This window comes from Cognatundibacterium rivi, from assembly GCF_018139565.1.
Taxonomy (GTDB): Bacteria; Pseudomonadota; Gammaproteobacteria; order Burkholderiales; family Burkholderiaceae_D; genus Undibacterium; species Undibacterium rivi.
Genome location: NZ_JAGSPK010000002.1, coordinates 803,097 through 860,767, shown reverse-complemented (window position 1 = coordinate 860,767; position 57,671 = coordinate 803,097). Strand labels below are relative to the sequence as shown.

General features: G+C 48.8%; 48 protein-coding genes and 4 tRNA genes (2 of these 52 cut by a window edge). 33 read left to right on the top strand and 19 right to left on the bottom strand.

Annotation, left to right across the window (positions count from 1 at the left end; genetic code table 11):
- Window positions 1–679: the 5' portion of a LysR family transcriptional regulator gene (locus KDM87_RS08365; RefSeq protein WP_212678607.1), read on the bottom strand. Its footprint begins 227 nt before the window's first position; 679 of the gene's 906 nt are visible here — the first part of the coding sequence; the start codon lies at window positions 677–679; its stop codon lies beyond the left edge, outside the window.
- Between the two features lie 176 nt (window positions 680–855).
- Between KDM87_RS08365 and KDM87_RS08360 the strand changes: the two genes are divergently transcribed.
- The 3 genes from KDM87_RS08360 (at window position 856) to KDM87_RS08350 (ending at window position 3,946) form a co-directional block, all read left to right on the top strand.
- Entirely contained in the window at window positions 856–1,533 is a 678-nt protein-coding gene (locus KDM87_RS08360; protein ID WP_212678606.1) for a haloacid dehalogenase type II, read from the top strand.
- A 31-nt stretch (window positions 1,534–1,564) separates the two neighbouring features.
- The gene (aceB, locus tag KDM87_RS08355; protein ID WP_212678605.1) at window positions 1,565–3,151 is read left to right on the top strand and encodes a malate synthase A; all 1,587 of its coding nucleotides are present in this window, start codon (window positions 1,565–1,567) and stop codon (window positions 3,149–3,151) included.
- A gap of 228 nt (window positions 3,152–3,379) precedes the next feature.
- Complete coding sequence (locus KDM87_RS08350; RefSeq protein ID WP_212678604.1) at window positions 3,380–3,946, top strand: DUF1415 domain-containing protein; 567 nt, start codon at window positions 3,380–3,382, stop codon at window positions 3,944–3,946.
- Between the two features lie 224 nt (window positions 3,947–4,170).
- Here KDM87_RS08350 and KDM87_RS08345 read toward each other — a convergent pair whose 3' ends face one another.
- The gene (locus tag KDM87_RS08345) at window positions 4,171–4,356 is read right to left on the bottom strand and encodes a hypothetical protein (RefSeq protein WP_212678603.1); all 186 of its coding nucleotides are present in this window, start codon (window positions 4,354–4,356) and stop codon (window positions 4,171–4,173) included.
- A gap of 89 nt (window positions 4,357–4,445) precedes the next feature.
- Here KDM87_RS08345 and KDM87_RS08340 point away from each other — a divergent pair, with 89 nt between their 5' ends.
- Together KDM87_RS08340 and KDM87_RS08335 are read left to right on the top strand one after the other, a co-directional pair.
- Complete coding sequence (locus KDM87_RS08340; RefSeq protein WP_200181350.1) at window positions 4,446–5,696, top strand: aspartate kinase; 1,251 nt, start codon at window positions 4,446–4,448, stop codon at window positions 5,694–5,696.
- A gap of 225 nt (window positions 5,697–5,921) precedes the next feature.
- Window positions 5,922–6,013: transfer RNA gene (locus tag KDM87_RS08335), tRNA-Ser, on the top strand.
- A gap of 122 nt (window positions 6,014–6,135) precedes the next feature.
- Here the strand turns inward: KDM87_RS08335 and KDM87_RS08330 are convergent.
- Window positions 6,136–7,341, bottom strand: coding sequence for an HPP family protein (locus KDM87_RS08330; protein ID WP_212678602.1), 1,206 nt, complete (start codon window positions 7,339–7,341; stop codon window positions 6,136–6,138).
- A 438-nt stretch (window positions 7,342–7,779) separates the two neighbouring features.
- On the opposite strand from KDM87_RS08330, the gene KDM87_RS08325 reads away from it, so the two are divergent.
- A complete protein-coding gene (locus KDM87_RS08325) occupies window positions 7,780–9,450 on the top strand; it encodes a DUF7151 family protein (protein WP_212678601.1) in 1,671 nt (556 codons plus the stop codon).
- Window positions 9,451–9,474: 24 nt separating this feature from the next.
- On the opposite strand, the gene KDM87_RS08320 is transcribed toward KDM87_RS08325, so the two are convergent.
- The 3 genes from KDM87_RS08320 to metE form a co-directional block, all read right to left on the bottom strand.
- On the bottom strand, window positions 9,475–11,247 hold the full coding sequence (locus KDM87_RS08320) for an ATP-binding response regulator (RefSeq protein ID WP_212678717.1): 1,773 nt from the start codon (window positions 11,245–11,247) through the stop codon (window positions 9,475–9,477).
- Window positions 11,248–11,256: 9 nt separating this feature from the next.
- Window positions 11,257–11,883, bottom strand: coding sequence for a response regulator (locus tag KDM87_RS08315; RefSeq protein ID WP_212678600.1), 627 nt, complete (start codon window positions 11,881–11,883; stop codon window positions 11,257–11,259).
- Between the two features lie 354 nt (window positions 11,884–12,237).
- Window positions 12,238–14,514, bottom strand: coding sequence for a 5-methyltetrahydropteroyltriglutamate--homocysteine S-methyltransferase (metE, locus tag KDM87_RS08310; RefSeq protein ID WP_212678599.1), 2,277 nt, complete (start codon window positions 14,512–14,514; stop codon window positions 12,238–12,240).
- Window positions 14,515–14,612: 98 nt separating this feature from the next.
- Here metE and KDM87_RS08305 point away from each other — a divergent pair, with 98 nt between their 5' ends.
- The 3 genes from KDM87_RS08305 to KDM87_RS08295 all read left to right on the top strand — a co-directional run bounded on the left by KDM87_RS08305 (window position 14,613) and on the right by KDM87_RS08295 (window position 18,441).
- Window positions 14,613–15,500, top strand: a complete 888-nt coding sequence (locus KDM87_RS08305; protein WP_212678716.1) for a LysR family transcriptional regulator — start codon at window positions 14,613–14,615, stop codon at window positions 15,498–15,500.
- A gap of 320 nt (window positions 15,501–15,820) precedes the next feature.
- The gene (locus tag KDM87_RS08300) at window positions 15,821–17,536 is read left to right on the top strand and encodes a methyl-accepting chemotaxis protein (RefSeq protein WP_212678598.1); all 1,716 of its coding nucleotides are present in this window, start codon (window positions 15,821–15,823) and stop codon (window positions 17,534–17,536) included.
- A gap of 149 nt (window positions 17,537–17,685) precedes the next feature.
- Window positions 17,686–18,441, top strand: a complete 756-nt coding sequence (locus KDM87_RS08295; protein WP_230407634.1) for a carbonic anhydrase — start codon at window positions 17,686–17,688, stop codon at window positions 18,439–18,441.
- Window positions 18,442–18,604: 163 nt separating this feature from the next.
- On the opposite strand, the gene KDM87_RS08290 is transcribed toward KDM87_RS08295, so the two are convergent.
- A complete protein-coding gene (locus tag KDM87_RS08290; protein ID WP_212678597.1) occupies window positions 18,605–20,131 on the bottom strand; it encodes an acetyl-CoA hydrolase/transferase family protein in 1,527 nt (508 codons plus the stop codon).
- A gap of 118 nt (window positions 20,132–20,249) precedes the next feature.
- A complete protein-coding gene (locus KDM87_RS08285; protein WP_212678596.1) occupies window positions 20,250–21,188 on the bottom strand; it encodes a bestrophin family protein in 939 nt (312 codons plus the stop codon).
- A 143-nt stretch (window positions 21,189–21,331) separates the two neighbouring features.
- Here KDM87_RS08285 and hpaR point away from each other — a divergent pair, with 143 nt between their 5' ends.
- From hpaR to KDM87_RS08265, 4 genes are all read left to right on the top strand, one after another.
- Window positions 21,332–21,787, top strand: coding sequence for a homoprotocatechuate degradation operon regulator HpaR (hpaR, locus tag KDM87_RS08280; RefSeq protein ID WP_212678595.1), 456 nt, complete (start codon window positions 21,332–21,334; stop codon window positions 21,785–21,787).
- A gap of 378 nt (window positions 21,788–22,165) precedes the next feature.
- Window positions 22,166–24,043, top strand: a complete 1,878-nt coding sequence (locus tag KDM87_RS08275; protein WP_230407633.1) for a potassium transporter Kup — start codon at window positions 22,166–22,168, stop codon at window positions 24,041–24,043.
- A 56-nt stretch (window positions 24,044–24,099) separates the two neighbouring features.
- Window positions 24,100–24,176: transfer RNA gene (locus KDM87_RS08270), tRNA-Arg, on the top strand.
- Window positions 24,177–24,363: 187 nt separating this feature from the next.
- Window positions 24,364–24,440, top strand: a tRNA-Arg gene (locus KDM87_RS08265).
- Window positions 24,441–24,547: 107 nt separating this feature from the next.
- On the opposite strand, the gene KDM87_RS08260 is transcribed toward KDM87_RS08265, so the two are convergent.
- Complete coding sequence (locus KDM87_RS08260) at window positions 24,548–24,958, bottom strand: thioredoxin family protein (RefSeq protein WP_212678594.1); 411 nt, start codon at window positions 24,956–24,958, stop codon at window positions 24,548–24,550.
- A gap of 73 nt (window positions 24,959–25,031) precedes the next feature.
- Here KDM87_RS08260 and tsaB point away from each other — a divergent pair, with 73 nt between their 5' ends.
- Genes tsaB through KDM87_RS08240 form a run of 4 tightly spaced genes read left to right on the top strand, consistent with a single transcriptional unit; the run spans window position 25,032 to window position 27,983 of the window.
- Window positions 25,032–25,721, top strand: coding sequence for a tRNA (adenosine(37)-N6)-threonylcarbamoyltransferase complex dimerization subunit type 1 TsaB (gene tsaB, locus KDM87_RS08255; RefSeq protein WP_212678593.1), 690 nt, complete (start codon window positions 25,032–25,034; stop codon window positions 25,719–25,721).
- A gap of 32 nt (window positions 25,722–25,753) precedes the next feature.
- The gene (gene rimI / locus KDM87_RS08250) at window positions 25,754–26,200 is read left to right on the top strand and encodes a ribosomal protein S18-alanine N-acetyltransferase (RefSeq protein ID WP_212678592.1); all 447 of its coding nucleotides are present in this window, start codon (window positions 25,754–25,756) and stop codon (window positions 26,198–26,200) included.
- Complete coding sequence (locus tag KDM87_RS08245) at window positions 26,200–27,012, top strand: uracil-DNA glycosylase (RefSeq protein ID WP_212678591.1); 813 nt, start codon at window positions 26,200–26,202, stop codon at window positions 27,010–27,012. The genes rimI and KDM87_RS08245 overlap by 1 nt, the downstream gene beginning before the upstream one ends.
- Window positions 27,012–27,983 carry a DUF1853 family protein gene (locus KDM87_RS08240; protein ID WP_212678590.1) on the top strand — a complete coding sequence of 324 codons (972 nt, stop codon included), beginning with the start codon at window positions 27,012–27,014 and terminating at the stop codon, window positions 27,981–27,983. Before KDM87_RS08245 ends, KDM87_RS08240 begins: the two co-directional genes overlap by 1 nt.
- Here the strand turns inward: KDM87_RS08240 and lplT are convergent.
- The gene (lplT, locus tag KDM87_RS08235) at window positions 27,980–29,242 is read right to left on the bottom strand and encodes a lysophospholipid transporter LplT (RefSeq protein ID WP_212678589.1); all 1,263 of its coding nucleotides are present in this window, start codon (window positions 29,240–29,242) and stop codon (window positions 27,980–27,982) included. The two genes, KDM87_RS08240 and lplT, sit on opposite strands and share 4 nt — an antisense overlap.
- A 138-nt stretch (window positions 29,243–29,380) precedes the next feature.
- Between lplT and radA the strand changes: the two genes are divergently transcribed.
- A complete protein-coding gene (radA, locus tag KDM87_RS08230) occupies window positions 29,381–30,760 on the top strand; it encodes a DNA repair protein RadA (protein ID WP_212678588.1) in 1,380 nt (459 codons plus the stop codon).
- A 21-nt stretch (window positions 30,761–30,781) separates the two neighbouring features.
- Here the strand turns inward: radA and hpnE are convergent, their stop codons facing one another.
- The gene (gene hpnE / locus KDM87_RS08225; RefSeq protein ID WP_212678712.1) at window positions 30,782–32,110 is read right to left on the bottom strand and encodes a hydroxysqualene dehydroxylase HpnE; all 1,329 of its coding nucleotides are present in this window, start codon (window positions 32,108–32,110) and stop codon (window positions 30,782–30,784) included.
- 1 nt (window position 32,111) lies between these two features.
- Window positions 32,112–32,945, bottom strand: a complete 834-nt coding sequence (gene hpnD / locus KDM87_RS08220; protein ID WP_212678713.1) for a presqualene diphosphate synthase HpnD — start codon at window positions 32,943–32,945, stop codon at window positions 32,112–32,114.
- Window positions 32,946–33,198: 253 nt separating this feature from the next.
- On the opposite strand from hpnD, the gene KDM87_RS08215 reads away from it, so the two are divergent.
- The gene (locus KDM87_RS08215) at window positions 33,199–34,080 is read left to right on the top strand and encodes a hypothetical protein (RefSeq protein WP_212678587.1); all 882 of its coding nucleotides are present in this window, start codon (window positions 33,199–33,201) and stop codon (window positions 34,078–34,080) included.
- 105 nt (window positions 34,081–34,185) lie between these two features.
- Here the strand turns inward: KDM87_RS08215 and KDM87_RS08210 are convergent, their stop codons facing one another.
- The 3 genes from KDM87_RS08210 to hpnC form a co-directional block, all read right to left on the bottom strand.
- Window positions 34,186–34,890, bottom strand: coding sequence for a M24 family metallopeptidase (locus KDM87_RS08210; RefSeq protein ID WP_212678586.1), 705 nt, complete (start codon window positions 34,888–34,890; stop codon window positions 34,186–34,188).
- 40 nt (window positions 34,891–34,930) lie between these two features.
- A complete protein-coding gene (locus KDM87_RS08205) occupies window positions 34,931–35,098 on the bottom strand; it encodes a hypothetical protein (RefSeq protein WP_212678585.1) in 168 nt (55 codons plus the stop codon).
- Window positions 35,099–35,380: 282 nt separating this feature from the next.
- Window positions 35,381–36,202 (bottom strand): squalene synthase HpnC, encoded by an 822-nt coding sequence (gene hpnC, locus KDM87_RS08200; protein ID WP_212678584.1) that lies wholly within the window; start codon window positions 36,200–36,202, stop codon window positions 35,381–35,383.
- A 186-nt stretch (window positions 36,203–36,388) separates the two neighbouring features.
- Here hpnC and KDM87_RS08195 point away from each other — a divergent pair, with 186 nt between their 5' ends.
- The 7 genes from KDM87_RS08195 to lon all read left to right on the top strand — a co-directional run bounded on the left by KDM87_RS08195 (window position 36,389) and on the right by lon (window position 47,106).
- On the top strand, window positions 36,389–37,606 hold the full coding sequence (locus KDM87_RS08195; protein ID WP_329604911.1) for an efflux RND transporter periplasmic adaptor subunit: 1,218 nt from the start codon (window positions 36,389–36,391) through the stop codon (window positions 37,604–37,606).
- The gene (locus tag KDM87_RS08190; protein WP_212678583.1) at window positions 37,603–40,698 is read left to right on the top strand and encodes an efflux RND transporter permease subunit; all 3,096 of its coding nucleotides are present in this window, start codon (window positions 37,603–37,605) and stop codon (window positions 40,696–40,698) included. Before KDM87_RS08195 ends, KDM87_RS08190 begins: the two co-directional genes overlap by 4 nt.
- A gap of 223 nt (window positions 40,699–40,921) precedes the next feature.
- Window positions 40,922–41,008: transfer RNA gene (locus tag KDM87_RS08185), tRNA-Leu, on the top strand.
- A gap of 28 nt (window positions 41,009–41,036) precedes the next feature.
- Window positions 41,037–42,386, top strand: a complete 1,350-nt coding sequence (gene tig, locus KDM87_RS08180; protein WP_212678582.1) for a trigger factor — start codon at window positions 41,037–41,039, stop codon at window positions 42,384–42,386.
- A gap of 19 nt (window positions 42,387–42,405) precedes the next feature.
- Window positions 42,406–43,032 carry an ATP-dependent Clp endopeptidase proteolytic subunit ClpP gene (gene clpP / locus KDM87_RS08175; protein ID WP_304941546.1) on the top strand — a complete coding sequence of 209 codons (627 nt, stop codon included), beginning with the start codon at window positions 42,406–42,408 and terminating at the stop codon, window positions 43,030–43,032.
- A 183-nt stretch (window positions 43,033–43,215) separates the two neighbouring features.
- Window positions 43,216–44,481 carry an ATP-dependent Clp protease ATP-binding subunit ClpX gene (gene clpX / locus KDM87_RS08170; protein ID WP_212678581.1) on the top strand — a complete coding sequence of 422 codons (1,266 nt, stop codon included), beginning with the start codon at window positions 43,216–43,218 and terminating at the stop codon, window positions 44,479–44,481.
- Window positions 44,482–44,700: 219 nt separating this feature from the next.
- Entirely contained in the window at window positions 44,701–47,106 is a 2,406-nt protein-coding gene (lon, locus tag KDM87_RS08165; RefSeq protein ID WP_212678580.1) for an endopeptidase La, read from the top strand.
- 102 nt (window positions 47,107–47,208) lie between these two features.
- Here lon and lexA read toward each other — a convergent pair whose 3' ends face one another.
- The gene (lexA, locus tag KDM87_RS08160; protein ID WP_212678579.1) at window positions 47,209–47,865 is read right to left on the bottom strand and encodes a transcriptional repressor LexA; all 657 of its coding nucleotides are present in this window, start codon (window positions 47,863–47,865) and stop codon (window positions 47,209–47,211) included.
- A gap of 233 nt (window positions 47,866–48,098) precedes the next feature.
- On the opposite strand from lexA, the gene rpsF reads away from it, so the two are divergent.
- The 7 genes from rpsF (at window position 48,099) to KDM87_RS08125 (ending at window position 53,001) form a co-directional block, all read left to right on the top strand.
- Window positions 48,099–48,467 carry a 30S ribosomal protein S6 gene (rpsF, locus tag KDM87_RS08155; RefSeq protein WP_186883681.1) on the top strand — a complete coding sequence of 123 codons (369 nt, stop codon included), beginning with the start codon at window positions 48,099–48,101 and terminating at the stop codon, window positions 48,465–48,467.
- 34 nt (window positions 48,468–48,501) lie between these two features.
- On the top strand, window positions 48,502–48,801 hold the full coding sequence (priB, locus tag KDM87_RS08150; RefSeq protein ID WP_212678578.1) for a primosomal replication protein N: 300 nt from the start codon (window positions 48,502–48,504) through the stop codon (window positions 48,799–48,801).
- Window positions 48,802–48,810: 9 nt separating this feature from the next.
- On the top strand, window positions 48,811–49,095 hold the full coding sequence (rpsR, locus tag KDM87_RS08145; protein ID WP_110252960.1) for a 30S ribosomal protein S18: 285 nt from the start codon (window positions 48,811–48,813) through the stop codon (window positions 49,093–49,095).
- Between the two features lie 26 nt (window positions 49,096–49,121).
- Window positions 49,122–49,574: a 50S ribosomal protein L9 gene (gene rplI, locus KDM87_RS08140; protein WP_186883679.1), complete on the top strand. Its 453-nt coding sequence runs from the start codon at window positions 49,122–49,124 to the stop codon at window positions 49,572–49,574.
- A 164-nt stretch (window positions 49,575–49,738) separates the two neighbouring features.
- Entirely contained in the window at window positions 49,739–51,127 is a 1,389-nt protein-coding gene (locus KDM87_RS08135; protein WP_370589963.1) for a replicative DNA helicase, read from the top strand.
- 123 nt (window positions 51,128–51,250) lie between these two features.
- Complete coding sequence (locus tag KDM87_RS08130; RefSeq protein WP_212678577.1) at window positions 51,251–51,877, top strand: DUF47 domain-containing protein; 627 nt, start codon at window positions 51,251–51,253, stop codon at window positions 51,875–51,877.
- A gap of 113 nt (window positions 51,878–51,990) precedes the next feature.
- The gene (locus tag KDM87_RS08125) at window positions 51,991–53,001 is read left to right on the top strand and encodes an inorganic phosphate transporter (protein WP_186883676.1); all 1,011 of its coding nucleotides are present in this window, start codon (window positions 51,991–51,993) and stop codon (window positions 52,999–53,001) included.
- A gap of 82 nt (window positions 53,002–53,083) precedes the next feature.
- Here the strand turns inward: KDM87_RS08125 and KDM87_RS08120 are convergent, their stop codons facing one another.
- The 3 genes from KDM87_RS08120 to KDM87_RS08110 all read right to left on the bottom strand — a co-directional run.
- Window positions 53,084–53,839 (bottom strand): LytR/AlgR family response regulator transcription factor, encoded by a 756-nt coding sequence (locus KDM87_RS08120; protein WP_212678710.1) that lies wholly within the window; start codon window positions 53,837–53,839, stop codon window positions 53,084–53,086.
- Window positions 53,840–53,847: 8 nt separating this feature from the next.
- Window positions 53,848–55,206: a sensor histidine kinase gene (locus KDM87_RS08115; RefSeq protein ID WP_212678576.1), complete on the bottom strand. Its 1,359-nt coding sequence runs from the start codon at window positions 55,204–55,206 to the stop codon at window positions 53,848–53,850.
- 224 nt (window positions 55,207–55,430) lie between these two features.
- Window positions 55,431–57,671 carry the 3' portion of a bifunctional diguanylate cyclase/phosphodiesterase gene (locus tag KDM87_RS08110; RefSeq protein WP_230407632.1) on the bottom strand. The gene runs 9 nt beyond the window's last position, so 2,241 of the gene's 2,250 nt are visible here — the last part of the coding sequence; its start codon lies beyond the right edge, outside the window — the gene reads right to left on this strand; its stop codon occupies window positions 55,431–55,433.

The following is a 57,671-nucleotide window of genomic DNA, read 5'->3' as shown; positions in this document are numbered from 1 at the left end:
GCAAGACTTCACCGTCATTGCAAACCATGTTACCGTCAACTTTTACCGTCATATTTTTACCATTCTGCCTGAAGGTCCAGCCGCGCTGGCTGCCATCGGCGCTGAATGCGAGGCAGTTGTGACTGCTTAATTCATCAATGCTGCGAGGCACACCATGGCGTTTAAGGTAATCCGGCGATGCGACGACGACACGCTTGTTGTCGGCGAGTTTAACGCCGATCAGATTCGAGTCGGTGAGTGACGCAATGCGGATCGCAACATCCACGCCTTCACCGATCAGATCGACCACGCGATCATTCAGGCTCAGCGTCAGTTTTAAATCCTGATGCTCACTCAGAAAAGAGGGAATCAAAGGCGCCACATGCTGGCGACCAAAGCCAGCGGGCGCAGAGACGGTCAGCAGCCCGCTGGCGTGCGCATTGCGTTCGGATACCGATGACTCTGCTGCTTCGAGATCTGTGAGTATGCGCTGGCAATCTTCCAGAAACGAGGCGCCTTCGTTGGTTAACGCGATTTTTCTGGTTGTGCGTTGGAGTAACTTTACGCCCAGGCGTTCTTCCAGTGCATCCAGTCTTCTGCTGATCATGGCCGGCGCAACACCTTCGGCACGTGCAGCAGCAGAGAGGCTGCCACGGCTGGCAACTTCTGCAAAAGTTGAAATTTGTTTGAATTGATCCATAGTTGCTCGCCGGGTGAAGATTGGGAGGTGGTCAGCATACAAGAATTATTGTGCATCTATTTTTAACTTAAAGTAAAAGATAAAGTGATAAAACTGTATATTTATGTTGGTTTTTATTGAATATACTGTACTCATCAGAAATGCATAGTGCATTTATTGTCGGTTTGAGGAGTGACATGTCTATCAGTGCGATTGCCTTTGATGCCTACGGTACCTTGTTTGATGTGTACTCCATCAGCCAGTTAGGTGACAAGCTGTTCCCCGGTAAGGGCGATGCTTTGGCATTATTGTGGCGCAGCAAACAGATCGAATACACGCAATTACGCACGATGTGCAGTATGTATAAGCCGTTCTGGGAAGTGACGCAGGATGCCTTGATTTTCACGTGCAAGAAATTACAGTTAGATCTGACGCTGGACGCGCAAAATGCGCTGATGGGGCAGTATGCACGGCTGGATGCGTTTCCCGAAAATCTTGAGGTATTGCAGCAATTGCGTGCCAGCGGAATGAAGCTATCTATTTTGTCGAACGGCACCACGCACATGTTGCAAGCCGCTGTTGATGCGGTCGGTATGCAAGGTATCTTCAGCCATTTATTGTCTGTTGATTCAGTGAAAAAGTACAAAACTGCGCCGGAGGCATATCAACTGGGCCCGGACGTTTTCGGATTGCCTGCAAAGAATATTTTATTTGTCTCGGGGAATGCCTGGGATGTGTGCTGTGCAACGTGGTTTGGTTATACAACATTCTGGGTGAATCGCCATGATGCACCGCTGGAAGAATTAGGCGTGACGCCGCATGGAACAGGGCGCTCGCTCAGGGATGTAGCCGGTTTTATTGAACAAATGCAGTAATTATTTTTGTTTTATTTTCTAGGAGAGCAGCATGACACAACTGAACTTACCTGCAGGTATGCAGATTACTGGTGAAATCAAACCAGGTTTTGAACAGATTCTGACGCCAGAAGCACTGGCGCTGGTTGCCAAACTGAGCCGTGCATTTGAGCCACGTCGCCAGGAGTTGCTTGCCGCCCGCGTTGAGCGTGCAAAGCGTCTGGATGCCGGTGAGACACCAGACTTTTTGCCAGAAACCAAGCATATCCGTGAAGGCGACTGGAAGATTGCACCGATTCCTAAAGCACTCGAATGCCGCCGCGTAGAAATCACGGGTCCGGTTGAACGAAAAATGGTCATCAATGCGTTTAACTCTGGCGCAGATAGTTACATGACTGACTTTGAAGATTCCAATACACCAAACTGGGATAATCAGATCACTGGTCAGATCAACATGCGCGACGCCGTTCGCCGCACCATCAGCCTCGAACAAAACGGTAAGTCCTACAAGCTGAATGACAAGATTGCGACGCTGGTTGTCCGTCCACGCGGCTGGCATCTGGATGAAAAGCATGTGCTGGTGGATGGCAAACGCATCTCCGGCGGCATCTTTGATTTTGCGTTGTTCCTGTTCCATAACGCCAAAGAGCAATTGGCTCGTGGCGCAGGTCCGTATTTCTACCTGCCGAAAATGGAATCGCATCTGGAAGCGCGTTTGTGGAACGATATTTTTGTGATGGCACAAGATGAAATCGGCATTCCACAAGGCACGATCAAAGCGACTGTCTTGATCGAAACCATTGTTGCTGCATTTGAGATGGATGAAATTCTGTATGAACTGCGCGAACACAGCTCTGGCCTGAATGCTGGTCGTTGGGATTACATTTTCTCTTGCATCAAAAAATTCAAAAACGATAAAGATTTCTGTCTCGCAGATCGCGCTAAAGTCACGATGACTGCGCCATTTATGCGCTCTTACGCCTTGTTACTGCTGAAAACCTGTCACAAGCGTAATGCGCCAGCGATCGGCGGTATGGCCGCGCTGATCCCGATCAAAAACGATCCAGAGAAAAATGAAATCGCGATGGGCGGCGTGCGTAACGATAAAGCGCGCGATGCGACTGACGGTTACGATGGCGGCTGGGTTGCTCATCCTGGTTTGGTGGATCTGGCGATGGCTGAGTTCAAAAAAGTATTGGGCGATGCTCCGAATCAGATTTCCAAGCAGCGTCCTGATATCGAAGTGACTGCAAAAGATTTGCTGAACTTCCAGCCTGAAACACCGATTACAGAAGCAGGTCTGCGTTACAACATCAACGTCGGTATTCATTATCTCGGCGCATGGTTGGCAGGCAATGGTTGTGTACCGATTCATAATCTGATGGAAGATGCGGCAACGGCAGAGATCAGCCGTTCGCAAGTCTGGCAATGGATACGTTCAGCCAAGGGTAACCTGGAAGATGGCCGTAAAGTCACTGCCGACATGGTGCGCGCGATGATTCCTGAAGAATTGGCGAAGGTCAAAGAAGTGGCTGGCAACGGCGCGACGTACGACCGTGCAGCGCAGATATTCGAAGAAATGTCGACTTCTGCCGATTTTGCAGAATTCCTGACACTGCCTTTGTACGAAGAAATTTAATCGGCTTGTCATAGTCGATATTCAGTTGAGTAAGTCGCTGAATATGTGGCAAATGATGTGGCAGATTATTTGATGAATCGATACTTGACGGTGGCATATCGCTGCGAATCGTATCAACGGCCCGGAAATTTTCCGGGCCGTTTTTTTATGTCATTTTTTGTCGGTGCACAGAAGTTGCTCTCTGGCTGCATGCTATCCTTGCGTTCTTTTAGATGAACCCAATTTCCTATGTCACAAGCAAACTCTCTTTCTCACGATGACATCATCGCGCAAACAACCGAATGGCTGGAAAAAGCAGTGATTGGGTTGAATTTATGTCCGTTTGCAAAGGCGGTGCACGTTAAAAAGCAAATTCGTTATGTCGTCAGCGATGTCACGACACCAGAAGCTTTGCTTGAAGATTTGCGACGTGAGCTGGAAGTGCTGGCAGAAGCGAATCCGGAAAAAATCGACACCATTTTGTTAATCCATCCGTATGTGCTGAACGATTTTCTCGATTTCAATGATTTTCTGGATGTGGCCGATGGCTTGCTGGAAGAGCTGGAGCTGGACGGTATCCTGCAAATTGCGAATTTCCATCCGGATTACCAGTTTGCCGACACCAGTATCGACGACATCGAAAATTACACGAATCGTGCACCATTTCAAACTTTGCATTTATTGCGTGAAGAAAGCATAGATCGCGCCGTCGAATCATTTCCGGAAGCTGAGACGATCTATGAAAAAAACATCGAAACGATGCAAAAACTTGGCATAGAAGGCTGGCATCAGCTGTTTTCAGGGAACAAAGATTAATACACGAAGCAGAACAGGGCAGTGCGCCACCGCACCATCTGCCGCGCTGCCGCAGATGGTGCGGTGAGAGCATTCTTTTCTACTATCGATTGCTTATATTGATATGCGAAAAAGTAATGTAACTGCCTTTTCGCCTGATCGGTCTCACCGAACTGTTAACGGTATTTTTTTGTCTAAATATACTCCGGGGGAGTATATTTAGACGCCCATATTTCATGCTGAGATTAGAGGTAAATTGCAGCATACTCCCCTGAAAATGCCAATTTCAGGATATTTCTAAAGGGCTGTTCTGCATTATCAGTAAAACGCGGGTACATGGTCATTATTCGGTTTTCTGGTAAATTTTTTTCTTCAAACAATAGAAAATTTGTCGGAAATATCGTGATTGCCGCGTATTCTTCAGCATTCATGCCGCATCGCTCCTTGTTATTTTGCAGAGCAGCATGTACAGTAAGGGGTTGATTTACCTCATTTTTTACTCCTTCAGTCTTATATATCTATGGCTTTAATCGTCCACAAATACGGCGGGACTTCGATGGGTTCAACTGAACGCATCAAGAACGTCGCCAAGCGCGTCGCCAAATGGCATGATGCCGGTCACCAGATAGTCGTGGTGCCCTCAGCAATGTCCGGCGAAACCAATCGCATCATCGGTCTCGCTAAAGAAATTATGGCGCAACCTGATCCACGAGAACTCGACATGATTGCTTCGACCGGCGAACAAGTGTCGGTCGGCTTGCTTTCCATGGCGTTGCAGGCTATCGGCAAACAAGCCGTGTCTTACGCTGGCTGGCAAGTCCCGATCAAGACCGATTCCGCTTACACTAAAGCGCGTATCGAATCGATCGACGATGCTAAAGTCAAAGCCGATCTGGATGCCGGCAAAATTGTCGTCATCACCGGTTTTCAGGGTGTGGATGAGAAGGGCAATATAACAACGCTGGGACGTGGTGGTTCTGATACATCCGCCGTCGCGATTGCCGCTGCATTGAAGGCGCAGGAATGTCTGATTTATACCGACGTTGATGGCGTGTATACGACGGATCCACGTGTGGTTTCCGATGCGCGCCGCCTGAATACGGTGACATTTGAAGAAATGCTGGAAATGGCTTCGCTAGGTTCTAAAGTTCTGCAGATCCGCTCTGTTGAATTTGCCGGCAACTACCGCATGCCTACCCGCGTTTTGTCATCGCTGACTGACCCGTTAATGCCGCTGGAAGAAGAAGCGAATTCCGGCACTCTGATTTCGTTTGAGGAAGATACAAATATGGAACAAGCCACCATCACTGGCATCGCGTTCAGTCGTGATGAAGCAAAAATCACCGTGTTAGGCGTGCCTGATAAACCAGGCATCGCTTATCAGATTCTGGGACCGGTCGCGGATGCGAATATCGAAGTGGATATGATTATCCAGAATCAGTCCGTTGAAGGTAAAACCGATTTCACGTTTACCGTGCCACGCGGCGAATACACGAAAGCGATGGCGGTGCTCGAAGGTAGCGTGAAGGCGCATATCGGTGCGGCAAGCATCGTTGGCGATACGAAAGTTTCTAAAGTGTCTGTTGTCGGCGTCGGCATGCGCAGCCATGTTGGCATTGCTTCGCAAATGTTCCGTACCTTGTCTGAAGAGGGCATCAATATCCTGATGATCTCGACGTCTGAAATCAAAATTTCAGTCCTGATTGATGAGAAATATATGGAGCTGGCAGTGCGTTCACTGCATAAAGCTTTTGGTCTGGAAAGCGCTTGACAGGTTCGACGCTAAACTGCCTCGGTGGTGTTATGGCTTCTGGTAGTACTTATTTGTACTGACTTCATCGCCACGACTTGCCGGGACAACTTTGCGTCAATTCTGAATTATTAAGTTTGCAAAAAAGCTGTTTTTGTTTCTCTGAGTAGTTGACCAAAAGCAGTTGAGCAGCTATGATCTTGGTCTCGATTGCAGCCAAGTTGTAAGACTTGGTTGTGAAAGTGTGGAGACGTGGCCGAGTGGCCGAAGGCACTTCCCTGCTAAGGAAGCATCTGGGGTAACCTGGGTCGTGAGTTCGAATCTCACCGTCTCCGCCAGTAACACTGAAAAAGCCCTTGAGATTCAAGGGCTTTTTCTTTTTCTGACATGCATCAGCATTTGCTAATACATGTCGATTCTTTCCTGCACCTGAATTTACTTCTCCATTAATACAGGCCACTTAGCCCGCTGTTTTTATTTCTGTATCCGTCAGTTTGCCTCGATACAGCGCAGCAATCAGATCTGATTGCGTCAGCATGCCGATCAGACGTCGCTCATCATCCACGATGGGAATATGATGCAAGCCTTTGTCGGACAATAAAGGAACCAATTCCACGATATGCATATCGTGACGGGCAGTTTTGACTGGCTGCGTCATGATTTGTCCTACCACTTCGGGCTTGCTGGAATGCAGATCGCGGGTACGGCGTATCAATTGGCGCAATTTTTCTTCGAACGTTTCATAGACGTCCAGATTAGCATTTTTCATAAAGTCCACCAGCGTCACAATGCCAATCACACGGTGGGCGCGGTCAGTGACCGGTAAAGCCTTGATTCTGTGCTGGCGTAATAAAGTCCAGGCCTCTTCCAGTGTGGTGCCGAACTCTGCCGTAACGACATCTCTGGACATAACATCACTGCACATAATTTCGCCGAAGCGGCGGCGATAGGCATGCATCTCTGTTTGCAGGAACAATGACTCCAGATCATCGCGGCTGACATCCAATACCTGATTGTATTGTTGCAGCACTTCATCGAGATCATGCGAGGTGAAACCCAGACGATCAATCGGACGCGCATCTGCAGTGCCGTGGGTGCTACTGTGATCGGGCTGTGAGGCATGCGGATAACGCCGACCCGTTGCATTGTTATATGCCAGTGCAAACAACATTAGCAGTAAGGAATTGAGTAAGACGGGGAAGACGACGAATTGATACCCCAGTCCAAGAATGACCGGGCCGCCCAGCACTGCCGTTAGCGCGACCGCACCACCGGGTGGATGCAGGCAGCGGGAAAAAAACATGGCGCCTACCGCAAGGCTGGTGGCAATGGCCGCAGTCATCATGGAGACGCCCATAAAATGGGTGCACGTGACGCCTACCAGCGCAGAGATTACATTGCCGCCGACGATAGACCAGGGTTGCGCCAGCGGACTGGAAGGTACGCCAAACAGCAAAACAGCGGAAGCGCCAATGGGGGCGAGTAACATGGGAACACGGAAAACAGAACCCAGCATGAACTGTGTTGCCAGCCCTGTCAGTAGCAAGCCCGCTAACATTCCACCACAGGCGCGCAGGCGTTCGATGTGGCTGATATTCATGCCTGCAGGTAAAAAAGTCCTGAGCCAGACGAGACTCATTTCCGATAAAGACCATTTTCTACGCATACCAGGCATGAATGAACGATAAAGGTGAAAGTGTACAGGAGCTGCATTATTTTGGTGCGCGTGCTCGTCGGTTGGGAGGTGACGGTTATGTCCTGACATCAAATTTCTTTACATTTCAACGCACTTATCTTACGGGTCATACGTAAAAAGCCTACGATCAGCGAAGGTTTGTCGGCATCACTTTGTGCTCAATTTCACGCAGAGACGCTAACGATAACTGGCTGGACATCATGGCCTTCAGTTGTCAATTCCATTCAGGTTTTTAGTCCAATCAGACTATAGAATTCGTCTGATTCGAACCTTATCATCTTACTATTTACAGTTCGTCCTGTTGGTGAGTAGCGAAGTGCTTGGTTTCTATCGGAATCAAAAGAGATTCTCTCAGCGTTTGCAATTGCCACATCGGCGAGCCATACACAGACAGAGGGAATGCAGTTGATGAGCCGATCTTATATTCATATCGATAAAAAACTACTCGTAGCGGTATTTACCGTGATGACCATGAGTGGATGCGGAGGGGGAAGTAGCGCACCCGCGACGGATGCTTCATCGCTGGTGCCGTCAAGTCCGCAAGTGACAGCGAAAAACGCTGTTGCCTTCGCTACCGTGAACAGTGCGCCAGTAACTGCTTGTCCTAACGGCGGCGTGACAGTGCAGTCCGGTGTGGATGTTAATGGAAATGGAGTTCTGGATCAGAGCGAAGTCAGCAATACGCAGTTCGTTTGCAATGGCAGCAATGGCACAAACGGAAGCAACGGCACCAATGGTACTAATGGAAAAAATGGCCTGAACGGTGTGAATGCGCTGATAGCGACGGCAGTCGAGCCAAGCGGAAATAACTGTTCCAACGGCGGCTCAAAAATCAGCTCAGGTGCAGATGCGAATGGCAACGGTATTCTTGACGCAACTGAAGTGACTTCGGTTTCTTATATTTGCAATGGAACTGCTGGTAGTAATGGTACGAATGGGACCAACGGCACAAATGGTACAAATGGCACCAACGGAACCAATGGCCTCAATACGCTGGTAAAAATAGTGGCTGGTGTGGCTGCGAATATCTGTGCGAGTGATGGTAACCAGATTCAGTCGGGGCTGGACCTGAATAAGGATGGAGTTCTGCAGCAGACAGAGGTCACAACTACCGCATATGTCTGCAATGGTGTGACTGGGGCAACAGGCGCGACTGGCCCAACCGGGGCGACCGGTGCGACCGGATCGAATGGTTTTACAACGCTGGTGCTGACATCTGTGGAGGCTGCCGGTGCGAATTGCACTAATGGCGGCAGCAAGATTACATCTGGCCTGGACGTCAACCGGGACGGAATTCTCGTCGCTGGTGAGGTAACTACAACGACTTACGTATGTAATGGTGCCACTGGTGCAACCGGATTAACGGGCCCGACCGGACCAACAGGACCGACGGGTCCCACAGGCCCCACCGGACCAGCAGGACCATCCGGGCGTCTCAACTGGATTACCTCGACAGATGCAACGGTGCAGGCGGTAACGAATTCCGGATATATCGCCAGTAATGGCGGCGTCGGCGTGGCGATTATTTTGCCGACCACCCCTTCTATCGGTGATCAGGTGCAGGTGATAGGCATGGGCGCATGGGCGTTGATACCGAATGCTGATCAGAGTGTCATTCAAAACATGGCTGGAACCGGAGCAGTCAATGGCGGCGGATTATCTGGCGCGCTGGGAGATTCGGTGTTGCTGCAGTATGTTGGTAATAACACTTTCATGGTCACAGCCTTTGTCGGGCATGTTACTCAGATTAGCAGCAATGTTTTTGCGAGAAATGGACTGGTCTGGACGCCTCCGGATTATTCCAAAACGTATACCTGGGTACAAGGCAATACTTTCTGCGGTGGACTGACGACGGGTAATCTGACAGGCTGGCGTATGCCGAAAGTAGCCGAGCTGATCTCTATTGATGCCTTTGGCGTCAAGGGGACGCATGGATGGCCGTCGACGCCGATGAACATCTGGGCGACAGATCCGTCACCGGGTACCCCGGATACTTACGCGGTTGAAGCATACGGATATGCACTGAGTGGTTTTCAGTTTGGTACGAATGATCTGGTCATTACCTGCGTCCGTTCATAAGCCTGAAAAAAACGGCAGGGGCTATCAGTGCTGTGTGATGGTCACCTGTCTGTTCCGTTCCAGTAATGCGGAAAGTTCCGCATAGAGCAGGGCGGGTGACACCGGCTTGTGCATCAATGGCAGGCCGCTTGCCGCAGCTTCGCGCAGACGCACCGGCGCCGTATCGCCAGTCACCAGAATAGCTGGTATCTCAGTGTTGCAAGCACTGCGTATGGCCTGAATCACGTCCGTTCCCTTGCAATGATCACGCAGGCGATAATCGCTGATAATCAGGTCTGGCGGGTGACGGCGGGTGAGTATGAGACTCTCTTCTTTCGACTCAGCAAGATCGCAGTGACATCCCCATTCTGCCAATAACTGCGCCATTGCCTGACGCACGATTGCATCATCATCGACCACTAACACCCGCGCGTGCAATTGCTGCATTTTTTGCGGCACTGTACTTATGTCATCTGACAGCACTGCAACCTGCGTCAGCGGCAGGCTTAATTTGAATACGCTGCCACGTCCGGGGCGAGATGCTAGATGCAATTCAAGCCCCAGTAAATTCACCATTTTTCTGACGATTGCCAGACCCAGTCCCAGGCCTTTTTGTCGGTCACGCTCGCTATTTCCCAGTTGTTGAAATTCACTGAAAATATTTTCAAATTGCGAGGGGGCGATGCCAATGCCGCTGTCCCAGATTTCCAGACTCAACCTGAATTGTTGTTTTCTGCAGACCACCAGCACGCCGCCACGATGTGTGTAGCGAATCGCATTTGACACCAGGTTTCTGATGATTAATTCGATTAAAGCCGGGTCGGAATAAACGACAGCATGGGTTTCCGGACTACGATACAGCAGCCCCTTGGCGTTTGCCTGGGGTGCCAGTTCATTCTCGATTTTGCTGAGCAGTGTTTGCAAGCGGAATGCGCGCGGTTGCGGCTCGACGACACCCGCTTCAATCCGCGAGTAGTCGAGCAGGGTGTGCAGCATCTCGGTGGTGGCGTTGGTGGCAGAACTGATGCTGTTGACCAGCTCGCGTTGGTGGGGCGATAAGTTCGTCGTCTGCAATACTTCCAGAAACAAGCCCTGCGCATGGATGGGCTGCCTCAGATCATGACTGGCCGCCGCCAGAAAGCGCGATTTCTCTGCATTCGCGCGTTCCGCTGATGTCAGCGCTTTCGCCGCTTTTTCCGACGCCGCGCTCAATTGTTGTATCAGTTCCAGATTGTCGAAACGCAGTTGTATCGAGTTGCGCACCGTACGTGAAGAATTGTATGCCTGTCCCATCAGTGTTACGACATACAGCGCGACCGCGATGCCGATCGCCCAATAGGCCGGATCGTTAAGTGAAATGACGGCATAAACAATCGAACCGAGTTCGAATACGACAAATGCCGCAAACACTGGTAATACAGGTGATAAAATCGACATCGAGTTTGCAGCAATACCCGCCAGTACCGCTAATATAAGTACGCTACCGGCGCTGGTCGAGGCTGGCAGGCTCAGCCACGCTAAAGAGCCCCATGCCGCACCATCGATTGCATGCAACAGCATCAGCCGTATTTTCAGTGCCGCTGTCTGATTTAAGGTGATGCCTCGTTGAATGATCCGTTTTGCGTCATAGACGTCGAACAGTTTCGATGCGCTGACAGCGATCAGCCAGAAAGCAAGGCCAGACTCATTGGCAGGATTTTTCAGTGTCAGAAATAAAATCAGCGCAACCAGAATGCCTGGCAACATTGAGCTGCCAAGATTTTTCATCAATAGCAACTGCAGCTCACGCTGAATATTGTTTTCGACGACGCCGACCATGTTGACCACTTAGTTCACCAAGCCTCTGCGCCGCGCTGCGAACGCAGCTTCGGAACGATTTGATACCTGCAATGTCGTCAGCACCACTTGCACATGACAGCGCACGGTGTTTTCTGATAAATCCAGACGGCGGGCAATCATCTTGTTCGATAAACCCTGACAGACCAGATCCAGAACTTCGTACTGACGCGGGGTCAGCAAGGGCTTTGCAATGTTTGCTTTAGTTTTTTCCTGTGTCTGTGTTTGCGTTGGTATTTCTACCGTGCCTTCAGTGCTCAGCACCTGGCGAATCTCGGCAAGAATATTCTCGGCCGTTTCGCCTTTCGACATAAAACGATGTGCGCCGCGTTCACGCGCCAGTTGCGCAGTATCCGGAGCCTCATCTGCTGAAAGAACAAGGACAGGTGTCTGCGGCCATTTCCTCTTGAGTAAGGCGATCCCTTCGAGTCCGTTGAGCCCTTGCAGTTTGATATCGAGCAAAACCAAATGGATGTCTGCTGGTGCAACGCGCATCGTTTCTTCCAGCGAAGCAGCCTCTATCACAGAGACGTTTTGTAAGCCGTTGCAAATCAAGGTTCTCAGCCCGGTGCGAAACAAGCTGTGATCATCGATCAGTAGTATTTTTGAGGTTAACATGGGCGCTAATAAAATTGCTTTACAGCCAGATTTTGCCATGATTGAACGTGTGCAGGGGAAGAACCAGCCCTGAGATTTATTTACATATACTTCAGCACGGTATGCATCTGATGTCTTGCAGTTGCAGCCAGGTTGCATCTCGCGTATGTAAATGTGCCGGGCGATCAGATTCTGATTGAGTATCCCCAATAAAAATAAGCCTCATGGCAGGTTTTCAGCCTGCGAGGCGCGTGTTTATTCAGAGTGGGGTTTAAATTTCTTTTTGCGGATGGGCGGATTACTGCTCATGCTCCGCTCATACCTCAATCGTATTGCGGCATGCGCCGGGTTCGCGGAACCCGGCGATGTTGAAAGTTACGCAGCCTGGCGTAATTGTTTTGCCGCTGTCACCATGTTTCTGAGTGCGGGGATGACCTCTTCCCAACTGCGGGTTTTTAAGCCGCAATCCGGGTTCACCCATAAGCGCTCTGTAGGGATGCGTTCTGCCGCTTTGCGCATCAGCTGCACGATGTGTTCCTGCGCCGGAATGTTGGGGGAGTGAATATCATAGACGCCGGGGCCGATTTCATTCGGGTAACTGAAGTGGTCAAATGCGTCGAGTAATTCCATATCCGAACGCGAAGTTTCTATGGTGATGACATCGGCGTCCATCGCTGCAATTGACGCAATGATGTCGTTGAATTCGGAATAGCACATATGTGTGTGTATCTGCGTTTCATCGCTGACGCCATTGGCGGCAATGCGGAAGGATTCGACAGCCCAGCGTAAATAGCTGTCCCATTCAGTGCGTCGCAGTGGCAGGCCTTCGCGTAGTGCCGCTTCATCAATCTGAATAATGCGCACGCCGCTTTTTTCCAGATCCAGCACTTCCTGTCGTATCGCCAGCGCGAGCTGGTAACAAGAGACTGAGCGCGGTTGATCGTCGCGCACGAAAGACCAGTTGAGAATCGTGACGGGGCCAGTCAGCATTCCCTTCATCGGTTTGTCGGTCAGCGATTGCGCATATCGTATCCAGTTCACTGTCATTGGTTTCGGGCGCTGGATATCGCCGAATAAAATCGGTGGTTTGACGCAGCGCGAGCCATACGATTGTACCCAGCCGCATTCACTGAAAGCGTAGCCTTCCAGTTGTTCGCCAAAGTATTCGACCATGTCGTTGCGCTCGGCTTCGCCATGCACAAACACATCCAGCTCCAGCGCTTCTTGTTCCTGCACACAGCGGGCAATTTCTTTTTGCATGAATGTGTTGTAGCTGGCTTCATCGAGTTGCCCAAGACGATAACGACTACGTGCCTGACGAATCTCTGGCGTCTGCGGAAATGAGCCTATGGTGGTCGTTGGAAAGGCGGGCAGTTGTAAGCTGGCCGATTGTTTTTTTGCGCGCTGTTCGTAGCTGCTATGGCGTTGACCAAGGCTGGCATTGATGTCGGCAACGGCGGCTTTGACGGCGGGGTTGTGCACGAGCGGCGAGCTTTTACGGCTGTTGATTGCGGCGCTGTTGGCGACCAGCGCATCTTGTACCGACACGCGTCCTTTGTTCAGCGCTTGCGCAAGAATATTCAGCTCATCAAGTTTTTGCTGCGCGAATGCCAGCCAGTATTGAACATGACTGGCCAGTTTGTTTTCGCTGCGCAAATCGACCGGCACATGAAGCAGCGAGCACGATGGCGCTATCCATAAGCGTGACTGTAAGACACGGTGTATCGGTTCCAGCCATTCCAACGTTGCATGTAAATCGGTTTTCCAGATGTTGCGACCATTGATGACGCCCAGCGATAGCACCATGCTTTTCGGTAACAAGGTTTGCAGCCGTTCCAGCTCATGTCGTGCGTTGATCGCGTCAATATGAATGCCGTCGACAGGTAATGCACATGCGAGGCTGAGGTTGTCTTGCAGATCGCCAAAATAAGTCGTCAGCAATAGTTTCAGCTTGCGCGGTGCCAGTGCCTGATACGCGGTGGTGAATGCCTGTTGCCATGCCGGATCAAGCTCGGTCACTAAAATCGGCTCATCGATCTGCAGCCACTCTATGCCTTCGGCAGCCAGCGCATCGATGAGTTGCGCATAGACTGGCAAGAGCTTGGGCAGCAAAGCCAGTTTGTCAGATGCATCTTTTGTTTTTCCCAGCCACAGATAACTGACGGGCCCGATGATGACGGGTTTCGCCGTCACGCCGAGCGTAGCCGCTTGTCTGATTTGCGTCAGCAGACGTGCAGCATCGAGAGAAAAAGTCGTCGCCGCGTCAAATTCCGGCACGATGTAGTGATAATTCGTATCAAACCATTTCGTCATTTCGCCTGCATGCACGCAATGACACGCCGTATCCTGCGCTGAGCGTCCGCGGGCAACACGGAAATAGTTGTCCAGTGTATTGCCTTCATGATGACGCGCACGCGCTGGAATATTCCCCAGCAGAAAACTCATATCCAACATCTGATCGTAAAACGAAAAATCGCCGACCGGAACAAAATCCAGCTGCGACTGATGTTGCCAATGGCGTTGTCGTAACACGGCGCCGGTGTCTTCGAGCTGTGCCTGAGATAATTTTCCTTTCCAATAGTCTTCTAATGCGAACTTCAGTTCGCGTTTTGCACCGATGCGTGGAAAGCCGAGATTGTGTGTCGTAACCATATAACTCCTCATGTGTAGGAGTGCATGATAGATAATTTAATTCATGAATAATAATGGTATTATTTAATGAATTAATTATTAATATTCATGGATTAAATATGCTGGAACGTATTCATCTCACCTTAATACGCGAAGTCGATCGCCAGGGCTCATTGACTGCAGCAGCGGATGTGCTGTGCCTGACGCAATCGGCGCTGAGCCATACAGTCAAAAAAATGGAAATGTTTTTGGGAACGCCGGTCTGGTCGCGTGAGGGGCGGCAGTTACGTCTGACGCAGGCAGGGCGGTATTTGCTGGCTCTGGCAAATCGCCTGTTGCCGCAGTTTGAGTATGCCGAAGAAGTGATGCGGCAATATGCAGAAGGTGGTCGGGGCACATTGCGGGTCGGTATGGAATGTCACCCGTGTTACCAATGGCTGCTGAAGGTGGTGGCACCGTACCTGAGTCGCTGGCAGGATGTTGATGTTGACGTGAAACAGAAATTTCAATTCGGTGGCATAGGTGCTTTATTGAATGATGAAATCGATCTGTTGGTAACGCCTGATCCCTTGTATAAAACCGGGTTGTTGTTCACTCCGGTTTTTGATTATGAGCAAGTGCTGGTGGTGGGTGCCGAACACAAACTGGCGAGGAAAAAATATATTTCTCCCGAAGAGTTGCTGGAAGAAACGCTGATTACTTATCCGGTTGAAATTGAACGCTTAGATATTTACAAGCAGTTTTTATTGCCAGCGAATTGTGCCCCCAAACGCCATAAAACCATAGAAACCACCGACATCATGTTGCAGATGGTTGCCAGCGGCCGCGGTGTCGCTGCATTGCCGGGCTGGCTGGTGACGGAGTACGCCAGTAAAATGCCGATAGCGCAAGTCCGTTTAGGCAAGCACGGAATCGCGAAACAGATTTTTCTGGGGGTGCGGCAAGCGGATACAGAAATCGATTATCTGAAAGCGTTCGTCACCCTTGCAGCAGAGATTGCGCATTGATACTGATGATGTTGTTTCATCACTACACTTGACTACGTATTCACTTTGCTTTCAGTGTAAATTCATACGTAAAAGTGATAAAGATTGTTGATTCTTATGAGTTTTTTCTCATAGTTGACAATTGGAAACAGTAATTTATTTCAAGCTGGTTATGCTGCGCGTGAGTCGTTTTGTTAGCGTCAGCTTGTATTTTTCATTTTTCCGGATACCTGTATCTGATTAATTTTGACGAAGCACTTTAAGAGCATTGCTACTCAAATTTACTGATAAATCTGTCAGTAAGAAGTCATTTTATTTTCAACAAGTAAACGGAGACATTGATGAAATTGTCGAATCTGCCAATAGGCACAAGACTAGGCGCTGGCTTTACCCTTGTGCTGCTGATGCTGATTGGCGTGGCTTACCTTGGCATTCACGGTATGCAGCAATCCAACCAATCCTTGCATCATGTGGTGACTGTGAATATTAAAAAAATGGATGCCTTGGAAGATATGTCCAGATCCATCCATATCGTTTCGCGGGTGGTGCGTTCAATCGCCTTGCTGTCAGATGAGGCGCAGGCCAAGCTGGAACATAAAAAAATTGATGAAGCCAGGGCTCATTACGATGAAGCTTTTTCCAGATTGGAAAAAATGCCTCTTGATGAAACAGGAAAAAAATTTGTTGCCAGCATTAAAGAAGATCAGATTGCAGCAAGAGCACTGGTTAACAAGTTTGAGGACATGGTTCATACGAACAAAGAGGAAGCGGTGCAATTTCTTTTGAAGGAAGTCAATCCAGCTACGGCAAAATGGCAGGATGCCATTCGGGATTTTACAAAACTTCAGGAAGAAAAAAATGCGAGTGACGAAGAGGCTGCGGCGCACGCATATCAAGCAGCATTATTTTTGATGATTTCCATCACCTTACTTGCCGTTATCTGCGGTGGTCTGGTTGCCTGGTTTACTTCAAGATCTATCGTTGCTCCGATCAGTGTGGCTGTTGATCTGGCAAAAACGGTTGCTAAAGGCGATTTAACCTCAGAAATTCAGGTAAATTCAACTGACGAAACGGGGCAGTTGATGCAGGCGCTGAAAGAAATGAACGGGAATCTGATCGATATTGTGAGTAAGGTAAGGGTTGGCACTGAGACTATTCATACCGCCGCCACTGAAATCGCTTCAGGAAATCTGGATTTGTCGTCTCGCACCGAAGAGCAAGCCGGTGCACTGGAAGAAACCGCTTCGTCAATGGAAGAGTTGACATCGACCGTCAAGCACAATACGGATAACGCACGGCAGGCGAATCAATTGGCTATTTCTGCGTCAGAAGTCGCTGCCAAAGGTGGTGCCGTGGTCAATGAAGTGGTTCACACGATGGGGGCAATTAATGCTTCATCGAAAAAAATCGTGGATATTATCGGGGTCATTGACGGTATCGCTTTTCAAACCAATATTCTTGCGTTGAATGCCGCGGTGGAAGCGGCGCGTGCCGGCGAGCAGGGTCGTGGCTTTGCCGTCGTTGCCAGTGAAGTGCGTAATCTTGCGCAGAGATCGGCTGGTGCTGCCAAAGAAATTAAAACCTTGATAGGAGATTCGGTAGAGCAGGTGGAAATTGGTTCGCGCTTGGTGGATCAGGCTGGCTCCACCATGGACTCTGTCGTATCCAGCATCAAAAATGTTACCGACATCATGGGGGAAATGAGTCTGGCAAGCCAGGAGCAGACTTCCGGTATCGAGCAAATTAATCACGCGGTGACGCAAATGGACGAAGTCACGCAGCAAAATGCGGCGTTAGTTGAAGAGGCCGCCGCTGCAGCCGCATCGCTGGAAGAGCAAGCACAAGTCCTGACGCAAATCGTGAGTGTCTTTAAAATTCCCGGGGCGCATGCTGGATTTGTACCCGCGCCAAAAAGCCATGGCCGTGTCGCGCCTGCTTCTGCGCGAAACAGTCAGACGCAACGCAGTTCGGTAAAACGTCTTGCCGGTGATGTGAAGGTTGCTGATGGCGGGAAATCAGTCAAGGCCGCCGTTGGCGAAGAGTGGGACGAATTTTAATTCAAATATATTTTGAGTCGATTCTGGTATTGCCGTTGTCGTCGTTGTCGTTGTTACTGTTCCGCACTTTTGAAGTGCTCTTAGTTTTAGGGTTATTTTGGTTTTTTGCTCGAGTAAGATTTTTTTAAAAAAATGAAGGAGATGATGAAATGAATAAAACAGTTTATATGGCTGTATTGGGTTTGCTATCTGTATCATCTGGCCTGGCTCTGGCACATGATAAGACTCACGCTCCGCACTGGAGCTATGCAGGAAAAACTGCGCCTGCGCATTGGTCTGAGCTGGATGCTGACAATGCTGCTTGTAAAATGAGTAAAGAGCAGTCACCAATTAACATCGTTGAGCGTAATGCAAAAAAAGCTGCCTTGCTGCCGCTGGATTTTAAATATGTCAGCAACAGTGCAGAGGTAATCAATAACGGTCATACGGTGCAGATCAATGTACCGGCCGGTAATAGCCTGAAAACTGGCGATGATGAGGGGAGCCTGCTGCAATTCCACTTTCATACACCGAGTGAAGAAAAAATCAATGGCGTCAGCTATCCTATGGTTGCGCATTTTGTGCACAAATTGAACGACGGTAAATTATCTGTTGTCGCTGTCCTGTTTAAAAAAGGGAAGGAAAATACTGCGTTGGCACCAGTCTTTTCTGCTTTGCCTGCAGAAGGGAAAACAACTCAGTTAACTAACTTCAATCCGGCAAGTGTTTTGCCGACGACGCGCACTTACTACAAATTTACCGGTTCATTGACAACGCCTCCATGCAGTGACGGGGTACGCTGGCAAGTGCTGAAGCAGCCGGTTGAGTTGTCTGCGAATCAGATCGCGGCGTTTAAAAAGCTCTATAAAATGAATGCGCGCCCGGTACAGCCATTGAATGGACGTTTAGTTGAGGTCAGCGAGTAATCGCCTGCTTTTTAGTCCAAGCGTAAGACAGGGCATATTGGCTAGTTTTCTTATTCAGCCTATGCATCCTTATCGTTGCTTCAAGATATGATGAAAAAAATCGCCAACTGCAAAATCAGTTGGCGATTTTTGTATTTGCTTTGTATCTGCTCTTGCGTACAGATCAGGCAACAGCCTTTAATGCGACAGCTTGTTCCAGCATGGTGCCAGTCTCGCGATAACGGACATGCCAGGAAAACGCTTTCTCCAGCACGTGTGGTGTCTGTCCACCACGTAATTCAGCCTCTGCCAGATAATCCAGTAGCATTTGTTTGTATGGCTCTGCCACACAATTCTGAATGATTTTCTGTGCACGTTCACGCGGCGCTAATCCGCGCAGATCGGCGAGGCCGACATCGGTCACGATAATGTCAACGTCATGTTCATTGTGGTCAACGTGCGTAACCATAGGAACGATGCTCGATATTTTCCCGTTCTTGGCAATTGCTTTGGTCGCAAAGACGGACAGATAGGCGTTGCGGGCAAAATCACCCGAGCCGCCGATACCATTCATCATATGGGTGCCGAGCACATGTGTGGAATTCACATTGCCATAAATATCGGCTTCAAGCGCAGTGTTGATAGCGATGATACCGAGACGACGAATGACTTCGGGATGATTGCTGACTTCCTGCGGACGGAGCACCAGGCGATCTTTGTATTTACCGATATTGGCAAATACTTCCTGGCTTTTTTGTGCCGAGAGTGTGATCGACGAGCCTGAAGCAAAGTCCAGTTTTCCGGCATCAAAAAGATCGAAAGTGGAGTCTTGCAAGACCTCTGAATACATTTGCAAATGTTCAAAAGGGCTGTCAATGAAGCCCATCATGACCGCGTTCGCTATCGTGCCGATGCCCGCCTGCATAGGCATCAGGCTGTTGGTCAATCTGCCATCTTTGACTTCTTGTTTGAAAAATTCAACGAGGTGGGCAGCGATCTGTGCGGTTTCTTCGTCTGGCGGCAAAATGGTCGAAGCGCTGTCCGCTTTCTCGGTAATGACGATTGCCACAATTTTTTCAGGCGGGATCATGATTGCCGTTGTCCCAACGCGGTCGCTGGCCGACATGATAGGAATCGGTTCCCGTTGCGGTCTGTGTTTAGGGATAAAAATATCGTGCAGACCTTCGAGCTCCATGGATTGGGTGAGATTGATCTCGACGATCACCTGATCCGCCAGAATAGCAAAGCTGGCGCTGTTACCAACAGATGTGGTCGGGATGATGGCGCCGGTTTCTGTGATGGCGATTGCCTCAATAATGGCAACGTCAATCGCATTGATCTGACGCGTACGCAATTGCTCAACTGTTTCGGATAAATGCTGATCGACATACATGATCTCACCGCGGTTAATTGCTGCGCGCAAGGTTGGGTCTGCCTGAAAAGGCATGCGGCGAGTCATGGCACCGGCTTCGGTCAGCGTTTTGTCGACATCGCTGCCCAGTGATGCGCCAGTCATCAGGGTAATTTTCAGTTGTTCAGATTTTGCCCGTTCCGCAATCGCGAGGGGAACAACTTTAGCGTCACCCGCTCGTGTGAAACCGCTCATGCCTACCGTCATTCCGTCTTCTATCCACGACGCTGCCCGTTCGGCAGTCGTGACGCGATTTCTTAATTCTGGAAGACGTATCCGTTGTTGTTGAGCTTCGTGCATTTTTATATTCCTTTGTCTCTGAAAGTAGATGGGAGAATTACTTTATGTTCTGATTTCCTGATTCTTCGATCAGGTTGTTGTTGCCGGTGTTTCTGAAATCTGTACTTGTTTTACTTGCCTAAGTCAGCCGGTAACCCACCGGTAGCATTGGGACGGGGAGAGGGGTATGTTGTATTGCTTCGAGCAAATCAATTTCGATGGCGCGACAGATTGCATCTAATGGCAAATCATTCGCGTCGAGACCAAAGGGCTCTTCGATTTCATCACCGAGTGCATCCAAACCGAAGAAGGTATAAGCAACAATTGCCACCACAAATGGCGTCATAAAGCCGATGGAATCCACTAGTCCGAAAGGCAGCAGAAAACAGTAGATATAGGCGGTCCGGTGCAGCAGCAATGTGTAAGAAAAAGGAATGGGCGTATTTTTTATACGCTCGCACGCGGCTGCGGCGGCTGTGATGGCTGATAAGGTGGTGTCAATATTGGCCGCAAGACACGGATCGATGCGCTTTTCATTCATACTTTGCTGCAGATCCAGCGCCATACGATTGATTAAAAAATCGGGTTTGTTTTTGGAGGTCTGAATTAATTTGACTTCTTCCTGCGTCAGCCATTGCGGCATATCTTCACCCGGTAAATCACGTAGCAAATTTTTCAGCGCGTAGGAAAAAGCGATTGCCCGGTAAATCATGCGAACCCGGATATCGTTCAGCCCGTTAGATGCCAGTGCAGTCACAGGGTAGGTAATCAGGCTTTGACATTGGCGTGATAGGTTGCGGCTTCTGATGAGAAGCTCGCCCCAGAGTTTGCGCGCTTCCCAAAAACGGTCATACGCAGTGTTATTCCTGAAGCCGAGAAAAATAGAGATAGGTAAACCGATCAAGGTAAACGGGATGGTCGTCAGCGTGATCTTGAGTTTGAATAAGTCGCCATGTGACATGGTGACCAGGGTCGCAATCAGTATGTTTATTGTCAGGGCCGGCAATATTCTTGGCAATACGGAGCCACGCAACATGAGAAACAACCTGAAGCCAGACGGGCGATCCCTGACTATCATGCTTTTTCCCAATTTTTTATATGTTTCACCGATAACCCGTCAAAATACTAATATATTAGTGAATTAAAACACTAATATATTAGTAAGTCAATCTGTACAATGGCTTTGAATTATTGAAAATAATTAATCTGAATGGAGTCAATATGAATCACAGGATTGCTTACCGAAATTTGCCGCAACTGTTTTTGAAGGCGCGCGCGAATCTGATGAGTCACTTTCGGCCGATATTGAGTCGGTTTGGCTTAACCGATCAGCAGTGGCGAATTTTTCGTGTGCTTGATGAACACGGCCAACTCGAACCACGAGAGTTGTGTGATTTATGCCAGATATCCAGCCCCAGTATGGCAGGCGTGCTCAAGCGCATGGAAGAACTTGACCTGATCCGCCGTTGCGATGTGAAAGGGGATCAACGTCGCGTATTAATTGCCTTATCAGAGCAGGGGGACGCGCTGATGCTGAAAATTGCCCCATTGATTGACATGCAATATCAACACGTTGAGCAGGCATTTGGAAGTGAGGCAATTGATGAACTGATCGCCGCTCTTGAGCGGTTTAATGAGGTAAAAACAGAAGCAGTTGAGCAGGTTGCGTTGGATTAGCTTTTGCGATTTTTTATTTACCTGAAAAATCCAGGAATATATATCGAATTATATCGAATTCTCTATTTACATTGATCAGCGTTGATGCTTTTACATACATGATATTGCCGTGCCCTATCGATTGCGGTGAGACGCGTGGTTAGTATTAGTTCCAGCGATGTTTGATTTTGCATTTGAGTTTTCTGGCCAGTGGTTTATTTATTCTCTTTCCGTGTGAGCGAGACAACACATGTCGTACCAGTTCTTGTCCGGTGAGGTTACTATTTATGTACTAACTGTTGCGTATTAACTTAATATATTCTTTTTTTGTTTTGGACTATTGAGTTTGCCTCTGGAATGCCCTATTGTGCAACGCACCAATAATTACAAGGTACGCAATTGGATAATCATCAAACGAAAAGCAGTCTGGCAGGATTGACGTTAGCGGCAGTCGGCATTGTTTATGGCGATATCGGAACCAGTCCTCTTTACACGATGAAGGAAGTATTTGCGCCTGCTCACGGGTTGCAACTCACGCAGGCCAATATTTTTGGTATCGTCTCTATGATTTTGTGGGGATTGATTATCATCGTTTCCCTCAAGTATGTGACGCTTGTGCTGCGCGCAGATAACCGCGGTGAAGGCGGGATCATGGCGCTGACGGCGCTGTCCCTTGAATCTGTCAGTAAAAATTCTAAACTCTACTTCCCCCTGACTGTGCTTGGCCTGTTTGGTGCTTCACTGTTTTACGGTGATGGCGTGATCACACCAGCGATGTCGGTGTTGTCAGCAATGGAAGGTATTGAAGTTGCCACACCTAGTTTTAAACCAGTCGTTGTTCCTATTACGCTGATTGTACTGATCTGTTTGTATGCGGTTCAGCGTAAAGGCACTGCAGGCATAGGGAAGATGTTCGGCCCGGTGATGTTGTTGTGGTTTTCAGTTCTGGCCTTGATGGGCTTGTATAACATCATCCGTGTTCCGGGAATTCTTGCCGCTTTCAATCCCTTATACGCTGTGAACTTTGTGATTGACCATCACTGGGGGGCTTTTTTTGCGCTGGGTGCTGTCGTGCTGGCGTTCACCGGCTCGGAGGCTTTGTATGCGGATATGGGGCATTTTGGCGCTAAACCTATTCGTGCCGCCTGGTTTTTTATTGTGTTTCCCGCGCTGGCGCTGAATTACCTTGGACAAGGCGCGCTGCTGATGTTTAATCCGGCAGCAGTGACCAATCCCTTTTATTATCAGTTGGGTGCGTGGAGTATTTATCCTCTGGTCATCTTATCGACGGTTGCTGCGGTGATCGCATCTCAGTCAACAATATCCGGGACGTTCTCGATGACCAAACAAGCTATTTCGCTCGGCTTTTTGCCGCGCATGAAGATTGTGCACACGTCAGCTAAAGAAATTGGCCAGATTTATATTCCGGTGGCGAACTGGATGCAATTGTTTGTCGTAGTTGGTGCGGTGATTGGCTTTGGTTCATCGACGAATCTTGCATCGGCTTACGGTATCGCAAATACCGGTACGATGCTGGTGACGTCATTGCTGACGTTTTTTGTTATCCGGTTTGGCTGGAAATACAATCTTCTGTTGTGTGTCGCTGCGACATTTTTCTTTTTAGCGATCGACGTTTCTCTGTTTTCTGCCAATGCATTGAAATTTTTCCATGGCGGTTACTTCCCGATTGTACTGGGATTGATTATTTTCACTTTGATGCTGACGTGGAAACGTGGACGTGAGCTGGTATTTGAAAATCTGAAAAAGCATGCAATTCCGCTGGAGGATTTCCTAGCGTCCCTGTTTGTTTCCGCCCCAGCCCGGGTTTACGGCACTGCCGTATTCTTGCGAGGTGAGGCAGACGGTGTGCCGCATGCGCTCTTGCATAACTTATCGCACAACAAAATATTGCATGAACGGGTGGTTTTTCTGACGCTGCATAACAGGGAAATTCCGTGGGTACCATTTTCTGAACGTATTAAGATTTCCGATCTTGGCAATTCGTGTTACCAGATCGATCTGTTTTACGGATTTAAAAATGAGCCGGATATTCCAGCTGCGCTTGCTTTGTGTGCATCAAGTGGTCTGATTTTTGAGCCTATGGAAACTTCTTACTTTATTTCCAGGCAGACGATTATCTCTACGCCGGGCGGTGGCATGGCAAGATGGCGCGAGGGCATTTTTGTTGCGATGTCTCGCAATGCACGTGATGCAGCGGACTACTATCACATCCCAAGCAATCGTGTGATTGAAGTCGGCGCTCAGGTTGAAATTTGAAATAATGGTGGGAGGGCTTATAAAATCAAAAGTCCTATGCTATAATTTTGTTTTTCGCGGCTGTAGCTCAGCTGGATAGAGTACTTGGCTACGAACCAAGGGGTCGTGGGTTCGATTCCTGCCAGCCGCACCAGATTCAAGGGACTAGATGCAAATCTAGTCCCTTTTTTCTATTCTGCGCTTCTTTTTTTCTTGTTCATTTTCTTCCCCGGTTCGCTGCATTTTTTTTGCTTACCTTAATACTTATTTATCTTGCGTCACAAAAGTTGAGCGGAGGGGCTTTAAATGTTGGGTTTACTTGTGCTATAATTTTCTTCTTCGCGGCTGTAGCTCAGCTGGATAGAGTACTTGGCTACGAACCAAGGGGTCGTGGGTTCGATTCCTGCCAGCCGCACCAGATTCAAGGGACTAGATGCAAATCTAGTCCCTTTTTTCTATTCTGAGATGTTCAAGTTGAAGAAGGTGCTCACGCTGACATGAGTGCCGAATTGGCTTAGTGATTGACTAGTCCTCGAGTATTAACCGGCGCAGACTCCAGTTTTCTGGTGCCTCCTGATTGAGGGAGCTGCGTTTGATCGGGCTGGATCGTACGCTTTCTTCGATGGACGTAATGAGCCGGTGGAGTTGCGATGCGTCAGGCAGCATAGTTCCCAAGAATGCTACGTCATCGTCATATTGAATCAGGATGGTAGGGAAATTTTCAATTTCTATATCTTCGACCAGATGGGCATGGTCTTCTATGTCGACCCAGGCAAAGCACTTTTCCGGATGGCGGACAGCCAGTTCTTCGAATGCTGTGCGATAAATATTACAGGTGTCGCACCATGCAGCGCAAAGGCAGGCGACCAGCCATTGTTTGGACTTCAGTTGATTTTTCAACTGTTTCAGATCATTAGTGTGAATATGTGCGTTCATGTAGTAATTCTAACCGATTCAATCTCAATAGAAATCCAGCCTTGCACTGAAGTGAACACGGTAAAATACGTCTATGACAACGATTTTAGCAATAGAAACATCGACCGAGCTGGCATCAGCAGCTTTGCTTGTCGATGATCAGATTTATGTGCGCGAGTTATCCGGCGTGCAAACCCATTCACAAGGAATTTTGCCTGCGTTGCAGTCATTGCTGTCGGAGGCAGGCATCGCGCTGTCTGACTGTGATGTTTTGGCTTACGGATGCGGCCCCGGTGCATTTACAGGGATACGCACAGCTTGCGGCATTGTTCAGGGGCTTGCCTATGGCGCAGAATTAAACGTTGTGCCGGTGATTAGTCTGCACGCGATGGCGTTGGCAGCATTCGCAGAGGTAAAGGCAGATAATTTTATTTGCGTTCTGGATGCGCGTATGAGCGAGGTGTACTGGGCGCAGTACCGCTTTGTAGGTGGAGTCTGCGTAGAAGTTAGCGCTCCAGTGTTGGCGAAGATAGAAGATATTACGCCGAGTGCTGATCTTGATTCACCGTATTTTGTCCTTGGGAATGGCGTTGTTTTGCCTTCTCAATTTATTCAGTTTCCATCGATTCCGATGATGCCGCATGCAAAACAGGTTGCGGAGTTGGGGAAACTTGGGCTGGCAAGCGGTCAGGATGTCTCACCAGAGCTGGCGCAGCCGCTGTACCTGAGAAATAAGATTGCCTTAACTACTGCCGAACGAGCTTTGGTACAGGGGCAGAAGTAATATGCGGCTTTTCGTACTGAGTATAAGAAAACATGCATAACTTTGTGAAATTGGGTTTTGCGGACATTGATCAGATACTGACGATTGAAGAGGCGGTATACTCTCATCCCTGGTCCAGAGGAAATTTTACCGATTCGTTTTTAAGTGGCTATCAGGCATTTGGTATTCGCGATCATTCCGGAGAAATTGCCGCTTATTTTTTTGTAATGCCTGTTGTTGACGAATTGCATCTGCTGAATTTCGCCGTCCGTAAAGAAAATCAGGGACAGGGATATGCGAGCGCCATGTTGAGATACCTGCATCTTTATGCAAAAGAACAGAGCATGACGTCAGTTTTGTTGGAAGTCCGGCGTAGTAATTATCGGGCAATTGAGGTGTACCTTGCCGATGGCTTTGAGGAAATCGGCAGAAGAAAAGCCTACTATCCTGTCGATGTAAATACCCGTGAAGATGCAATCGTGATGCGGAGAATGTGCTGATGAATGCTGCCGAACAAACGGCTCGTATCAAAATTCTGAATGCAATGGGTTTGGGCCCGTTGTGGCTCTCCCGCTATGCGTCTGAGGAGGTAACTCCAGTAGCTGCGACGTTGGCGTTGGCGGATGTTCCTCCTGCGGCTGTTTTGCCTGACGGTGGCGTCACCGACGTTGTAACAGTGGCGGACCTACCCCCATCTTCAGCGCCAGTGGTGTCTGATCCCGTGGATCGCGTATCTGCAATGTCCTGGGATGCATTGCAAGCCGAAGTCGCATCTTGTGTGGCTTGTGGCTTGTGTAAAGGTAGGACAAAAACAGTTTTTGGCACTGGAGATACCGCAGCGACATGGTTGTTTGTCGGTGAAGGTCCGGGCTATAACGAAAACTTACAGGGTGAGCCGTTTGTCGGCGCAGCCGGACAGTTGCTTGATAATATGCTGCGGGCACTTGGTGTGCAGCGCGGTGAACGTGCGTATATTGCTAATGTTGTCAAATGTCGACCGACGGATAGCAGCGGTAAAGACAGGCCGCCAACGGCCGATGAAATACAGGCTTGTCTGCCGTATTTGCAGCGCCAGATTGCCTTAATTCAGCCGAAAGTGATTGTTGCCCTGGGTAAGACGGCAGCAGTTGCCTTATTGGGGGCCGATCCTGATACGCCGGTTTCGCAATTGCGTGGAAAAGAACATCATGTCAACGGTGTGCCTATGATTGTGACCTACCACCCTGCGTATTTATTGCGTAAACCTGTAGAAAAAAGTAAGGCGTGGCGCGATTTGTGTCTCGCTCAAAACGCTTTACCAACAAATGCCTGATGCGAGTCTATCCAGACTATCAGGCACAGTTTCATCAGCAGTGGGGACATCTGAACGATGTGCATGTCCGCTCACTCGCATGGTTGTTAAGTTCTCCCGATTTGCTCGATCAGCAGTCCTCCGTGTGGCAAGGTGCGATCGTCGCACCGGAGCTGCCGTCTCAGAGTCAGCTTGAACGGTGGTTAACCAAGCTTGATGTATTTCCAGAGCCTTTGCATCAGGCCTTGCGTGATGCGCCGACAAAACGACTGGGTTTGTATGCGGAGGTGTTGCTTGCTTTTTATCTTGCTGATTCAGGTGAGCTGTTTGCGCATGGTCTGCAAGTGAATGACGAGCAGGCACGTACCATTGGCGAGTTTGATTTTCTGGTAAAAGAAGGCGCGGGGCTTGTGCATTGGGAGTTGGCGACAAAGTTTTATTTGTTTTTTTCTGACGCGCCATCTGAACAAAGCGGAGCACCTGATTTGTTTAATTATCTTGGTCCGAATCTCGCGGATACGCTGGGAGCCAAGATGAAGAAAATAGTGCAGCAGCAACTGCGCCTCGGCTTACATCCGGCAGCAAAGAAATTGCTGCCTTTTCCTTTGCTGCGTTCACAAGCGCTTGTGAAAGGCTGGCTGTTTTATCGCGATATAGATATTGCTCGAGCAGGCGCAGTGGTCGATGGCGTATCGGAGCAGCATTGCCGGGGTTACATCTGGACTCTGCGCGATCTGCAAGAGATGTCTGAGTGCGAAGGCGTTATTTTGGCGCGCCTTACCTGGCTTGCACCAGTACAATCGCGTGGTGATGCGGTAATGGAGAAACAGGCATTGCTGGCACAGATCAAATCACATTTTTCACTATCAACCGCACCAGTGTTGCTGGCCATCACCATCACACGCGACGGTATTGCCCGCGAAGTTTGTCGCGGCATGCTGGTTCCCGATGACTGGTGGGATCAGGCGCGCGTGGCAAGATTGCGCGCCTAGTGTTTATGCTCACCTATCAATGCCAGTGAATCAAACTGACGTTGGTTGGCATCATGTTTTTTCATGACGATGAACATCGTGCTCGCCACAAATAAGCCGAAGATCACAATCACCGCCTGAATATTCAGGTCTAAATAGATCATCAGCGCATACAGACCTAACATAACTAGTACTGATAAGTTCTCATTGAAATTCTGTACCGCAACGGAGTGTCCGGCACTCATGAGTACATGGCCGCGGTGTTGTAAGAGGGCGTTCATTGGCACCACAAAAAAGCCAGCCAGTGCGCCAACCAGAACAAGCAGGGGATAAGCGAGCCAGACGCTGTGTACGAAGATCATGGTTGTAACTACCAAGCCCATTGCAATGCCCATGGGCATGACTGCCAGCGATTTTTTGAGTGGGACAAATTTAGCGGCAGCGACCGCGCCGATGGCAATCCCGATAGCGACAACGCCTTGCAGTACCGCTGCTTTATTCAGCGGCATTTGCAAAGATTCTTCTGCCCATTTTAAAACGATAAACTGCAGTGTTGCCCCGGCGCCCCAGAATAGCGTGGTGACAGCCAGTGAAATCTGCCCCAGTTTGTCTTTCCAGAGCGTGACAAAGCAATGGGAAAAATCGCAAACTAATTGCACTGGATGGGGCTTTTGATGCGCGTAACGGGCACCGGTGTCAGGGATGCGCAAATTAAACAGAGCGGCAAGCCCATAAAAGACGGTAATGACGCAGAGTGCTGCCTCGGTCGGCGTATTAATCGGAAAATCAATTACCGGGAAATCAAAATTCAGTAAGGCTGTAGAGATATGCGGGGTAACCAGTGCACCACCAAGTACAGTGCCGAGGATAATGGAGGTGACCGTTAAGCCTTCGATCCAGCCATTCGCTGCGACCAGTTTTTCTGGAGGAAGCAATTCGGTCAGAATGCCGTATTTTGCCGGTGAATACGCTGCCGCACCAAACCCGACGAGGGCATAGGCAATCAAGGGATGGATATGAAAAAACATTAAAGCGCAACCAACGACTTTAATCATATTCGTAATGAACATGACCTTGCCTTTGGGAAGTGCGTCAGCAAAGGCACCGACAAATGCGGCCAACAACACGTAAGAGACAGCGAAGAAAAATTTGAGTAAGGGCGGCATCCAGCTTGGCGATTGCATCGATACCAGTAACGCCATGGAGGCAATCAGTAGCGCATTGTCGGCCAGCGAAGAAAAAAACTGTGCCGCCATAATTGTATAGAAACCACGTCTCATGCTTGTCGTTTGCCTGTTACAAAGTGTTATCGGTCAGCTTTATACCATGAAAATCTCGCCTGATCGCTGAATTAGAGCATGTATATCAGAAAATACTGGGTAAAATATCAGTGTTTATTTCATTTTCTATGAAAAATTATGGCTAAGGCAAAAACTAATTACACCTGCACGGAGTGCGGCGGCATCGTTAATAAATGGGCCGGGCAGTGCCCTTCGTGCGGACAATGGAATACCTTGGTCGAAACGTTGATAGAGGCGGCTGGCAACCGTTTTTCAGGGAAACATCAAAGCTTGGCGCAAACAGCGCCGGTACTGAATCTGTCGGATATCGAAGCGTCAGACGTGCCGCGTTTTGGTACGGGTATCGAAGAATTTGATCGCGTACTTGGTGGTGGCTTAGTGCCGGGTGGTGTTGTTCTGATCGGTGGCGACCCCGGGATTGGAAAGTCCACCTTATTACTGCAAGCCTTATCGAATCTGACGAAGACAAAAAAAGTGTTGTATGTCAGTGGTGAAGAGTCTGGTGCGCAGATCGCTTTACGGGCGAACCGGTTGGTACTGGACACGCACGGGCTGGCTTTGCAGGCAGAAATTCAGCTAGAAAAAATTCTGAACACACTGGCCGATCATAAGCCGGAAGTGGTGGTGATCGATTCAATTCAGACGATTTATTCGGATGCCTTGAGTTCGGCGCCGGGCTCGGTAGCGCAGGTGCGTGAGTGCGCGGCCCAGCTGACACGCGTCGCAAAAACCATGAATATCACCATGATTTTGGTAGGCCATGTGACAAAAGAGGGGGCGCTGGCCGGACCGCGCGTGTTGGAACACATTGTCGATACGGTTCTGTACTTTGAAGGGGATACGCATTCCAGTTTCCGTCTGGTTCGGGCGATTAAAAACCGCTTTGGCGCAGTGAATGAACTGGGTGTGTTCGCCATGACCGAGCGCGGCTTGAAAGGCGTATCCAATCCATCGGCACTATTTCTTTCGCAGCACGAGTCGCAGGTTGCCGGTTCCTGTGTCATGGTTACACAAGAGGGAACCCGACCTCTGCTGGTAGAGATACAGGCGCTGGTTGATAGCTCCTTTGCACCGAATGCCAAGCGGTTATCCGTCGGTCTTGAGCAAAATCGTCTGGCGATGCTGTTGGCGGTGTTGCACCGGCATGCAGGTGTTGCGGCGTTTGATCAGGACGTGTTTATTAATGCGGTCGGTGGCGTCAAAATTGCTGAGCCCGCAGCTGATCTGGCTGTTTTGCTGGCGATTAATTCGTCGATGCGAAATAAGCCCTTGCCGCGCAGTCTGGTCGTGTTTGGTGAGGTTGGTCTGGCGGGTGAGATACGGCCAGCGCCGCGTGGGCAGGAGCGCTTGAAAGAAGCAGCCAAGCTCGGATTTACGATTGCGATGATCCCGAAAGCCAATGCTCCCAAACAGAAAATCGAGGGTCTGACAATTATCGCAGTCGATCGTATTGATGAGGCGATGAGCCGTATCCGCGATATTGACGACGCCGGTTGATTTGCTGGCGGAAGATTTTACCTAAGTGCGCAGGCTGTTGATGACCTCAGTTGCAGCACATATTCCGCTGCTGATCGCGCCTTCCAGTGTTGCCGGATAATCGCCCTGAGTGTAGTCGCCGGCCAATGCCAGCCCGGGTATGCCCGTGATGTTCCGTGGTCGTTGCAGTGACGGAGTGCAGCTGAAGGTCGCTCTTTTTTCGGTAATGATCTGGTGCCAGAGTGGGTTTGCCAGTTCTGGGCGCTGAAAGCTGTCAGCCAATTGCCGCGCAATCGCGCTTGCCAGTGACTGATGATCTTGCTGGTGTTCTTCCGGTGCGCTGATCACGACTGCAAACAAGCCACTTTGATCATCATGCAACTGGCCGCGGTCAAATACATATTGCCCCCATCGCTGTTGCTGTGGGTCGTCCAATAAGGTATACATGGGGCGCGGCAGGCGTGTGCCTTGCGCATACTGCAAATAGCAGCTAGTGATGGCTTCGTATGTTAACGGCGGCAATGTCATGCCAGTGCCGGCCTCGTTCAGCATTCGTTGCGCGTTGCTGGCATCGGTCGCAATGATGACGCCGTCAAACATACGCTCTTGCTGATTGACCTGAATGATCCATCGTGATGCATCGTTTTTTTTGATCGCTTTGATGGCGCCAGAGCATGTCGCATCAGCGCCGTGACGCTGTATGAATTCTGCTGCTTTTTCTGGGAATAGCGCAGACAGATTCAGCCTTGGCAGCAACATGTCGGATGCGGCGCGACTCGCGCCAAGGCTGTCCCGCAGGACATTCAAAAATACTTGCGCCGACGCCTGTTCAGCGGGTGTGTTCAATGCGGCGATGCAAAGCGGATTCCACATCAGGCGGCATAGTCTGTCTGTCTGATCAAAGCGTTGCAGTAATTCTGCCACTGTGCAGTCAGTATTAAGCTTCCATCCCATCCAGCGTGCTGTCGAAGAAAATCTGGCGAGTGCCAATTTGTCTTCGCGACGCAGACCAGTCGCCTTCCAGAGAGCTACGAGCATATGCAGTGGTGCAGGCAGGCGTGGCGCAACGAAGTGCATGCCATCTTCATGCTCCGGGTAGATCATTTGCAGCGGCAAGCGTAAAAATGCCGTGTTCAGATCTATGCCAACGAGCTTCATTAAATTCAGACTTTGTTGATAGGCTCCAAGCAGAATATGCTGACCGTTATCGACTGTGAGCCCATTAATCTCGACCCCGCGCGCGCGGCCACCGAGTGTTTTTGCAGACTCAAACAGGCTGACCGGATGTCCGTTCTGCGTCAATGTAACAGCTGCCGCGCAGCCAGCCCAGCCGCCGCCGATGACAGCAATTTTTTTCGCGACTTTCGCCATTTCAGCCACGGATATAGGTTTTCCAGGCGAGCCAGAGTTTGCGTATCGGTGTCAATGAAATGCGTTGATTCAGTACGTGAAAGCCATCGCGCTGAATTTCCGATAGCAGCGTTCTGTAGATCGCCGCCATAATCAATCCGGTACGCTGCGCGCGGCGGTCTTCAGGCGGCAGTAATGCCAGCGCCTCATCATAGAGTGTCTGAGCCCGTTCGTACTGGAATTGCATCAGTGCTTCAAATTCCGGGCTATGTCTGGCATTTAGTATGTCGGCTGCGGTGACCTTGAACTGTTGCAGCTCGTTGACCGGAAGATAAATTCGGCCCTTGCGCGCATCTTCACCGACATCACGAATGATATTCGTCATTTGAAACGCCAGACCGAGTTTCTCTGCGAATACTTTAGTTTGCGGATTGGTAATACCAAAGATGCTCGCAGATAAAATCCCGACCACGCCGGCGACATGCCAGCAATATTTTTGGAGTGCGGGGAAGTCCAGATAACGGGTCTGATTCAGATCCATTTCCATGCCGTCAATAACGGCCATCAGGTGCGCGCCATCGAGCTGGTAGGTCGACATGTGAGGCAACAAGGCTTTGGTGACCGGATGTGTCGGTGCATTCGCCAGCATGGCCTGAATTTCTTTACGCCACCATGTCAGTTTGCTGCGGGCAACCATATCGTCAGTACTTTCATCGACGACGTCGTCCACTTCCCGGCAAAAAGCATAGAGCGCCGTGATTGCGCGGCGCCTTTCTGCAGGCAGGAACAGGAAGCTGTAGTAGAAACTGGAGCCGCTTTCTGCAGCTTTTTGTTGGCAATATTCGTCTGGTGACATGCTGGAATATAAAAAAGTTGTTGACGCCGGGCTGATCAAAGTTGACAAGAGTTGCTATGCTAACAAACTTCAACATGCCTCAACCTGTTCAAATTGCGATGGTGCATGTAGAACGGAAGTATCGTAATGTAATCAGATTGTAGAATTCTTAACTCAAAACGCGACAGCTCGTATAATAGTGGGCGCATTATATTATCGCTCTGCACAAAAGAGCCTGGCTTTTGACTCGAAACTTTAAATTTGGACAAACATCTTGAATAAATCGAAACTTGTGGCAATTTTGGGTGGCCTGGGAATTCTCCTGGCTGGATGCGGTGGCTTCGTTTACACCTCTGTCGGCGGCACCGTCACGGGTCTGGGAACAACAGGGGCAAATTCAGTGCAATTGATGAATGAGCAAAACTTTGTCCGGACGCTGACTGCAGATGGCCCTTTTTCATTTAATGTGGCGAGCAATGCGAATTACTCTATTATTGTCTCTATTCAGCCAAATCTGGTGAATTGCACGGTAGCGAATGGCACGGGAAAAATGACAGGTGAGGGCGCGTTGAATAACATCCTGGTGACTTGTGTGCCGAATGTGCCTGTATCAGGAACCCTGTCCGGTTTGGCTGACAGCGGCACCATTACCTTGAACAACAATACCGTGAATCCTGCGACCAGTGTTGCCACAGACAAGGCGATGGTCTTGTCTGCTAATGGTGCATTCCAGCTAACCAATTATGTGGTTAGCGGCTATCGTTACAATGTGACGGTGGCAATGCCACCAGCCGCGCAGTATTGCACGGTCGCGAATGGCACAGGCGTAGCGGATAATAAATATCCGAATGCGATTAACAATGTTGCGGTTGCTTGTGTTCCGGCTGTGCCTGTGAAGGTAACAGTGAATGGTCTGACCGCTGGCAATACGCTGACATTGTCGAATGCGACGACCGCCAAATCCACTGCCGATACCTTAGCGATCAGCACGATCGGTATTTATAATTTTGGCTGGAGTCTGCTCAATGGCATGACATATGCGGTAACAGTGGCAACGCAACCGACCGGACAGACTTGTACTGTGCAGAATGCGAGCGGTGTAGCGGACATTACCAAGCCGGACGCAGCGAGCAACATCGTCGTGAATTGCGTCTGAGCACACTGACATTCAGCGTTCGCTTCATTTAAAAGCGCATCAAAAAAAAGCCCACCATAACCGGTGGGCTTTTTTTATTGATTGACGCCTGGTGCGATGGCTGGCTTATAGCTCTTCCAGCATGCCCGCGTCATTAAAATAAAAAATACCTTCCCGCTTGAAGCCCCATTTGCCTCCCTTGAGCCTGATAAACGGTTCAAAGCTGAAAAAACCAACTTCTGACAATGGGATGTCGTTGCTGGAATCAATATACTGGCGTTGATCTTTATCGTTCGCGATACTGTGGCCGACGTTGTTGCGATAATCAAGATTGACGAAACCGTTCTGACGTATGCGCATGTTGGCCCAGTCAAACAACTGACCAAACGTGGTCTGAGGCCCCACCAGCGCCTGCATTTGCTGATGCATCTGTTTCAGGAAATTCAGGCCATTTCTGAATTCGATTAATTGCGGAGTCGGCGTGACTCTGCCGTTTTCTATCGGGAATGAACGGGCGCAATCACCCCAAAAGCGATCCCGCGTCGGACTCAGGTCTATCGTCACCAGATTATCATTACCGACACGTTCTTCGTTGGGTTGATAATCGCGCCCGGAGATGGAGACGCAACTGCGTGAGCCGAGTAATACCAGTGCTGGACAAGAGTGATACCAGGTATCCGGATAGCCTTGCGCCTGCAATAAGCGATGGGCTTTTTCAGCGATACTTTTTTCGGTGTCGTCTGCAGTAATCAGGCCAGCCATTTGCTGCAATACAGTTTTGGCGGCGCTTTGTACTTGTCTGTGCTGTTCGATCTCGAACGCGGTTGGCATAATCTTTCCGTTTCAGCTGAGCGTGATGGTGAATCTGGATTTATTTTTCAGGGCTGCTCTTCGTTACTGCTTTGACGCCTGCGGCAGTCACATCGACTGCTGTTCCAACCACGGCGCCACCGACTTTGACTGTCGTGGAGACAGCGGTATCGGCGATGGCAATGACAGTGCACGCACTCAGTGGGAAAACGCATAGTAGGAAAAACATTCGCGATATACAAGTTCGCATGAGTAAGCCTGGCATCGTAAGGTTGGTGGCGGTGTGGCTGTGATCGTCTGGCGAGTCACATTGTGCGGCTTTGCTTCAGTATACGTCAGCGCGTTATGCACTTATTTGTGGATGCTGTAATTTTTTGTAACTTGATATTCATTTTGCAATAAATTATATACTCCCCCTCTATTTTTAAGAAACCTCGCTAACCTCAGCGTATTCATTGGGCTCTTTTATATACTGGGGGGAGTATTTATTGGCACTGAAATTGGCGCTGAATCAGTTTCTGGACGACATTCGCAATGCGCGCCAGCTCAGCACCAGCCAATCCTTTGCCTTCAGCGTTGGCCTATGGTGGAACACATCACCTTTCACGGCTTCAATTTTCTCTATGATGCGCAGACCGCCTTGAATGACTAAGCGCAGCTCCCAACCGATGCGACCAGGAAGGCGTGTTGCCAGCCCGCTGCCTGAGAGCATCATCTGACGCGCGCGTGCGGTTTGAAATTGCATCAGCGCTTGCCAGGCTGCGTTCATCTTCTGATTGGCGATATCCTGCTCGCTGATGCCGAAGGTTTGCATGTCAGTTTGCGGCAGATAGATGCGCTGTTTTTTCCAATCAATCGCGACATCCTGCCAGAAATTAATCAATTGTAGTGCCGAGCAAATCGCATCCGAGTCGCGGATGTTTTCTGGCGTTGCCGCACGATACAGATGTAGCATGATCCGACCGACCGGATTGGCCGAGCGACGGCAGTAATCTTGCAACAGTTCGAAATCAGCATAACGGGTGGCGACCACGTCCTGCTTAAATGCCGAAAGCAAATCGCGGAAGGCCTGCAACGGCAGTTGGTGTTGTCGGATAACATCAGCCAGAGCGATGAACATGGGCTGGCTACTGTTGCTGTTTTGCTCAATGAAGTCGAGTTCCTGCTCATACGCGCTGAGCGCCGTCAGACGCTGTTCAGGCGTGGCATCTCCCTCGTCCGCAATATCGTCTGCACTGCGGGCAAACGCATAAATGACCTCGACTGCCGGTCGTAAATGCGGTGGAAGTAAGATTGATGCAACAGGAAAATTTTCGTAGTGTTCAACGGACATAAGTGGGTATAAATTCTTAATGACCGAAAAGTCATTGGCAAAGAGGTTGGCCTTAATTATAATAAATAACCAGCCAGTCATTTATTTAAAATCAGTCCTATCAGTTGCAATTCGTTGTGGTAATGACGAATATGTCATCTGATTGCCTGCCGCCTCATTCAGTCCGCATAGTAAAGGAAAACTTTTGTGTTAACACTAAAAACTCCCGTGTTCGCTGACGCGTCCCCCGTTGTCAATCGCGTCAAAATGCGTCACTCAGGTTTATCCTCGTCGCGGGCGCTTGCTGCGCTTTCTATCTTGAGTTTGTTGGTGGCCTGTTCCAAGCCGGTTGAGAAAACCGAGGACGTGCGGCCAGTGCGTGTGGTCACAGCGGCCAATACCACTTCTGATGTGGCATTTGAATTATCCGGCGAAGTGCGTCCGCGAATAGAATCCCGCCTCGGCTTTCGGGTCGGCGGCAAGATCGTTCAACGCAAGGTGGAGTTGGGTACGGTGGTGAAGCGCGGTCAGTTGCTGATGCAACTTGATCCGCAGGATTTGCTGCTGGCACAAACACAGGCGAAAGCAGCGTTGACAGCAGCAGAAAGTAATCGCGATCTTGCTCTGGCAGATTTGAAGCGTTATCAGGAATTGCGCGCTAAGAATTTCGTTGCCGCTGCTGTGCTCGATAGTAAAGAGGTCGCGTATAAGGCTGCGCATGCGAGTTTTGAGCAGGCAACAGCCGGCTTTAAAAATCAGAGTAATCAGGCGGGCTATGCGACGCTGATCGCAGATGTCGACGGTGTTGTCACCGGGATTGACGCAGAGGTTGGGCAAGTTGTGGCTGCGGGAACCCCGGTTGTCCGGGTTGCGCAATCCGGCGAAATGGATGTGCTGGTCGGTATTCCGGAAAACAAAATCAATACCATACGGCAGATGAGTGATATCAAGGTCGGCTTATGGGCTGATCCAACATTGGCATTGCCGGGTAAGTTACGTGAATTGTCACCGGTCGCGGATGCGGTGACGCGTACTTATCTGGCTAAAGTCAGTTTGCCTGCGGATGCAAAAGATGTGCGTCTCGGTATGACGGCCAATGTCAGCTTCGTCGCACCGAATTCCACTCCGGTATTCAAACTGCCGGCCACAGCTTTATTTCAGGATAAAGGGCAGACAGCGGTCTGGATCGTCAGTGGTGGCGTGGTCAAGCTGGTACCAGTGAAACTGACTGGCACATCGGGCGAAGAGGTGTTGATTGCCAGCGGAATTTCTTCTGGTCAGCAGGTTGTGACGGCAGGCGTTAATTTATTAAAACCAGGGCAGAAAGTCAGTATTCTGGGCGCGGAGTCCACGACAGTAAAGGCGCCGGCAACCAAGCCGCCAGTGACGGCAGCGACAGCCTCCGCGGTGGGAGCTTCTCAATGAGCAATTCGTCGAAAGGTTTTAATTTATCGGGTTGGGCGCTTGAGCATATTCCGCTGATTCGCTATCTGATTGTTGTACTGTTGCTTGGCGGGATTTTCAGCTATGCAAAGCTGGGGCAGGATGAAGATCCGCCATTCACTTTCCGTGCGATGGTTGTTCGTGCAATGTGGCCGGGCGCCACCGCTTTGCAGATGGCCGAGCAGGTGACGGATAAGCTGGAAAAAAAGTTGCAGGAAACGCCGTATATAGATCGTATCCGCAGTTATTCCAAGCCGGGTGAAACACTGATTATTCTGCAGTTGCGTGAATCCACGCCGCCGAAAGAAACGGCACAATCCTGGTATCAGGTGCGTAAGAAGATCGGCGATATCAAAGGCACCTTACCGCCGGGCGTGATTGGCCCTTTCTTTAATGATGAATTTGGTGATACCTACGGCTCTATTTTTGCGCTGTCAGGTGACGGCTTCACATACGAAGAGGTAAAGGAATATGCCGATTTCGTTCGTCAGCAATTCTTGCGTATCCCGTCAGTGTCGAAGGTGGAATTGTTCGGCGTGCAGGATGAAAAACTGAATATCGAATTCTCTCAAAAGAAATTTTCCCAACTGGGTATTTCTTTCGATGCCATCGTTTCTCAGATCGGTTCGCAAAATGGCATTGAAAGCACAGGCGTCCTGACAACATCAACCGATAATCTGCAAGTCCGCGTTTCCGGTGCCTTGATGAAAGTGAAGGATCTGGAAAATCTGCAATTGCGTGCCAACGGCACGACTTTCCGTCTTGGAGATTTTGCGACTGTAAAGCGCGAGTATAAAAATCCGCCGCAAGACAAAATGCGCTTTAACGGCAAGGAAGTGATCGGCCTCGGTATTTCTATGGAAAAAGGCGGCAATATCATTGAGCTGGGCAAGTATTTACAAGCGGATGTCCGCACGATCAAGGCAAAACTTCCGGTAGGCATACAACTGGAGCAGGTGACAAATCAGCCTGACGCGGTGAAAGAGTCCGTCGGCGAGTTTTTGCATACGTTGATTGAGGCGGTCGTCATTGTGCTTGCGGTCAGTTTTCTGTCGCTTGGTTTGCATACCAAACCTTTCCGTCTCGACATCTGGCCAGGCCTTGTTGTTGGTCTGACGATTCCTCTGGTGTTGGCGATTACCTTCTTATTTATGCGTATCTTCGATATCGATTTGCATAAGATTTCACTTGGCGCCTTGATTATTGCGCTTGGTCTGCTGGTCGATGATGCGATTATTGCGGTGGAAATGATGGTGCGCAAGATGGAGGAGGGCTTCTCTCGCTTTGATGCTGCGACCTTCGCCTACACATCAACCGCGATGCCGATGCTAACAGGAACGCTGATTACGGCAGCCGGCTTTTTACCTATCGGTCTGGCAAAATCAGCAGCGGGGGAATACACATTTTCGATGTTCTCAGTAAATGCGCTGGCCCTGATTATTTCGTGGCTGGCAGCGGTCCTGTTTACTCCTTATCTTGGTTATCTCTTGTTAAAGGTGAAGCCGCATAACGTCAATGATAATCACCATCATGAGCTGTTTGACTCACCGTTTTATAACCGTTTTCGTGCCCTGGTAAATTGGTGTGTTGAGTGGCGCAAGCTGACGATTGCCATTACTTTGGGTGTGTTTGGTCTTGGGGTATTTGGCTTCAAATTTATCGAGCAGCAATTTTTCCCGGATTCAAATCGCCCTGAATTGATGGTGGAACTGTGGTTGCCGGAAGGTTCTTCATTTGCGGCTACTGAAGCTCAGACTAAGAAGTTTGAAAATTTTGTGCGGCAACAGGAGGGTGTATCCAGTGTGACGAGTTATGTGGGAACCGGTAGTCCTCGTTTCTATCTGCCGCTGGATCAGATTTTTCCCCAAACGAATGTGGCACAACTGGTTGTGTTGCCGAAAGATTTAAAGGCGAGGGAGGCGTTGCGCTTAAAAATCGTCGATATTTTTAAGAAAGATTTCCCAGAGGTACGCGGACGCGTGAAATTGCTGCCGAACGGACCGCCGGTTCCTTATCCTGTGCAATTCCGCGTGACAGGTCTGGAAGTGGCGAAGGTGCGCGAGATTGCGGATCAGGTAAAGCAAGTCATGATGGCGAATCCGAATGCAATTGGCGTGAACGACAACTGGAATGAGTCGGTAAAAGTGGCGCGTATCGATCTGGATCAGGATAAGTTGCGAGTATTGGGCGTGACATCGCAAAGCGTTATGCGCGCAGCGAATACGATACTGAGCGGTACAACTGTCGGGCAATTCCGCGATGGTAATAAATTAATCGACATGGTGGTGCGTCAGCCAGTTGATGAGCGTTCAACTGTGAATGCATTGAATAATGCGAATATCCCTACTGCTAGCGGAAAATCAGTTCCTTTGTCTCAGATCGCAACGATCAAGCTGGTCTGGGAGCCGGGTGTAGTCTGGCGCGAGGGGCGGGAATGGGCTGTTACCGTGCAGTCGGATGTGGTTGATGGCATTCAGGGGCCGACCGTATCAAGCCAGATCGCACCACAGTTGCATGATATTCAGGCGGCCTTGCCGCCTGGCTATAAGGTTGAATTGGCGGGCGCTGCAGCGGATAGTGGTAAGGCGCAGGAATCGATTGCTGCAAATGTACCGTTAGTCGTGTTTATCATTTTTACGCTGTTAATGTTGCAGTTGCATAGTTTTTCCCGCGTCATTCTGGTCTTCCTTACTGGGCCGCTCGGATTGGCAGGGGCGGCGCTGGCATTGCTGGTGCTGCAAAGACCGTTTGGTTTTGTGGCTCAACTGGGCGTCATTGCTTTGTTCGGTATGATTATCCGTAATTCGGTCATTCTGATTGATCAGATTGAGCAGGATATCCAGGAGGGCTCAGATGTCTGGACTGCGATTGTTGAATCGGCTGTGCGGCGGTTCCGGCCTATCATTCTGACTGCAGCAGCGGCAGTGCTGGCGATGATTCCTTTATCCCGCTCGGTATTCTGGGGGCCAATGGCCGTCGCAATTATGGGGGGGTTAATCATTGCAACCGGTCTGACTTTGCTGTTTTTACCGGCATTGTATGCGGCATGGTTCCGCGTTAAAAAGCCGACGTAAGCATAGAGCGATGGGTGTTTCAGGTAACCGAAACTAAGTTGCCTGAAATGTTTTTTTTGAAGCATTAAAAAAATAAGGCACGGGCTTACAAAATCCAGTAGAATTACGGGTTGGAGTTGTAATGCCACTATTTAATAGTTTTGGGCGACGCTTGATGTTCGGGTCGCCCTTTGCTTTTGTGCCGGACGCGTCGGATGTGCCGGTAAGTAACATAACTCATCCCGCGAGGATGGCGAAATTGGTAGACGCACCAGGTTTAGGTCCTGACGCCAGCAATGGTGTGGGGGTTCGAGTCCCCCTCCTCGCACCACAGAATTTTTACTATTTGGACGATTTTCATGGCAACTGCAGTCGAAACTTTAGATAAATTGGAACGCCGCCTTACAATTTCCTTCCCGATCGCTGATGTGCAATCAGAAGTTGAAAAACGTTTGAAGGTGCGCGCACGCACAGCAAAAGCACCTGGCTTCCGTCCAGGCAAAGTGCCAATGAAGATGGTTGCCGCTCAATACGGTTACCAGGTTGAAACAGAAGTGCTGAACGATAAAGTCGGTCAGGCTTTTGCTGCTGCTGTTGGTGAAAGCAATCTGCGTGTTGCTGGTTACCCAAACATCGAACCAAAAACAGGTGAAGGTGTTGCTGAAGGCACTCTGGCTTTCACTGCGACTTTCGAAGTTTACCCAGAAGTGGTTGTTGGTGATTTGTCTGCTGCTGAAGTTGAGCAGGTCAAATCTGACGTGACTGATGCAGAGATCGATAAAACGATTGATATCCTGCGCAAGCAACGAGTACATTTCCACGTTAAAGGCGAGCAGGGTGCGCATGGTGACGGTGGCGCAGAGCAGTCCGCACAAAACGGCGACCGTGTTACTGTTGATTTCGTTGGTAAGATTGACGGCGTTGAATTTGCTGGTGGTAAAGCAGAAGGTTTCGCTTTCGTGTTAGGCGAAGGCCGCATGTTGCCAGAGTTCGAAACAGCGACTGTTGGCTTGAAAGTTGGCGAATCTAAAACGTTCCCGTTGGCGTTCCCAGAAGATTATCATGGCAAAGATGTTGCCGGTAAAACTGCAGAATTTACCATCACTCTGACAAAACTGGAGTGGGCGCATTTGCCTGAAGTTGATGCTGAATTTGCTAAGATGCTTGGCGTTGAAGATGGCGATCTGGTTAAGATGCGCACTGACATCAAAGAAAACCTCGAACGTGAAGTTAAAGGCCGCGTTAAAGCGAAAACAAAAGAAAGCGTGATGGACGCTTTGGTTAAAGCGGTAACATTTGATGTTCCGACTTCTTTGGTTGCGCAAGACAGTGAGCGTCTGGCTGAAATGACGCGTCAGGATATGGCTCAACGTGGCATGAACGTGAAAGACGTTCCATTCCCGATTGAGATGTTCAATGTACAAGCAGAGCGCCGTGTCCGTCTGGGTCTGATTCTGGCTGAATTGGTCAAGGTTAATAATTTGCAGGCAACTGCAGAGCAGATCAAGGCTCAGGTTGAAGATTTCGCACAAAGCTACGAAGATCCACAGCAAGTAGTGAAGTACTACTACAGCGATCGTAATCGCCTTGCAGAAGTTGAAGCCCTTGTATTAGAAGAAAACGTCGTTAACTATGTTCTCGGTAAGTCGAAAGTGACTGAAAAAACACTGCCTTTCGATGAGTTGATGGGCAATAACGCACAAGCATAAGTTTTAAAAGGAAAATCACATGACAGGCATCATCCGTAATTCGGCGTTGGATACAAATATGCTGGGCATGGTGCCTATGGTGGTGGAGCAAAGTGGGCGCGGTGAACGTTCCTATGATATCTATTCCCGCTTGTTGAAAGAACGGGTGATTTTCCTGGTTGGTCCGGTGAATGATCAGACTGCAAATCTGGTTGTCGCACAGTTGCTGTTTTTGGAGAGTGAAAATCCAGATAAGGATATTTCGTTCTACATTAATTCCCCAGGCGGCTCCGTCTCTGCAGGGATGGCGATTTATGACACCATGCAGTTCATCAAGCCAGATGTCTCGACATTGTGTACTGGTCTGGCTGCGTCGATGGGGGCATTTTTACTGGCGGCAGGTGCTAAAGGTAAACGATTCTCTTTGCCAAATTCCCGCATCATGATTCATCAACCATTGGGTGGTGCGCAGGGGCAGGCTTCAGATATTGAGATTCAGGCGCGTGAAATTTTGTACTTGCGTGAACGTCTGAATGGCATTCTGGCGGAAAACACCGGACGCAGCTTAGATCAGATTGCCAAAGACACTGATCGTGATAATTTTATGTCGGCTGATGCGGCTGTTGAATACGGGTTAATTGATAAAGTTTTGACTCATCGCGCTTAAGCTGCTTGAATTAGAAAAACGCCCGTTCCTATAAAGGTTCGGGCGTTTTTTATTTACTTTGTTAAATTATTCGATTTTCCCGGCACTTCCGGATCTCGTGCATGCAATGACGAAAACTGTTTTTGCAGGTAATATGCTCCTCGTTCCGATTTATATTTAATTTGTTTTTCTCATATTCGTACCATGCCCGATAAAAAATCCTCCAGCGGTGAAAAACTGCTCTACTGCTCATTCTGCGGAAAGAGTCAACATGAGGTTAAGAAGCTGATTGCAGGGCCTTCGGTCTTTATTTGCGATGAGTGCATAGACTTGTGCAATGACATTATTCGCGATGAAGTATCTGAAATTGACAATATTGCGAACGCGAAAACTGAGCTGCCGACTCCTCAGGAAATTACCGATTTATTGGATCAGTATGTGATTGGTCAGCCAAATGCGAAGCGTATTCTGGCGGTCGCTGTCTACAATCATTACAAGCGTTTGAAGCATCTGGGTAAAAAGGATGATGTTGAGCTCGCCAAGAGTAATATTTTGCTGGTTGGTCCTACCGGTTCTGGTAAGACTTTGCTGGCGCAGACGCTTGCCCGCATGCTGAATGTACCGTTTGTGATCGCAGATGCGACGACCTTGACCGAGGCGGGTTACGTTGGTGAGGACGTTGAAAATATCATTCAAAAATTGCTGCAGAACTGCAATTATGAAGTCGAACGTGCTCAGAAGGGCATCGTATATATTGATGAGATTGATAAAATTTCCCGTAAATCTGACAACCCATCAATTACACGTGATGTATCCGGCGAAGGCGTGCAGCAGGCGCTTCTGAAACTGATCGAAGGTACGATGGCATCGGTGCCGCCACAAGGTGGTCGCAAGCATCCAAATCAGGATTTCATTCAAATTGACACCACGAACATCATGTTTATTTGTGGTGGTGCATTTGATGGCCTGGCAAAGATTATTTCAGACCGATCAGAGCGTAGCAGTATTGGTTTTTCAGCCAGTGTTAAAAGTCAGACGGAAAAAAGTGCAAGTCAGATGATGCAGGATGCTGAGCCACAGGATTTGATTAAATTTGGTTTGATTCCTGAGTTGGTCGGACGTTTGCCTGTGATTGCAACGCTCAACGAACTCGATGAAGCTGCATTGATTCAGATCCTGGTTGAGCCAAAAAATGCGCTGATTAAGCAATATGCAAAATTGCTGGAAATGGAAGGTACTGAACTTGAAATACGCCCGGCTGCTTTGCAGGCAATTGCGAAAAAAGCGATTGCCCGTAAAACTGGTGCGCGTGGTTTGAGATCAATCCTGGAGCATGCATTGCTGGATATTATGTACGATCTGCCTAGCCACCAAAATGTTGAAAAAGTGGTGATTGATGAGGGAACTATCACTAACGGTGCTAAGCCTTTGCTTATTTATCACGAGCAAGCCAAAGTGTCCGGAGCTTGAGTTTTTACAAAAAAAAGGGGAGATATCCCCTTTTTTTTATGGTTATTCACCGCATTTTTTTTAATCGAAGTAGAATGAAGTAAGAAAAAACATGGCTTCAGCCGCAAAGCTACCCGGAGGAGCTCTCTGCGTAGCTTTTTTATTGTTTTTTCTGATAATGGGCTTGTGTTTTAGCCTTGTGCGCCAACATTACCAACTAGTATTTATGAAAGGTGCGCCATGACAACTACTTCAATTACCGAGCAAATTCAACTGCCGCTGCTGCCATTGCGTGACGTGGTTGTGTTTCCCCATATGGTTATTCCACTTTTTGTGGGGCGCCCAAAGTCGATTAAGGCTTTGGAGGCTGCAATGGAGCAGGGGAAGAGCATTATGCTTGCTGCCCAAAAAGCCGCTGCGAAGGATGAACCTTCGGCTGACGATATTTATGAAATTGGTTGTATCGCCAATATTTTGCAAATGTTGAAGTTGCCTGATGGCACAGTAAAAGTATTGGTTGAGGGGGCTCAACGTGCCCGCGTTCACCAGATTCATGATTCTGAGTCACACTTCAGTGCTGAAGTGACGCCGGTTGCAGCAGTTGAGGAAGATGATTCCGAAGTTGAAGCGATGCGCCGTGCAATTGTTCAGCAGTTTGATCAATACGTAAAACTGAACAAAAAAATCCCACCTGAAATTCTTGCCTCTCTCTCTGGCATTGATGACGCTGGTCGTCTTGCGGATACCATTGCCGCACACTTGCCTCTGAAGTTAGAGCAAAAGCAAGTTATCCTGGAAATTTTCAGTGTAGCCAAAAGGCTTGAGCATCTGCTTGGGCAGCTTGAAGGTGAGCTCGATATCTTGCAGGTGGAAAAACGCATCCGTGGTCGCGTGAAGCGCCAGATGGAGAAATCTCAGCGCGAGTATTATCTGAACGAACAAGTAAAAGCGATTCAGAAAGAACTGGGCGAAGGCGAAGAGGGCGCGGATATCGATGAGCTTGAGAAAAAAATCATCGCTGCCAAAATGCCTAAAGAAGCCCGCGACAAGGCACTCAATGAGTTGAAAAAACTCAAAATGATGTCACCGATGTCCGCTGAGGCAACAGTTGTCAGAAATTATATTGATACTATTGTTGGTTTACCTTGGAAGAAAAAATCCAAAGTAAATAACGATCTGACAAATGCTGAGAAGGTTCTGGAGGATGAGCATTACGGTTTGGATAAGGTTAAAGAGCGCATTCTCGAGTATCTTGCTGTTCAACAGCGCGTGGACAAGTTAAAAGCCCCGATTCTGTGTCTGGTCGGTCCTCCGGGTGTTGGTAAAACATCTCTAGGTCAGTCGATTGCCCGGGCAACGAATCGCAAGTTCGTTCGCATGGCGCTTGGTGGTGTGCGTGACGAGGCGGAGATTCGTGGGCATCGCCGTACTTATATAGGCTCCATGCCAGGCAAAATTTTGCAGAGCCTGGCCAAGGTTGGTGTTCGCAATCCACTTTTTTTGTTGGATGAAGTCGATAAAATGGGCGCGGATTTCCGTGGCGATCCTTCGTCTGCATTGCTGGAGGTGCTCGATCCCGAGCAAAATCATACTTTCTCAGATCATTACATCGAAGTCGATTTCGATCTGTCCGACGTGATGTTTGTTGCTACGTCTAACTCGTACAATATTCCTCCTGCGTTGTTGGACAGGATGGAGGTGATTCGTCTTTCTGGTTACACAGAGGATGAGAAAACCAGTATTGCTCAGCGTTATTTGCTGCAAAAACAAATTAAAAATAACGGACTGAAAGAAACGGAAATTACCGTTGCAGAGAGTGCGATCAGAGACATTATTCGCTATTACACCAGGGAGGCTGGTGTTCGTTCCCTTGAGCGTGAAATTTCCAAGATATGCCGTAAAGTCGTTAAAATGCTTTTGCTGAAGAAGAGCGAGAAAAAAGCGACGATTACTTCCAAGAACCTGGATAAATATTTGGGCGTACGTCGTTATGATTTTGGTGTTGCGGTCAAGGATAACCAAATTGGTCAGGTAGTTGGTCTGGCGTGGACGGAAGTTGGAGGTGATCTTTTGACTATCGAGGCTGTTTCTATGCCCGGCAAAGGTGGCGTAATTCGTACCGGGACTTTAGGTGATGTCATGAAAGAGTCTATCGAAGCTGCCCGCACGGTTGTGCGTAGCCGAGCTCAGCGCTTGGGCATTAAAGCGGATGTCTTTGAGAAGAGTGATATTCACATTCACGTACCTGAAGGGGCAACACCTAAAGACGGTCCTTCAGCGGGTATTGCGATGACGACTGCATTGGTCTCTGTGTTCACCGGAATTCCTGTGCGGGCGGATGTTGCGATGACCGGTGAGATTACCTTGCGTGGTGAGGTGTTGCCAATTGGTGGTTTGAAAGAGAAATTACTGGCTGCGCATCGCGGCGGAATTAAAACTGTTTTAATTCCGGAGGAGAACGCAAAAGATCTTACTGAAATCCCTGATAATGTAAAAAACAAACTGGAAATTATCCCGGTGCGTTGGATCGATAAGGTGTTAGAAATCGCATTGGAGCGCCAGCCGCAGCCTTTGGTTGACGCTGAAATTCCCGTTGCAGCTGGATCAAACGAGCCTGCCGCTGATCTTGCTGTTGTGAAGCATTAATGTTGTATAAATAAAAAAACGCCCGAATTTCCGGGCGTTTTTTATTAAGATTTTTATCTGAGAATCATCGACTGCAATATATTTCCATTTGATTTTTTAGTATCAGATCCAATTTCGCATCAGTCCGACAGCTAAACCTTCCAGTGAGAAATTTTCCTCGTTTTCATTTACTTTGATCGTCGCGTAGTCAGGATTCTCGGGGATTAATTCAACAGAATTTCCGGTTTTTTTATAACGTTTGACAGTGACATCATCGCCAAGTCTGGCAACAATAATTTGCCCATTTCTTGCAGTATCAGTCTTCTTTACTGCTAACAGATCGCCATCGAGTATGCCTGCGTCACGCATAGACATGCCGCGAACCTTGAGAAGAAAATCTGGCTTGGCTGAAAATAGTGCGGGGTCAACTTGGTAGCTGGTTTCAATGTGTTCTGATGCAAGTATTGGCGATCCGGCTGCAACCCGCCCTATCAGTGGCAGATTTATCTGTGAAAAAGCAGATTGCGACGACACGAGTTGTTGGCCTGTAATGTGGCTTGATAACTCTGACTCCAGCAGGCGTATGCCGCGCGATGTTCCTGGTGCTATTTCAATCACGCCCTTTCTGGCGAGTGCCTGCAGGTGCTCTTCCGCTGCATTGGTGGAGCGAAAGCCCAGCTCCGTCGCTATTTCAGCGCGGGTCGGGGGGAAGCCTGTATTTTGAATCGCATCTTTGATTAAATTCAGGATCTGCTCTTGTCGGGCTGTCAGCTTAAGCATTTTGTGTGAACGTAGATCATTACGCTGTATATAAAAACAGTCTGTATTTTTATACAGTGCGCTTTGAAGTGCAAGGAAATTTTGCAGCTATGTGCAATCTGGCACCATCAGATTAACGCTGTACTTAATTGATTGAATAAAACGGAAAAGTGCGTTATGATCGTCGGCTTTCCTCTTCCTGCACTCGTCTTGACGCCGAGGCAGGCTATTTTTATTGTCCACAAGGAGAATATATGCGTCATTATGAAATCGTATTTATTGTACATCCCGATCAAAGCGAGCAAGTTCCTGCAATGATCGAACGTTACAAAGCTAGTGTTGTTGCACGTGGTGGTCAGGTTCACCGCGTTGAAGACTGGGGCCGTCGTCAATTGGCTTACATGATTCAAAAATTGGCTAAAGCACATTATGTTTGCATGAACATTGAGTGCGATGCAGAAACATTGCTTGAGCTGGAAACAGCATTCAAATTCAATGATGCCGTTCTGCGTCACCTGACAGTCAAAATGAAAAAAGCTGAAACAGCACCATCTCCAATGATGAAAGCTGTTCAAAAAGAAGACGCGGCTAAAGCACAGCGCGTTGAAGCACCAGCTGCTTAATTCATTTGATTTGAAAAAGGTCGTATAAAAAATAGTGAATCAATTGACAGTAATGGCGCGTATCATCGAGAAATCAGCGATACGCTACACGCCAGCTGGGATACCAATAGCATCAGCAATATTGATGCATAGTTCGCAGCAGGTGGAAGCCGGAACGGAGCGATTGGTTGAATTTGAAATTTCCGCACAAGCTGCGGGTGAAATTTCAGGAAAATTCTCCGAACTGCCTTTAGAAGTTGAGATTGCATTCACGGGTTTTTTAGCACGCAAAAATCGCAACAGCAAAAGTCTGGTATTTCACATCAATGAAATACGGGCAAATTTACTAGATTAGGAGCCACAAATGGCATTCGGTAAAAAATTTGATAAAAGCAAATTGAAGCAAAAGCGTCAACAACAAAATCCTTTGTTCAAACGCAAAAAATTCTGCCGCTTCACAGCAGCACATGTAGAAAAAGTTGATTACAAAGATATCGACACATTGAAAGATTTCGTGCAAGAAAACGGCAAAATTATGCCTGCACGTCTGACTGGTACTAAAGCACTGTACCAACGTCAAGTTGATACAGCGATCAAGCGCGCACGCTACTTAGCGTTGTTGCCATACACTGATCTGCACACAGCGTAATTGACGACAGGTATTAGGAGAAAAATATGCAAGTTATTCTGATGGATAAAGTCGTTAATCTCGGCAATCTTGGTGATGTAGTTCGTGTTAAAGATGGTTATGCACGTAACTTTTTGATTCCACAACGCATGGCTCGTCGTGCGACTGCAGCAGCAATCGCTGAATTTGAAGCGAAACGTGCTGAGCTGGAAAAAGCAGCGGCAGCAAAATTGGCTGTAGCTCAGGCTCAAGGCGAAAAACTGGAAGGTTCTACAGTTCAGATTTCACAGAAATCTGGCGTTGATGGCCGTTTGTTTGGCTCTGTAACTAATTTTGACATCGCTGAAGCGTTGGCTAAAGTTGGTTTCACTGTTGAAAAAGCACAAGTTCGCTTGCCACAAGGTCCGTTGAAAACGGCAGGCGATCACGCTGTTTCCGTTGCTCTGCATACTGACGTTGTCGTTAACGTGAATGTATCAGTTGTTGGTGAACACGCATAATTAGCTGTCAGCCAGATATAAAAGAGCCGGGGTTTCCCCGGCTTTTTTTATGGTGAACGTAAAATTATATAAACAATTTTGTTTATTCATGTTTGTTGTACACACCGTACTTTGTCGCCTTCAGTCGTTATTTGTAATTTGATTTAGCAGGTATAATGCGCGCCATGAAAGCCGCTACTGATCCACAACTTGATGCGATTCGCGTCCCCCCCCATTCCATTGAGGCTGAGCAATCTGTCCTTGGCGGCCTCTTACTCGATAACGCCGCGTGGGATCGTATTGCCGATTTTATCGGTGAGGAAGATTTTTATCGTTACGATCACAGAATTATTTTTCAGTGTATTGTAAAGTTGATTAATTCCTCAAGGCCAGCAGACGTCATCACTGTCTATGAGGCACTGAATGGCATGGGCAAGGCCGAAGATGCAGGCGGTTTGACGTATCTGAATGCGCTGGCTCAAAACACGCCTTCGGCTGCAAATATTCGCCGCTACGCAGAAATTGTCCGTGATCGTGGTGTGTTGCGCAAACTGATCACAGTTTCAGATGAAATTGCTGGTAGTGCTTTCAATCCTCAGGGCAAGGAAGTCAAGCAAATGCTGGACGAGGCTGAGTCTAAAATCTTCGCCATTGCCGAAGAGGGGGCACGAGGAGCGCAGGGTTTTCAGGCGATTCAACCTTTATTGACGCAGGTTGTAGAACGTATCGATGAGTTATACAACCGCGATAACCAGAACGATATTACCGGTGTTCCAACTGGATTCGTTGATCTGGATAAAATGACTTCTGGTTTGCAGCCGGGCGATCTGATTATTGTGGCTGGTCGTCCTTCTATGGGTAAAACGGCGTTTTCACTCAATATCGGTGAGAACGTCGCAATTGACAGTGGCTTGCCGGTGGCGGTGTTTTCAATGGAGATGGGCGGCGCACAGTTAGCGATGCGTATGCTTGGTTCTGTTGGGCGACTCGATCAGAGTCGTTTGCGCGTGGGTAAGTTGAGTGACGAAGACTGGCCTCGTTTGACGCATGCGATTCAAAAAATGAATGATGCGCAGTTATATATCGATGAAACTCCGGCGTTGAGTTCTATCGAATTGCGTGCGCGGTCGCGACGTTTGGCTCGACAGTGTGGCAAGCTCGGTTTGATTATCGTCGATTACCTGCAGTTGATGTCGGCGAATTCCGCGGGTGAAAACAGGGCAACCGAAATTTCAGAGATTTCGCGAAATCTGAAAGGTCTCGCAAAAGAGTTAAATTGCCCGGTCATTGCACTTTCTCAGTTAAATCGTTCGCTTGAGCAGCGCCCTAACAAGCGGCCTGTGATGTCAGATTTGCGTGAGTCGGGAGCGATTGAGCAAGATGCCGACGTGATTATGTTTATTTATCGGGATCAGGTTTACAACCCTGACTCTCCCGATAAAGGCACTGCCGAAATTATTATCGGTAAGCAGCGTAACGGTCCAATTGGCAGCGTGCGACTGACTTTCCTTGGCGAATATACCAAGTTTGATAATTACGTTGGATCGTTGTCGGTGTATGGCGATAACGAGTAATGCAGAATAATTTTTACCCAGTGAGTACGTTTCACTAAATGTCTTTGTTCAGTTTGTCAGGTGCAATCTGCTTGTGCCCTGACAAAAATATTCCAATTTGTTTCAAATTTCAGTGAGAAAAAAATGTTTGGACGCCTGATGCCTACGGAAGGCAAATTCTTTGAATTATTTAATCAGCATGCAGACCTGTGTGTTAAAGGATCAAAGGAAATGCTTGCCTTGATGACCAATTTTGATGATCTTGAAAGCAGGGTGCATGCGATTGAGAGCGTGGAAAAGCAAGCAGATACAGTGACTCACAATACCATCGAGTTGCTGCATAAAACCTTTATTACGCCACTTGACCGCGATGATATTCATAAGCTGATTACGCGTATGGATGACATCCTTGATTTGCAGGAAGATGCTGCGCAGACCATTTCTCTCTACGACATCCGTGAAATCACACCCGAAGCAAAGCGACTGGCTGAGCTGTGCCTGGCCTGTGCCGAGAAGGTTAAAGCGGCCGTTGCTTTGTTACATAACATGAATAATTCGCGTGAGATTCTGACGATTTGTGAAGAGATCGATCGTCTGGAATCTGATGCTGATCATGTGATGCGTGCTGCGATGTCGAAGTTGTTCCGAGATGAGCCGGATGTCCGTAATCTGATCAAATTGAAAGCAATTTACGAAATTTTGGAAACTGTGACCGATCGTTGTGAAGATGTCGCGAATATTATCGAAGGCATCATCGTCGAAAACGCTTAACAGCAGATATTGACCCGGCTCTGTATTTTGAGTCGTGTCTGTCTACTTCGCTCTCTCAAATGAATAACCTGGCTCCCGTCGTATCGGGAGCTGTATAAAGCAGAGTAAATTTCATGCAGACTTTACAAATCAGCATTTATGTCGTCGCAGCTTTGGTTGTGCTGGCATTGCTATTTGATTTTATGAACGGCTTTCATGACGCTGCCAATGCGATTGCGACCGTTGTCTCTACCGGGGTATTAAAACCTCAGCAGGCAGTGGCGATGGCCGCGTTTTTCAATGTTCTGGCGGTGACAGTGTTTCCGTTGACGGTGGCGGCTACGATTGGCAAAGGAACGATACAACCGTGGGCAATTGATCACTATGTTATTTTTGGTGCGCTGGTTGGTGCAGTATTTTGGAATCTGGTGACCTGGTATTTTGGTATTCCGTCCTCCTCATCGCATGCGCTGATCGGTGGCTTGGTTGGAGCCGCAGTAGCGAAGTCGGGTACGACTGCACTGGTGTCGGCCGGATTGATTAAAACGATCGCTTTTATCATTGTTTCGCCGTTACTCGGATTCATTCTTGGCTCTCTGATGATGTTGCTGGTGTCTTGGCTGTTTGTTCGTTCAACGCCGATGAAAGTCGATAAATGGTTCCGCCGTTTGCAACTGATCTCCGCTTCGATGTATAGCCTTGGGCATGGTGGTAACGATGCGCAGAAAACTATGGGCATCATCTGGATGTTGCTGATTGCCGGCGGGTATTCAAGTACCCATGATGCGATGCCGCCATGGTGGGTTATTTTGTCCTGTTATACCGCGATCGGTCTTGGTACCTTGTTTGGTGGCTGGCGTATTGTGAAAACGATGGGACAAAAAATTACTAAGCTCAAGCCAGTTGGCGGTTTTTGCGCAGAGACTGGCGGTGCGATTACCTTGTTTATTGCTACTGCACTGGGCATTCCTGTTTCGACGACGCACACCATTACGGGGGCGATTGTCGGGGTTGGTTCCGCGCAAAAAATGTCTGCAGTTCGCTGGGGCGTTGCTGGCAACATCGTATGGGCGTGGGTATTAACTATTCCAGCGTCGGCTTTTGTCGCTTCGATTGCGTGGTGGGTAGGAACTAAAATCTTATAACTGACATCGGTATTCAGCGATAGAAAAAAGCGCCAGTTAAGCTGGCGCTTTTTTGTTGATGCGGTGAATCTGAGCAGAGTTTTTACATCTGTTTAAATAAGTGAACGAAGCTTCTGCTGACTTCCAGTTTTTCTGTCAGCCCCTTGACTTGTACCAGATGGCGGCCGCGCAAGTCTCTGACGACGCCGGAAATTGCTTTTGCATTGACCAGTGTCGAACGGTGGATTTGCCAGAATAAAGCCGGATCCAGTTCTTCCGATAAATCACGCACGGGTTTTCGGATCAGTGCTTCGTAATTCGCCGTCTGTACCCGGGTGTATTTTTCGTCTGACTGAAAAAAGAGTATTTCTTCCACCGGAATTAAGCGCAACTCTTGCCCGATGGATGCTTGTATCCATTGCAGATAGTTGGGTTTGGACATGCCCATCTGTTTCGCCAGTTGCGACAACAGATTGCTCATGTCTGCGGGCTGATCATGCGCTTTTAAGCGTGATTTCAGGCGTTCTACGGTTTTGCTGAGTCGCTCCACATCCGCTGGCTTCAATACATAGTCTACAGCGCCATGATCGAAGGCTTGAATCGCGTACTGATCGTAGGCAGTAATGAATACGATGTGCGCTTTATTGCCGATCTCTTTTGCTGCCTCAAGCCCTGTTTTAATTGGCATTCGTATGTCGAGAAAAATCAGATCAGGCTGGTGTTTTTCAACCAGTTGTATCGCTTCCTCTCCATTTTTTGCTTCGTCCAGAATTTGCAGTTCTGGCCACACTTGTTCAAGGCGTGACCTTAGCTGCTCGCGCATCAGTCGTTCATCATCTGCAAGGATTGCGGTTGGCATCATGATTATTAATTGGCTAATTCGTAAGGAATTTCTATGGTAACGCAAACGCCGCTGGGTTGATTCGGTGTAATGATCATTTGTCCTTTTTCTTTGTAAATCAGTTTCAGGCGTTCACGTATATTTTGCAGACCAAGTCCTGTTCCGTTGCTTGGCATTGCACCAAATCCCAGGCCATCATCGGTGACGGAAACTCGCAACTTATTGTGAGCAACCTCGACTCTGAATTTAATTGTGCCACCTTCGGCTTTGCATTCGAGACCATGTTTAATCGCATTTTCTACCAGTGATTGCAGCATCATAGGAGGGAAAGACGCGCTGCGTAAGCCTTCAGGCATTACAAAGTCGACGTTGAGCCTTTCCTCCATCCGCATTTTCAGCAGATCGAGATAAGCTTTGATCATGTCAGCTTCGCGTCCCAGATTCGTTGTGGATGCGTTCTCGCGCATCTGTGGTAAGACGGCGCGCAGATAGCTGATCAGACTGCGTTGCATTGCTGCTGCGCGAGGTGGATCGGTTTCAATCAAGTGCTCGACAGATGCCAGTGTGTTGAACAGAAAATGTGGCTCTACCTGTGCCTGCATCATTTGCATCTTTGCCTCGCTGACCTGACGCAGTAAAGATTCTCTTTCCGCTGCGAGGCCTGCCTCTTCCGCTTTTTCTTCCGCTCTGACTTTGCCGCCCATCAGTATTTTCATGCCGAAAAGTCCGAATACCAGAAGCAGAACAAAGTTAACAAACCACTTCGACGATGTTTTTTTGTAGCTGCGCACTTCTTCATCGGCCGCATCTGCCACCGCATTATTGATATCTTCGCTGATTTCTTTGGCGACTTCGGGCGGAAGTTTTATGTGTATGTCTTCTGTCGTCGGGCTTGATTTCTCAGTTGCAGCAGGTGTTGCCTGCGTTGCTGGTGCTGCGGGTGTTGCAGGAGTAGCCGGGGTGGCAGGAACACTAGGCGCCTCAGGCGTCGGTAATGTGTTGGCACCTGAGGTTAAATCGATATCACTTTTTGTACGGATGCCATTCTCATCGATTTCGATTTGCTTACCTTTACCATTCGAATTGGCCTTGCGGATGCGGATCCCGGTGTCGTCGATTTCTATGCTGGTATCGTTGTCAATGACCTGGGATTTCTTGTTTGCTTTTTTTGAGGGAACGTTTTTTGTGACGACAACACTTTCTTCCGACGTAAACAACATGTCTTGCAGTATTGCCCCTGCGAGCATGGTGATAGCGGCGAACAGTAAAAACTTCCACCAGGATAATTTGGTTACCCATGCCGCCGTCTGATCGAAACGCTTACTCAGCCAGTTACTGAATTCGCTGATCAGGTCTTTAATGGTTTGTGTCGTTGTTGGATTCATGGATGATCTCCCTGTCTGTTGCTCTGTGCCGTTGCGCCCAACATGTATTTCAATGCAGAGGCGTTTTCTTGTTGATGGTCAGACTTTGACAAAAATGACGCCAACACGCCATCGGTATGCGATAGTCCGTCAGAAACAGGGGGCAGAATGAAAAAAAGACGACACGACTGTGTGGTGTGTCGTCTTTCCTGGTTTTTTTCTAAGTGAGTTTGGCGCCAGAATACTCAGTGCGATGGTCTGTTTTCCAGCCATGCGTGAAGATCGGCGCGCGTCAGCGGCTTTGCGTAAAAATAGCCCTGTGCCAGATTGCAGCCGTAAGACAGTAAGGTATCCGCCTGCATCTGATTTTCCACGCCTTCAGCAATGACAGCCAGACCCAGATTCTGACCGAGCTGAACGATCATTTTTGCGATGCTGCCTTCGCTTGCGTTTTCCTGAATGTCATTGACAAAGGCTCTGTCGATTTTAAGTTTATCGATATCGAGTTTTTGCAAGTGACTTAATGAAGAGAATCCTGTGCCGAAATCATCAATTGAAATACTGACGCCAAGTTGCTTAATCTGACGCAGCGTTTTAATCAGTAATTCAGGATCTTTCATCGCCATCGATTCGGTGATTTCAAGTTCGACGAATTGTGGCGGTGCTTTGGTGTCTTCAAGCGCCTTGTTGAGTGTTTGCAAGAACAGCGGGTGCGAGAACTGTACCTGAGAAACGTTGACTGCCATCTGGAAGTCGGTGTAGCCAAGGCCGCGCAGGTACACTAATTCATGGCAGGCGCTGCGCAGCACCCATTCGCCGATATCGACAATCAGGCCAGAATATTCTGCGATCGGGATAAATTGATCGGGAGGGATAAACTTGCCATCATCCGTTCTCCAGCGTAATAAAGCTTCGGCACCAAGAATTTTGCCACTTCGTATGTCGATCTGCGGCTGATAGACGACAAATAAGCGTTGATGCTCAAATGCGGCGCGCAAAGCATGCATTAAAAGTACGCGTTCACGAATTTCAACCCCCATACTTCTGGTGAAATATTCGTAACCGCCACGCTGATGCGTCTTTGCACGTTTCAGTGCGATGTTGGTGTCTTTTAATGCTTCAGAGCCGTCGCCGTCGTATTCGTCGAGTTTAATCAGGCCGATTGTGGCAGAAAGTTGTACTTCCTGATTATCAACGTCAAACGGTTTGGTAAACAGCGCCAGAATATTCTCCGGGCAAACCAGTTTCTGATCTCCGACCAGAGCGAAAGTGTCACTGCCGACTCTGGCTAACTTACATTCGCAGCCAAAATGATTGCTCAGGCGCTGCGCGACGGAATACAGCAGCAGGTCGCCGAAATGATGGCCCAGCGCATCGTTGGTTTCGGCAAAATGATCAATATCGATCAGCGACAGCGTGCTGTGATTCTTGAGCGGGGAGGCAATGATTTCATTGAGTGTCTGGAGTAACTTTAAGCGATTTGACAGGCCTGTCAGCACATCGTAGAAGGCGTAATTGTGCAGGCGCGACGTCAGTACCACATTGTCCAGTCCTACGGAAACATTACTGCAAAACACCTCCAGCAGGCGCTTATCCATGTCATTCAGACGCAAGCCGTTTTCAAGATACAGCGTAAAGTCTTTTCTGGCCGGATTATTGAAACGGAGTACGGTGGCATCGCTACCGTATATGCTTTGCCCTTCCGCGAGCGATTTTGTGATGATGTCGATCGCTTTTGTTTGTCTGATGGCCGAAATCGGTTGTTCCAGCAGGTCAGAAAAAGCTTTTGTGGCGGCGACGATATGCAGATCATCGGGGCGCTCGTCTTTAACGAGCGGGTTTTGCCGGGCGCAGATAAAACCCTCTGCACTGATGCCGAGCAAATGATTGATCTGTGTGAGTACACCCTCGGCAAAATGTGACAATCCATGCAGCGCCATTAATTCAGTGCTGGCATTGATGACATTCTCAAGTCCGTGCCGGCTGGCGTTGATGTCGCAGATTTGTTCGTATGAACGTATCGCAGATGTTACTGCGGTATAAAGCTTGGTGCGGGTCAGTTCGGACTTGGTTTTGTAATCGTTGATGTCGTAATCCCGGATCGCATCAATCTCGGGAGCATAGCCAGGTTGCCCGGTTCTCAGAATAATACGGACATCGCTCAGCCTCAGTGATTTGCGGATGTAATTAACGAGTTGTAAGCCGGCATCTTCCTGCTCCATCACAACGTCGAGCAAAATGATGGCGATATCGGATTCTGTTTCCAGTATGGCCCGCGCTTCCGAGGCTGAATAGGCATGGAGAAAGCTCAACGGCCTGTGCTGTATTTCGAGGCTGCCAAGCGCGAACGTCGTTGCCGAATGGACGTCAGGATCATCGTCGATGATCATGATCCTCCAGCTGGAGCGCGCTTTAGGTTCTGCCGGGGATGGCTCCTGATCGTGTTCATCAAGGAAAATCAGGTTATCTTCGGCAGGGTGAGTCGG

Bases quoted from the DNA above. Each gene is read 5' to 3' on its own strand.
- KDM87_RS08360 (WP_212678606.1), top strand. From the start codon at position 856: ATGTCTATCAGTGCGATTGCCTTTGATGCCTACGGTACCTTGTTTGAT.
- aceB (WP_212678605.1), top strand. From the start codon at position 1,565: ATGACACAACTGAACTTACCTGCAGGTATGCAGATTACTGGTGAAATC.
- KDM87_RS08350 (WP_212678604.1), top strand. From the start codon at position 3,380: ATGTCACAAGCAAACTCTCTTTCTCACGATGACATCATCGCGCAAACA.
- KDM87_RS08345 (WP_212678603.1), bottom strand. From the start codon at position 4,356: ATGAATGCTGAAGAATACGCGGCAATCACGATATTTCCGACAAATTTT.
- KDM87_RS08340 (WP_200181350.1), top strand. From the start codon at position 4,446: ATGGCTTTAATCGTCCACAAATACGGCGGGACTTCGATGGGTTCAACT.
- KDM87_RS08330 (WP_212678602.1), bottom strand. From the start codon at position 7,341: ATGCGTAGAAAATGGTCTTTATCGGAAATGAGTCTCGTCTGGCTCAGG.
- KDM87_RS08325 (WP_212678601.1), top strand. From the start codon at position 7,780: ATGAGCCGATCTTATATTCATATCGATAAAAAACTACTCGTAGCGGTA.
- KDM87_RS08320 (WP_212678717.1), bottom strand. From the start codon at position 11,247: ATGGTCGGCGTCGTCGAAAACAATATTCAGCGTGAGCTGCAGTTGCTA.
- KDM87_RS08315 (WP_212678600.1), bottom strand. From the start codon at position 11,883: ATGTTAACCTCAAAAATACTACTGATCGATGATCACAGCTTGTTTCGC.
- metE (WP_212678599.1), bottom strand. From the start codon at position 14,514: ATGGTTACGACACACAATCTCGGCTTTCCACGCATCGGTGCAAAACGC.
- KDM87_RS08305 (WP_212678716.1), top strand. From the start codon at position 14,613: ATGCTGGAACGTATTCATCTCACCTTAATACGCGAAGTCGATCGCCAG.
- KDM87_RS08300 (WP_212678598.1), top strand. From the start codon at position 15,821: ATGAAATTGTCGAATCTGCCAATAGGCACAAGACTAGGCGCTGGCTTT.
- KDM87_RS08295 (WP_230407634.1), top strand. From the start codon at position 17,686: ATGAATAAAACAGTTTATATGGCTGTATTGGGTTTGCTATCTGTATCA.
- KDM87_RS08290 (WP_212678597.1), bottom strand. From the start codon at position 20,131: ATGCACGAAGCTCAACAACAACGGATACGTCTTCCAGAATTAAGAAAT.
- KDM87_RS08285 (WP_212678596.1), bottom strand. From the start codon at position 21,188: ATGATAGTCAGGGATCGCCCGTCTGGCTTCAGGTTGTTTCTCATGTTG.
- hpaR (WP_212678595.1), top strand. From the start codon at position 21,332: ATGAATCACAGGATTGCTTACCGAAATTTGCCGCAACTGTTTTTGAAG.
- KDM87_RS08260 (WP_212678594.1), bottom strand. From the start codon at position 24,958: ATGAACGCACATATTCACACTAATGATCTGAAACAGTTGAAAAATCAA.
- tsaB (WP_212678593.1), top strand. From the start codon at position 25,032: ATGACAACGATTTTAGCAATAGAAACATCGACCGAGCTGGCATCAGCA.
- rimI (WP_212678592.1), top strand. From the start codon at position 25,754: ATGCATAACTTTGTGAAATTGGGTTTTGCGGACATTGATCAGATACTG.
- KDM87_RS08245 (WP_212678591.1), top strand. From the start codon at position 26,200: ATGAATGCTGCCGAACAAACGGCTCGTATCAAAATTCTGAATGCAATG.
- KDM87_RS08240 (WP_212678590.1), top strand. From the start codon at position 27,012: ATGCGAGTCTATCCAGACTATCAGGCACAGTTTCATCAGCAGTGGGGA.
- lplT (WP_212678589.1), bottom strand. From the start codon at position 29,242: ATGAGACGTGGTTTCTATACAATTATGGCGGCACAGTTTTTTTCTTCG.
- radA (WP_212678588.1), top strand. From the start codon at position 29,381: ATGGCTAAGGCAAAAACTAATTACACCTGCACGGAGTGCGGCGGCATC.
- hpnE (WP_212678712.1), bottom strand. From the start codon at position 32,110: ATGGCGAAAGTCGCGAAAAAAATTGCTGTCATCGGCGGCGGCTGGGCT.
- hpnD (WP_212678713.1), bottom strand. From the start codon at position 32,945: ATGTCACCAGACGAATATTGCCAACAAAAAGCTGCAGAAAGCGGCTCC.
- KDM87_RS08210 (WP_212678586.1), bottom strand. From the start codon at position 34,890: ATGCCAACCGCGTTCGAGATCGAACAGCACAGACAAGTACAAAGCGCC.
- KDM87_RS08205 (WP_212678585.1), bottom strand. From the start codon at position 35,098: ATGTTTTTCCTACTATGCGTTTTCCCACTGAGTGCGTGCACTGTCATT.
- hpnC (WP_212678584.1), bottom strand. From the start codon at position 36,202: ATGTCCGTTGAACACTACGAAAATTTTCCTGTTGCATCAATCTTACTT.
- KDM87_RS08190 (WP_212678583.1), top strand. From the start codon at position 37,603: ATGAGCAATTCGTCGAAAGGTTTTAATTTATCGGGTTGGGCGCTTGAG.
- tig (WP_212678582.1), top strand. From the start codon at position 41,037: ATGGCAACTGCAGTCGAAACTTTAGATAAATTGGAACGCCGCCTTACA.
- clpP (WP_304941546.1), top strand. From the start codon at position 42,406: ATGACAGGCATCATCCGTAATTCGGCGTTGGATACAAATATGCTGGGC.
- clpX (WP_212678581.1), top strand. From the start codon at position 43,216: ATGCCCGATAAAAAATCCTCCAGCGGTGAAAAACTGCTCTACTGCTCA.
- lon (WP_212678580.1), top strand. From the start codon at position 44,701: ATGACAACTACTTCAATTACCGAGCAAATTCAACTGCCGCTGCTGCCA.
- lexA (WP_212678579.1), bottom strand. From the start codon at position 47,865: ATGCTTAAGCTGACAGCCCGACAAGAGCAGATCCTGAATTTAATCAAA.
- rpsF (WP_186883681.1), top strand. From the start codon at position 48,099: ATGCGTCATTATGAAATCGTATTTATTGTACATCCCGATCAAAGCGAG.
- rpsR (WP_110252960.1), top strand. From the start codon at position 48,811: ATGGCATTCGGTAAAAAATTTGATAAAAGCAAATTGAAGCAAAAGCGT.
- rplI (WP_186883679.1), top strand. From the start codon at position 49,122: ATGCAAGTTATTCTGATGGATAAAGTCGTTAATCTCGGCAATCTTGGT.
- KDM87_RS08135 (WP_370589963.1), top strand. From the start codon at position 49,739: ATGAAAGCCGCTACTGATCCACAACTTGATGCGATTCGCGTCCCCCCC.
- KDM87_RS08130 (WP_212678577.1), top strand. From the start codon at position 51,251: ATGTTTGGACGCCTGATGCCTACGGAAGGCAAATTCTTTGAATTATTT.
- KDM87_RS08125 (WP_186883676.1), top strand. From the start codon at position 51,991: ATGCAGACTTTACAAATCAGCATTTATGTCGTCGCAGCTTTGGTTGTG.
- KDM87_RS08120 (WP_212678710.1), bottom strand. From the start codon at position 53,839: ATGCCAACCGCAATCCTTGCAGATGATGAACGACTGATGCGCGAGCAG.
- KDM87_RS08115 (WP_212678576.1), bottom strand. From the start codon at position 55,206: ATGAATCCAACAACGACACAAACCATTAAAGACCTGATCAGCGAATTC.